General features: G+C 67.1%; 51 protein-coding genes (2 of these 51 only partly in view). 29 read left to right on the top strand and 22 right to left on the bottom strand.

The genetic code is table 11. The annotated features are described in order from the left end of the window. On the top strand, positions 1 to 2,152 hold the 3' portion of the coding sequence (locus AC6CR5_RS26220) for a TonB-dependent receptor (protein ID WP_024068007.1). Its footprint begins 119 nt before the window's first position; only the last 2,152 of its 2,271 coding nucleotides appear in the window; the start codon falls outside the window, past its left edge; its stop codon occupies positions 2,150 to 2,152. Between the two features lie 15 nt (positions 2,153 to 2,167). On the opposite strand, the gene AC6CR5_RS26215 is transcribed toward AC6CR5_RS26220, so the two are convergent. From AC6CR5_RS26215 to AC6CR5_RS26205, 3 genes are all read right to left on the bottom strand, one after another. Then, positions 2,168 to 3,145 (bottom strand): Bug family tripartite tricarboxylate transporter substrate binding protein, encoded by a 978-nt coding sequence (locus tag AC6CR5_RS26215; protein ID WP_054443152.1) that lies wholly within the window; start codon positions 3,143 to 3,145, stop codon positions 2,168 to 2,170. 118 nt (positions 3,146 to 3,263) lie between these two features. After that, positions 3,264 to 4,172: a dihydrodipicolinate synthase family protein gene (locus tag AC6CR5_RS26210; RefSeq protein WP_150101391.1), complete on the bottom strand. Its 909-nt coding sequence runs from the start codon at positions 4,170 to 4,172 to the stop codon at positions 3,264 to 3,266. Positions 4,173 to 4,185: 13 nt separating this feature from the next. Continuing rightward, complete coding sequence (locus AC6CR5_RS26205; protein ID WP_054472885.1) at positions 4,186 to 5,313, bottom strand: mandelate racemase/muconate lactonizing enzyme family protein; 1,128 nt, start codon at positions 5,311 to 5,313, stop codon at positions 4,186 to 4,188. 158 nt (positions 5,314 to 5,471) lie between these two features. Here AC6CR5_RS26205 and AC6CR5_RS26200 point away from each other — a divergent pair, with 158 nt between their 5' ends. Continuing rightward, positions 5,472 to 6,350, top strand: a complete 879-nt coding sequence (locus AC6CR5_RS26200; RefSeq protein WP_020924871.1) for a LysR family transcriptional regulator — start codon at positions 5,472 to 5,474, stop codon at positions 6,348 to 6,350. A 14-nt stretch (positions 6,351 to 6,364) separates the two neighbouring features. Here the strand turns inward: AC6CR5_RS26200 and AC6CR5_RS26195 are convergent, their stop codons facing one another. After that, positions 6,365 to 7,564, bottom strand: coding sequence for an amidohydrolase family protein (locus AC6CR5_RS26195; RefSeq protein ID WP_049057461.1), 1,200 nt, complete (start codon positions 7,562 to 7,564; stop codon positions 6,365 to 6,367). Positions 7,565 to 7,624: 60 nt separating this feature from the next. Beyond that, complete coding sequence (locus AC6CR5_RS26190; RefSeq protein ID WP_006389098.1) at positions 7,625 to 7,825, bottom strand: hypothetical protein; 201 nt, start codon at positions 7,823 to 7,825, stop codon at positions 7,625 to 7,627. A gap of 191 nt (positions 7,826 to 8,016) precedes the next feature. On the opposite strand from AC6CR5_RS26190, the gene AC6CR5_RS26185 reads away from it, so the two are divergent. Together AC6CR5_RS26185 and AC6CR5_RS26180 are read left to right on the top strand one after the other, a co-directional pair. Further along, on the top strand, positions 8,017 to 8,517 hold the full coding sequence (locus tag AC6CR5_RS26185) for an ASCH domain-containing protein (RefSeq protein ID WP_006389097.1): 501 nt from the start codon (positions 8,017 to 8,019) through the stop codon (positions 8,515 to 8,517). A gap of 351 nt (positions 8,518 to 8,868) precedes the next feature. Further along, positions 8,869 to 9,207 carry a virulence factor gene (locus tag AC6CR5_RS26180; protein ID WP_006389096.1) on the top strand — a complete coding sequence of 113 codons (339 nt, stop codon included), beginning with the start codon at positions 8,869 to 8,871 and terminating at the stop codon, positions 9,205 to 9,207. Positions 9,208 to 9,442: 235 nt separating this feature from the next. Here AC6CR5_RS26180 and AC6CR5_RS26175 read toward each other — a convergent pair whose 3' ends face one another. From AC6CR5_RS26175 to AC6CR5_RS26160, 4 genes are all read right to left on the bottom strand, one after another. Next, on the bottom strand, positions 9,443 to 9,691 hold the full coding sequence (locus tag AC6CR5_RS26175; RefSeq protein ID WP_080564301.1) for a hypothetical protein: 249 nt from the start codon (positions 9,689 to 9,691) through the stop codon (positions 9,443 to 9,445). 300 nt (positions 9,692 to 9,991) lie between these two features. Further along, entirely contained in the window at positions 9,992 to 11,338 is a 1,347-nt protein-coding gene (gene serS, locus AC6CR5_RS26170) for a serine--tRNA ligase (RefSeq protein ID WP_006389094.1), read from the bottom strand. Positions 11,339 to 11,380: 42 nt separating this feature from the next. Continuing rightward, entirely contained in the window at positions 11,381 to 12,721 is a 1,341-nt protein-coding gene (locus tag AC6CR5_RS26165; protein WP_047992521.1) for a replication-associated recombination protein A, read from the bottom strand. A gap of 134 nt (positions 12,722 to 12,855) precedes the next feature. Beyond that, entirely contained in the window at positions 12,856 to 13,647 is a 792-nt protein-coding gene (locus tag AC6CR5_RS26160; RefSeq protein WP_498085060.1) for a deaminated glutathione amidase, read from the bottom strand. A 173-nt stretch (positions 13,648 to 13,820) separates the two neighbouring features. Between AC6CR5_RS26160 and AC6CR5_RS26155 the strand changes: the two genes are divergently transcribed. The 9 genes from AC6CR5_RS26155 (at position 13,821) to AC6CR5_RS26115 (ending at position 23,549) form a co-directional block, all read left to right on the top strand. Continuing rightward, entirely contained in the window at positions 13,821 to 15,089 is a 1,269-nt protein-coding gene (locus tag AC6CR5_RS26155) for an amino acid deaminase (RefSeq protein WP_006389091.1), read from the top strand. Positions 15,090 to 15,238: 149 nt separating this feature from the next. Beyond that, positions 15,239 to 16,798, top strand: coding sequence for an ABC transporter substrate-binding protein (locus tag AC6CR5_RS26150; RefSeq protein ID WP_006389090.1), 1,560 nt, complete (start codon positions 15,239 to 15,241; stop codon positions 16,796 to 16,798). 85 nt (positions 16,799 to 16,883) lie between these two features. Further along, the gene (locus tag AC6CR5_RS26145) at positions 16,884 to 17,825 is read left to right on the top strand and encodes an ABC transporter permease (protein WP_020924879.1); all 942 of its coding nucleotides are present in this window, start codon (positions 16,884 to 16,886) and stop codon (positions 17,823 to 17,825) included. Between the two features lie 27 nt (positions 17,826 to 17,852). After that, complete coding sequence (locus AC6CR5_RS26140; protein ID WP_006389088.1) at positions 17,853 to 18,722, top strand: ABC transporter permease; 870 nt, start codon at positions 17,853 to 17,855, stop codon at positions 18,720 to 18,722. Positions 18,723 to 18,724: 2 nt separating this feature from the next. Then, complete coding sequence (locus AC6CR5_RS26135; protein WP_020924881.1) at positions 18,725 to 19,732, top strand: ABC transporter ATP-binding protein; 1,008 nt, start codon at positions 18,725 to 18,727, stop codon at positions 19,730 to 19,732. Continuing rightward, entirely contained in the window at positions 19,729 to 20,730 is a 1,002-nt protein-coding gene (locus AC6CR5_RS26130) for an ABC transporter ATP-binding protein (protein ID WP_006389086.1), read from the top strand. Before AC6CR5_RS26135 ends, AC6CR5_RS26130 begins: the two co-directional genes overlap by 4 nt. Positions 20,731 to 20,762: 32 nt before the next feature. After that, on the top strand, positions 20,763 to 21,635 hold the full coding sequence (locus AC6CR5_RS26125; RefSeq protein WP_006389085.1) for a MurR/RpiR family transcriptional regulator: 873 nt from the start codon (positions 20,763 to 20,765) through the stop codon (positions 21,633 to 21,635). Positions 21,636 to 21,649: 14 nt separating this feature from the next. Further along, positions 21,650 to 23,131: an N-acyl-D-amino-acid deacylase family protein gene (locus AC6CR5_RS26120; protein ID WP_024067999.1), complete on the top strand. Its 1,482-nt coding sequence runs from the start codon at positions 21,650 to 21,652 to the stop codon at positions 23,129 to 23,131. Between the two features lies 1 nt (position 23,132). After that, positions 23,133 to 23,549, top strand: coding sequence for a RidA family protein (locus AC6CR5_RS26115; protein ID WP_047992528.1), 417 nt, complete (start codon positions 23,133 to 23,135; stop codon positions 23,547 to 23,549). 465 nt (positions 23,550 to 24,014) lie between these two features. Here the strand turns inward: AC6CR5_RS26115 and lolA are convergent, their stop codons facing one another. Continuing rightward, positions 24,015 to 24,650: an outer membrane lipoprotein chaperone LolA gene (gene lolA, locus AC6CR5_RS26110; protein WP_026382313.1), complete on the bottom strand. Its 636-nt coding sequence runs from the start codon at positions 24,648 to 24,650 to the stop codon at positions 24,015 to 24,017. Then, a complete protein-coding gene (locus AC6CR5_RS26105) occupies positions 24,650 to 27,028 on the bottom strand; it encodes a DNA translocase FtsK (RefSeq protein ID WP_006389081.1) in 2,379 nt (792 codons plus the stop codon). Before AC6CR5_RS26105 ends, lolA begins: the two co-directional genes overlap by 1 nt. Before the next feature lie 42 nt (positions 27,029 to 27,070). Here AC6CR5_RS26105 and trxB point away from each other — a divergent pair, with 42 nt between their 5' ends. The 3 genes from trxB to AC6CR5_RS26090 are packed head-to-tail and all read left to right on the top strand — an operon-like array spanning position 27,071 to position 29,029. Further along, a complete protein-coding gene (gene trxB, locus AC6CR5_RS26100) occupies positions 27,071 to 28,030 on the top strand; it encodes a thioredoxin-disulfide reductase (RefSeq protein ID WP_006389080.1) in 960 nt (319 codons plus the stop codon). Next, positions 28,017 to 28,703 carry a Smr/MutS family protein gene (locus AC6CR5_RS26095; protein ID WP_006389079.1) on the top strand — a complete coding sequence of 229 codons (687 nt, stop codon included), beginning with the start codon at positions 28,017 to 28,019 and terminating at the stop codon, positions 28,701 to 28,703. Before trxB ends, AC6CR5_RS26095 begins: the two co-directional genes overlap by 14 nt. Continuing rightward, positions 28,700 to 29,029 (top strand): DMT family transporter, encoded by a 330-nt coding sequence (locus AC6CR5_RS26090; RefSeq protein ID WP_498085059.1) that lies wholly within the window; start codon positions 28,700 to 28,702, stop codon positions 29,027 to 29,029. The genes AC6CR5_RS26095 and AC6CR5_RS26090 overlap by 4 nt, the downstream gene beginning before the upstream one ends. Before the next feature lie 73 nt (positions 29,030 to 29,102). Here the strand turns inward: AC6CR5_RS26090 and AC6CR5_RS26085 are convergent, their stop codons facing one another. Both AC6CR5_RS26085 and AC6CR5_RS26080 read right to left on the bottom strand, forming a co-directional pair. Beyond that, positions 29,103 to 31,196 (bottom strand): sodium:solute symporter family protein, encoded by a 2,094-nt coding sequence (locus AC6CR5_RS26085; RefSeq protein WP_498085058.1) that lies wholly within the window; start codon positions 31,194 to 31,196, stop codon positions 29,103 to 29,105. Beyond that, a complete protein-coding gene (locus AC6CR5_RS26080) occupies positions 31,196 to 31,471 on the bottom strand; it encodes a DUF4212 domain-containing protein (RefSeq protein ID WP_026382317.1) in 276 nt (91 codons plus the stop codon). Before AC6CR5_RS26080 ends, AC6CR5_RS26085 begins: the two co-directional genes overlap by 1 nt. Before the next feature lie 736 nt (positions 31,472 to 32,207). Here AC6CR5_RS26080 and kdpF point away from each other — a divergent pair. The 9 genes from kdpF (at position 32,208) to dapA (ending at position 42,739) form a co-directional block, all read left to right on the top strand. Continuing rightward, the gene (gene kdpF / locus AC6CR5_RS26075; RefSeq protein ID WP_035183859.1) at positions 32,208 to 32,297 is read left to right on the top strand and encodes a K(+)-transporting ATPase subunit F; all 90 of its coding nucleotides are present in this window, start codon (positions 32,208 to 32,210) and stop codon (positions 32,295 to 32,297) included. Further along, positions 32,297 to 34,093 carry a potassium-transporting ATPase subunit KdpA gene (gene kdpA / locus AC6CR5_RS26070; RefSeq protein WP_054441417.1) on the top strand — a complete coding sequence of 599 codons (1,797 nt, stop codon included), beginning with the start codon at positions 32,297 to 32,299 and terminating at the stop codon, positions 34,091 to 34,093. The genes kdpF and kdpA overlap by 1 nt, the downstream gene beginning before the upstream one ends. A 22-nt stretch (positions 34,094 to 34,115) precedes the next feature. Further along, positions 34,116 to 36,275, top strand: coding sequence for a potassium-transporting ATPase subunit KdpB (gene kdpB, locus AC6CR5_RS26065; protein ID WP_498085057.1), 2,160 nt, complete (start codon positions 34,116 to 34,118; stop codon positions 36,273 to 36,275). A 30-nt stretch (positions 36,276 to 36,305) separates the two neighbouring features. Then, positions 36,306 to 36,914, top strand: coding sequence for a potassium-transporting ATPase subunit KdpC (kdpC, locus tag AC6CR5_RS26060; protein WP_020924893.1), 609 nt, complete (start codon positions 36,306 to 36,308; stop codon positions 36,912 to 36,914). 51 nt (positions 36,915 to 36,965) lie between these two features. After that, on the top strand, positions 36,966 to 39,743 hold the full coding sequence (locus tag AC6CR5_RS26055) for a DUF4118 domain-containing protein (protein ID WP_498085056.1): 2,778 nt from the start codon (positions 36,966 to 36,968) through the stop codon (positions 39,741 to 39,743). 19 nt (positions 39,744 to 39,762) lie between these two features. Next, positions 39,763 to 40,455, top strand: coding sequence for a two-component system response regulator KdpE (gene kdpE, locus AC6CR5_RS26050; RefSeq protein WP_006389065.1), 693 nt, complete (start codon positions 39,763 to 39,765; stop codon positions 40,453 to 40,455). Positions 40,456 to 40,617: 162 nt separating this feature from the next. Next, positions 40,618 to 41,373, top strand: coding sequence for a TorF family putative porin (locus tag AC6CR5_RS26045; protein ID WP_241059875.1), 756 nt, complete (start codon positions 40,618 to 40,620; stop codon positions 41,371 to 41,373). A gap of 217 nt (positions 41,374 to 41,590) precedes the next feature. Next, a complete protein-coding gene (locus tag AC6CR5_RS26040) occupies positions 41,591 to 41,836 on the top strand; it encodes a hypothetical protein (protein ID WP_498085055.1) in 246 nt (81 codons plus the stop codon). 3 nt (positions 41,837 to 41,839) lie between these two features. Continuing rightward, a complete protein-coding gene (gene dapA, locus AC6CR5_RS26035) occupies positions 41,840 to 42,739 on the top strand; it encodes a 4-hydroxy-tetrahydrodipicolinate synthase (protein ID WP_006389062.1) in 900 nt (299 codons plus the stop codon). Here dapA and AC6CR5_RS26030 read toward each other — a convergent pair. From AC6CR5_RS26030 to icd, 4 genes are all read right to left on the bottom strand, one after another. Further along, on the bottom strand, positions 42,717 to 44,261 hold the full coding sequence (locus AC6CR5_RS26030; RefSeq protein WP_024067989.1) for a methyl-accepting chemotaxis protein: 1,545 nt from the start codon (positions 44,259 to 44,261) through the stop codon (positions 42,717 to 42,719). The genes dapA and AC6CR5_RS26030 overlap by 23 nt on opposite strands. A gap of 244 nt (positions 44,262 to 44,505) precedes the next feature. Beyond that, positions 44,506 to 45,777, bottom strand: coding sequence for an O-antigen ligase family protein (locus AC6CR5_RS26025; RefSeq protein WP_269887052.1), 1,272 nt, complete (start codon positions 45,775 to 45,777; stop codon positions 44,506 to 44,508). 122 nt (positions 45,778 to 45,899) lie between these two features. Further along, positions 45,900 to 46,877, bottom strand: coding sequence for a glycosyltransferase family 9 protein (locus tag AC6CR5_RS26020; protein ID WP_498085054.1), 978 nt, complete (start codon positions 46,875 to 46,877; stop codon positions 45,900 to 45,902). Between the two features lie 234 nt (positions 46,878 to 47,111). After that, positions 47,112 to 48,368 (bottom strand): NADP-dependent isocitrate dehydrogenase, encoded by a 1,257-nt coding sequence (gene icd / locus AC6CR5_RS26015; protein WP_006389058.1) that lies wholly within the window; start codon positions 48,366 to 48,368, stop codon positions 47,112 to 47,114. 205 nt (positions 48,369 to 48,573) lie between these two features. Here icd and AC6CR5_RS26010 point away from each other — a divergent pair, with 205 nt between their 5' ends. Continuing rightward, positions 48,574 to 48,999 carry a DUF1841 family protein gene (locus tag AC6CR5_RS26010; RefSeq protein ID WP_006389057.1) on the top strand — a complete coding sequence of 142 codons (426 nt, stop codon included), beginning with the start codon at positions 48,574 to 48,576 and terminating at the stop codon, positions 48,997 to 48,999. A gap of 68 nt (positions 49,000 to 49,067) precedes the next feature. Here the strand turns inward: AC6CR5_RS26010 and AC6CR5_RS26005 are convergent, their stop codons facing one another. Together AC6CR5_RS26005 and AC6CR5_RS26000 are read right to left on the bottom strand one after the other, a co-directional pair. Then, positions 49,068 to 49,430 carry a c-type cytochrome gene (locus tag AC6CR5_RS26005; RefSeq protein ID WP_026382324.1) on the bottom strand — a complete coding sequence of 121 codons (363 nt, stop codon included), beginning with the start codon at positions 49,428 to 49,430 and terminating at the stop codon, positions 49,068 to 49,070. Positions 49,431 to 49,445: 15 nt separating this feature from the next. Next, positions 49,446 to 49,799 (bottom strand): c-type cytochrome, encoded by a 354-nt coding sequence (locus AC6CR5_RS26000; protein WP_006389055.1) that lies wholly within the window; start codon positions 49,797 to 49,799, stop codon positions 49,446 to 49,448. A 178-nt stretch (positions 49,800 to 49,977) separates the two neighbouring features. On the opposite strand from AC6CR5_RS26000, the gene AC6CR5_RS25995 reads away from it, so the two are divergent. Next, entirely contained in the window at positions 49,978 to 50,859 is an 882-nt protein-coding gene (locus AC6CR5_RS25995; RefSeq protein ID WP_006389054.1) for an AAA family ATPase, read from the top strand. Between the two features lie 22 nt (positions 50,860 to 50,881). After that, positions 50,882 to 52,054: a vWA domain-containing protein gene (locus AC6CR5_RS25990; protein ID WP_054516458.1), complete on the top strand. Its 1,173-nt coding sequence runs from the start codon at positions 50,882 to 50,884 to the stop codon at positions 52,052 to 52,054. A 40-nt stretch (positions 52,055 to 52,094) separates the two neighbouring features. Here the strand turns inward: AC6CR5_RS25990 and AC6CR5_RS25985 are convergent, their stop codons facing one another. The 3 genes from AC6CR5_RS25985 to AC6CR5_RS25975 all read right to left on the bottom strand — a co-directional run bounded on the left by AC6CR5_RS25985 (position 52,095) and on the right by AC6CR5_RS25975 (position 54,040). Beyond that, a complete protein-coding gene (locus AC6CR5_RS25985) occupies positions 52,095 to 52,652 on the bottom strand; it encodes a GNAT family N-acetyltransferase (RefSeq protein WP_051429011.1) in 558 nt (185 codons plus the stop codon). Between the two features lie 92 nt (positions 52,653 to 52,744). After that, positions 52,745 to 53,125, bottom strand: coding sequence for a hypothetical protein (locus tag AC6CR5_RS25980; RefSeq protein WP_006389051.1), 381 nt, complete (start codon positions 53,123 to 53,125; stop codon positions 52,745 to 52,747). A 315-nt stretch (positions 53,126 to 53,440) separates the two neighbouring features. Continuing rightward, positions 53,441 to 54,040, bottom strand: coding sequence for a GNAT family N-acetyltransferase (locus tag AC6CR5_RS25975; protein WP_006389050.1), 600 nt, complete (start codon positions 54,038 to 54,040; stop codon positions 53,441 to 53,443). A gap of 111 nt (positions 54,041 to 54,151) precedes the next feature. On the opposite strand from AC6CR5_RS25975, the gene AC6CR5_RS25970 reads away from it, so the two are divergent. Continuing rightward, positions 54,152 to 56,163: the 5' portion of a M16 family metallopeptidase gene (locus AC6CR5_RS25970; protein WP_395500806.1), read on the top strand. It continues 742 nt past the right edge of the window; 2,012 of the gene's 2,754 nt are visible here — the first part of the coding sequence; the start codon lies at positions 54,152 to 54,154; its stop codon lies beyond the right edge, outside the window.

The raw sequence follows: 56,163 nt of genomic DNA, 5'->3' as shown, positions 1-56,163 counted from the left end.
CGTGATACTCGCCGCGGCGGCGGTTCCGTCCGCGCGGGCGCAGACTGCCGGCTTGGCCGCGGACGCCCCTGAAACCCCGCGCGCGGCCGCCACGGCGGAGGGCGTGACCACCCTGCAGGCCGTCACCGTCCATGGGCAGGGTGAAACCGTGCAGCCCTACGCCGGCGGACAGGTGGCCACCGGCGGCCGTGTCGGCATGCTGGGCGACAAGGATTTCATGGAGACGCCCTTCAGCACCGTCAGCTACACCGACAAATTCATCGCGGACCGGCAAGCGCGCGACATCACCGACGTGATTTCCGCCACCGATCCTTCGGTGTTCTCCACCGGCGTGCAAGGCACCATCGCCGAGAACTATTCGATCCGCGGCTTCAGTTCCAACATCAACGATGTCTCGTTCGGCGGGCTCTACGGCATCTCGCCCTACTACCGCGCCTCGCCCGAGATGTTCGAGCGCATCGAGGTCCTGAAAGGGCCCTCGGCCCTGCTCAACGGCATGCCGCCGGGCGGCTCGGTCGGCGGCGCCGTCAACCTCGTGCCCAAGCGGGCCGGCGACGTGCCGGTAGCGAGCCTGACCGCGACCTACATGTCGGACTCGCAGTTCGGCGGCCATATCGACCTGGGTCGGCGTTTCGGCGAGAACCAGCAGTTCGGCATTCGTTTCAATGGCGTCTACCGGGATGGCGGTACGGCGGTCAAGCAGCAGGACCAGAAGTCCCAGCTGGCCGCGCTGGGACTGGACCTGCGCGCCGACCGGGCCCGCATTTCCATCGACGTCTACAGCAGCCAGGACCGCGTGGACGGTCCAACCCGGGGCATCAACCTGGCGCGCGGCGTGAGCGTGCCCAAGCCGCCGAAGCCCGATACCTTGCTCAACCCGACCTGGGCCTTTTTCGACACCCGCGACGAAGGCTTGATGGCCCGTGGCGAGATCGACCTGAGCGACCAACTGACGGCCTACGCCGCGGTAGGCACCAGTGATACCAAGTACAAGACAACCAGCGTACAAACGGTGGAGGTCTTCAACAACGCCGGCGACTATCGCACCAACGTCAGCGACCTGCGCTTCGAAGTCGAGAAGCAGTCGGCCGAGGCCGGTTTGCGCGGCAAGTTCCGCACCGGCGCCGTCGCCCATGAATGGGCACTGAACGCCACTTACTACGCTCACACCGACGAGCAATTCGGCCGGCGCAACGCGCTCGGCCCCGATTGGATCACCAACATCTACCACCCGGTATGGGGTCCCGCGCCCGATACGTTCATCGCGCCGCAGATCACGAAGACCAAACTGCGCCTGAGCAGTTATGGACTGGCCGACACCTTGTCCTTCGCCGATGGCCGGGTGCAGCTGACGCTGGGCGCGCGGCACCAGCAGGTGGTGGCCGATTCGTACAACGTCGCGACCGGCGCGCGCACCTCGCGCTACGACGAAAGCGCCATCACCCCCGCGGCCGCGATCTTGTTCAAGGCCACCGACTCGCTCTCGATTTACGCAAACTACATCGAAGGCCTGAGCCAGGGCGCCACTGCCCCGATCAGCGCGGCCAATGCGGGCGAGGTGTTCGCCCCCTACAAGAGCAAGCAGAAGGAAGTCGGCCTCAAGCTCGACCTGGGCGATTTCGCGCACACGCTGAGTCTGTATGAAATTACCCGCCCCAGCAGCTACACCGACCCGGCGACCAACACCTTTTCCTTCGGCGGGGAACAGCGCAACCGCGGCATCGAATGGACCTTCTTCGGCTCGCCGCTGGAGGGCGTGCGCCTGATGGGCGGCATTGCCTATATGGATCCCAAGCTGACCAAGACGGCCGGCGGCATCAACCAGGGCAACACAGCGACCGGCGTTCCCAAGCTGCAAGGCAAACTGGGCGCGGAATGGGATGTTCCGCAGCTGCGCGGCCTGACGCTGACCGCCAACGCGACGTCGGCATCCAAGCAGTACATCGATACCTCCAATTCGCTGTCGGTGGCGGGACGCACGATCTACGATGTCGGCGCGCGCTATGCCACGAAGGTGGCGGGCCGACCGCTGACCTTGCGCGCCACCGTCCACAACCTGACCAACAAGGCCTATTGGTCGATGCCCCAATGGACCAGCCTGGCCATGGGCGCGCCGCGCACGGTCATGCTGTCGGCAACCGTGGATTTCTGATCCCGGCCGCCGATTTCAACCTTCCGCCACGATCTTCGCGTCCTGGATGGTCTTGGCGTATTTGCGCTGCTCGGCGCGCATGAAATCGGCGAATCGCTGCGCGCTGCCGCCGCCGTCTTCCGCGCCCACCTGCGCCAGCTTTTCCTGCACGTCGGCCATAGCCAGCACGCGGTCGATGTCCCGGTTCATGCGCGCGACCATGTCGGCCGGCATGCTGGCCGGGCCGACCATGCCGAACCAGATGCTGGCCTCGAAGCCCGGGTAGCCCTGCTCGGCCACCGTCGGCACATCGGGCTGGCTCCTGGAGCGCTGCTGCAGGGTCTGCGCAAGCGCCATCACCTTGCCGGACTGGATCAGCGGCGTGGCCGTGGTCATGCCCTCGAAGCAATATTGCACGTGGCCGCCCAGCAGATCGTTCATCAGCGGCGCCGAGCCCTTGTAGGGCACGTGCAGCACGTCGATGCCGGCGCGGGCCTTGAAAATCTCCAGCGCCAGGTGCTGCGCCGATCCGCTGCCGGCCGACCCGAAGATGATCTTGCCGGGTTGCGCGCGGCACAGCGCCACCAGGTCGGGCAGGGTCCTGGCGGGCTGCGCCGCGCCGCCGATCAGCAGCGTGGGCGTCTTGCCCACCAGCGCGATGGGCGAGAAATCGCGTTCGGCCGAATAGGTCAGCTTGGGCTGCAGGCCCGGCGCGATGCCGTGGCTGTTGACGTGCGCCATCAACAGGGTGTGGCCGTCGCCCGGCTGACGCGCGACCTGTTCGGCGGCGATGATGCCGGCCGCGCCGGCGCGGTTCTCGACGATCACCGGGATGTTCCACATCACGCCCAGCTTCTGTCCCAGCAGCCGCGCCAGCACATCCGTGCCGCCCCCGGCCGGAAAGCCGACCACGATCTTGACCGGCCCCGGCGGCAGCTCCTGCGCCCGGGCTGACGGCAGGACGAGCGCCGCCCCCAGCGCCGCGGCGCCGGTAATGAAGTCCCTACGTTGCATGCGTGTCTCCTCGCGCGCCGGATTCATGCCCGGCGACTGTTGGTAAACCTTGCCCGCCCTCGCCTTCCATCGGCCACTCAAGGTGGCCGGCCGATGACGCGGCGTCCTGCGATGCGGCTCAGGCCGCGGGTACCGCCAGCCGCTGGGCCAGTTGCGCCGCCTGCGCGGCGGTCAACTCCACCAGCGGCGGCCGCACCGTGGCCCAGACCGGATCATTGCGTCGTTGCGCGATGGCCGCCTTCATGGCCGGGATCATCGGATAGGCCTGGAAAATGGCGCGGGTGTCGTTCAGGGCGCACTGCCGCGCTTCGGCGTCGGGTTCGCGCCAGGCGCGGTAGAGCGCGACGATGGGCGCGGCGTTGACGTTGCCGGTGGCGGTGATGCAGCCCGCGCCGCCGGCCCGCATGGTTTCGAGCAGGACGGTCTCGGTGCCGGCGAACACGTCGAAGCCGCGCGGCTGGAAGTCCCGCAGCATCGCCGCCGTGTTGTCCCAGTCGCCCGAACTGTCCTTGATGCCGGCGACGATACCGGGGAACTCGCCCAGCAGGCGGTCGATGAGACCCAGGCTGATGGGCACGCCCGACACCGGCGGGATGTGATACAGGTAGATCCGCAGGCGTTCGTCGCCGACCCGCTCGATCACGTGGGCATAGGCGCGGAACAGGCCCTCGTCGCTGACGCCCTTGTAGTAGAACGGCGGCAGCATGAGCACCCCGCCGCAGCCCGCGTTGACGGCATGACGGGTCAGCTCCACGGCGTCCGGCAACGCGCAGGCGCCGGTGCCCGGCATCATGCGCGCGGCCGGCAGCCCGGCTTCCAGCAAGGCATCCAGCAATTGGCGCTTTTCGGCGACGCTGAGCGAATTGGCCTCGGAGTTGGTGCCGAAGATCGCCAGGCCCGCGCCCTGCTCCAGCAGGGCGCGGCAATGCCCGACGAAGCGCGGCACGCTGGGCGACAGGTCCGCGTTGAAGGGCGTGAGGACCGGGGAATAGACGCCTTGCGGCCGGTCCGCGGCGCGTGTGCTCATGAAGACTCTCCTGTCAGCGGCCGATGCGGGTCCACTTGCCGTAGCGCTCGACCATGCGTTCATCGAAACCGAATCCCAACCCCGGCTCCTGGTGCAGCACCACACGGCCCTGTTTGTGGCTCAGTTGGCGGTCCACCAGCTTGCGGAAATTCAGGACCTGGTCGTCCCAGAAAAACTCAACATAACGCGCATTGGGCGTGGCGGCCACCAGCGGCGCGTGCACGTCGTGGAACCAATGCGGGCAGACCACCACGCCGTAGCTGGCGGCGGTCGCCGCGATGCGCTTCCATTCGGTGATGCCGCCGCACACCGCGGCGTCGGTCTGCAGGATGCCGGCCGCGCCCTTGTCCAGCAGCTCCTTGTGATACCAGCGGCCATAGCCGATCTCGGCGGTGGCGATGGGCAGGTGCGTCAGGCGCGCAAGCTTGGCGTGGCTGTCGATGTCATCGGGGCCGAACGGCTCCTCGATGAAGTACGGCTCGTACTGCTCGAAGCGGCGGATGTACTGCATGGCCTGGGTCACGTCCTGCCAGGCGTTGTTGCAGTCCATCATCAGTTCCACGTCGGGGCCGACGGCCTCGCGGGCCGCCTTCAGCCGCGCCTCTTCCTCGCGCGGCGACAGGCGGCCGGTCTTCATCTTGACGGCGGCAAAGCCCTTGGCGACGTAGCTGGCCATTTCCTCGCCCAGATGCTGCGGCGTCTTGCCGTCCAGGTAGTAACCGCCACTGGCGTAGGCCGGCACCGATTCCAGCTCGACCGCGCCGAGGAACTTGTGCAGCGGCAGGCCCGCAGCCTTGGCATTCAGGTCCCACAGCGCGATGTCCAGCGCGCTGATCGCGCGCATCACCGTGCCCTGGCGCCCCTGCAACAGGGCCTCCTGGTACATCGCCTGCCACAGCCCCTCGACCGCGTGCGAATCCTTGCCCAGCAGCACCGGCGCCAGCAGGCTTTGCACCGCGGCCTCGAAGATCACGCCGCCGGCGCTGCCGACGTAGCAGAAGCCGATGCCTTCGATGCCGTCGGTGCTACGGACCTTTACCAGTCCGTAGTGGCGGGTGGAGACGGTGCGGTTCGAAAACGAGGTGACCTTGTCCAAAGGCACGGCGGCTGCGCAAACGTCGATGGATTCAATGATGGGCACGGCTGGCTCCTGATGAGGGGAATATTGCGGGTTGCACGGCCGGCGCGCCTTGCGCCGGCGCAACGCTCAGACGCATTCTTGCCGCCATCAAAGAAACAAACAATTATCTTGAACCATATTTAGAATATGGAAAAAGCATCTTCCGAGAGCGCCCGACGATGGATTCGAGATTCCTGCAGACCTATGTGCACGTGGTGGAGCTGGGCTCCATCGCGCAGGCCGCGCGCCACCAGGGGCTGACGCCCGCCACGGTGCAGCAGCGGCTGCGCGCGCTCGAGGCGGACATGGGCAGCGCGTTGATCGCCCGCTCGGGCCGCACGGTCAAGCCGACCGCCGCCGGCACCCGCATCCTGGAACGGGCCCGCAACGTGCTGCGCGACCTGCGCGACCTGCGTTCGGCGGCCACCGAGTCCGACCTGCCCGCCGGCCCGCTGCGCCTGGGCGCCACGCCCACCGCGCTCACCGGCATCATGCCGCCGGTGCTGCGCACCTGGGCGGCGCGCCATCCCCACATCGAGATCTATATCGAGCCGGCCCCCACCACCCTGCTCTACGGCAAGGTGCTGTCGGGCGAGCTGGACGGCGCGCTGCTGGTGCATCCGCTGTTCGCCATTCCCAAGTCCTGCGTCTGGCGCGACCTGCGGCGCGAGCCGCTGGTGCTGGTGACCCCGGTCGACATGCCGGTGCGCGACCCGCTTGCGGTGATTGCGCGCGAACCCTATATCCGTTACGACCGCAGCGTGGTGGGCGGCCGCATGGCCGACGACTACCTGCGTGCCCGCGACCTGCGGCCGCAGGTGCGCTTCGAGCTGGACGGCATCGATTCGATCGCCAAGCTGGTCTCGGAGGGGCTGGGAGTGGCGCTGCTGCCCGACTGGGCCACCACGGGTGTGTCGGCGCCGGTCAAGCGCTGGCCGCTGCCGGCGCCCTGTCCGGTGCGCACGGTCGGCGCGATCTGGCCGCGCTCGGGGGTGCGCTCCGAATTGATGCGGGTATTCGTGGAACTGGCCGAGGATCAGGCGGCCGCGCGACGCTGACGGCCAGGCGGCGCCTACGCCGCCGCGCCATCCAGCAAGCGGCCATCGCGCGCCACCACCTTGCCGCCCGAGATCACCAGGCGGCGCGGCGCGCGTTGCGCCACGGCTTCGGCCACGCCGCTCGCCGCCACCAGCACCAGGTCGGCGCGCGCGCCGGACTCCAGCCCGTAGTGCGCGAATCCGCAGGCGCGGGCCGCGGCGGTGCTGACGCAGTCGAAGACCCAGCCGATCTCGTCGTCGCGGCGCAGGTCGTTGCGCAGGCCGATCATCATGGCGCGCGCCAGCATGTCGGGGCTGCCATAGGGCGTCCAGGTATCGCGGATGCCGTCGTTGCCGCCGAACAGCGTCACGCCGGCGTCGCGACAGGCGCGCAGCGGCGGCACCGGCCGCGACGGCGGCGCGGTGGTCAGCAGCGCCACGTCCAGCGCCGCCAGGCGCTTGAGCAGGCCATCCAGCCGCCTGGCATCCACGCCACCCAGGCAGAACGCGTGGCTGATGACGACACGACCGCGCATGTCCAGCGCCCGCACCCGGTCCAGAATCAGGTCGAGCGAAAACGCGCCCAGTTCACCCGGTTCGTGCAGGTGGATGTCCAGCGGCTTGCCATGCTTGTCGGCCAGGCCGAACAGCACGTCGAGCGATTGCGCCGGGTCGCGGTCGATGGCGCAAGGGTCGAGTCCGCCCAACACGTCCGCGCCCTCCGCCAGCGCCCGGTCCAGCAACGCCGCCGTGCCCGGCCGCACCAGCAGGCCGGATTGCGGAAACGCCACGGTCTGGATCTCGACCCGGCCGGCCAGCGCCGCGCGCGTGCGGTGCACGCCCTCCAGGTGACGCAGGCCGGCATCCGTATCGACGTCGACGTGGCTGCGGATGCGCGTGGTGCCTTCACGCAGGAAGGCCAGCGCCAGCGCGCGCGAATGGCTGGCGGCGTCATGGCCGCTGGCGGCGCGCCAGGCACGTTCATTGTCAATGCGGTCGGTCAGCGCCGGGCCCACCTGGTTCACGTACCACGGAGAATCCCAGGTGGTCTTGTCCAGGTGCGTGTGCCCTTCGACCAGTCCCGGCAACAGCAGCGCGCCCGCCCCGGGCTCGCGCGCCACGCCGGCGGGCGCCTGCAGGTTTGGCCCGATGCGTTCGATACGGCCGCGGGAAATCAATACGTCGACCGCCGCGCCATCGGGCAGTCGAACGTCGTTTAACAACATGTCGGTCATGGGGACGTCCTTGGCCTCGCCTCTCGCCTGCATGCGCCGGGCATCCGGGCGGCGGCCGGATCAGGCTTGCTGCGGCGGTTCGATCCAGAAGAAGCGCTGGCCCTGGCGGAGCATGTCCGCGACGCCTTCGGCGCTGAGGCGATAGTCGGTGCCCATCAACGTGGCGCCGCCGTCGTCGTGAATATGGATGACGGCCAGCGGGTCGTTGGCCATGGTGTACCAGTAGTAACCGGGCTTGAGATCATGCAGGTCAGTATTCATGCCCCGAGTATACAAACAACGCCGGGGCGTATTCAAAAAGACACACAAGTAACCCTTTGCCTGACACGACGATTGCGACGCGTCATACTGTTTCATGCGAGGTTTCGGAAAGCCCGCCATGTTGGCACGCGTCGACGCGGCCGCAGCACCATTGGTATGCAAGCGTCGGACGTGAGGGGAACAACACAGGTATGAAAAGGCAAGCACTCCAATTCAGCGAGCCACTCAAGCAAGCCATTCTCGATGGCTATAAAGTGCAAACCCGGCGCATCGTCAAACCGCAGCCCACCAAGCTGACAACCGCCTGGTATGCCGACGCGGCCGATTCCGGGAAGTGGGTCGCCATGGGTCCCGCGGAAGGCGAGGGCGAGTTGCGCAAGACTTCCCCCTGGATAAGTTGCCCTTATGGCAAATCCGGCGAAAGCATCACCCTCGAGGATGAATCCGGCAAACCCTTCGCCACCGCCGTCGTGGTCGGCGTGCGCATCCAGCGCCTGCAGAGACTGTCCGAAGCGGATGCGCGGGCCGAAGGCACGCAGGCGCTCTATCACTCCTCGGCGCTGTTGCCGGGCGTGCCCCTGCAGACCGCGTTCGCCCTGACCTGGTGCGAGCGCTATGGCGCGCATGCCTGGGCCGCCAATCCCTGGGTCTGGGTGGTCGAATTCCGCTGCCAACAGCCTGACGAGCGCTAGGGCGAAGTCGGGAAAATGACCCTCCGGAGCGAGGCACGGCCCCGGGGCACCGCCTTGGCGCAGGCGTACCGGTGTTGCCGACAGGGGAATCCGCCCGCGCTGATGGTGACTACCTGTAACTCGGCCGCCCCGCCGAAGTCGGCGCCGCCTTATTTCAGTCGATTTCACCCCGGGGTTCGCCAGAGTGGGAGCGGGCTGACGCGGCGCAACATCGGCGCCGCCGGCACGGTGGCAACCGTTGCGGATTGTCGCTATTGAGGACGGGTCGCTTACCTTCGCCGCGCCGAAAAGGTCGAAAATAGCGTCAATGAATACTCAACTTTGCTGCGTCACGCAGTAGGCAGGTGCAACATGAAAAAATGGTTAATCGCAGGGGTCGGCGCCGCCGGCCTGCTGATCTCCAGCGTCGCATTGGCCCGGGTCGACGTCGGCATCTCTATTGGCGTGCCAGGGGTGGTCTACCCGGCCCCCGTCTACGCGGCCCCCGCCCCGGTCTATGTGGCCCCGGCGCCCGTCTACGCGCCGCCGCCCCCGGTCTACTATCGTCCGGCGCCCGTCTACGTCGCGCCGCCCGTCGTGTACCCCGCCCCGGTCTATATCCGCGGGGGCGGCTACTGGGGCGGCCATCGAGGCCATTGGCGTGGTCCCGATCGAGGCTATTACCACGGTCGCGGCGGCTGGCATCGTTGATCCCGCGACGGCACGAAAAACAAAGGCCACTCCCAGGAGTGGCCTTTTTTCCTGCGGGGCAATTTCCGGTGCCCGGCGGGAATCGTGTCAGGTCGTGGGGACCTGGACGGACTTGCCCGTCACGACGGCGGGCGGTTGCTGCGACGCCGGATTGGGCTTGGCAACGGCCCAACGCGGCGATTCCTGGACGAGATCGATCCAGCGGCGCGGCGCGCTCGACGCCCGCCACCAACCATTATGCGGACGCATGAGCAAACTCCGGTTCACCGTTGAAACGAACGCCGTTGATTTCTTCAAACAGTTGCCGGCTTTCCTGTTCCGCTTCGTCCAGGCTTGCGAACGGCGCCTGCCCCGGCACGGTCCAGCATTTTTCCGGTGCGGTTCCGCCTACCCGGCGGGTCCATATCTGCACGCGGTAGCCCTGCTCGTCATCCTGACTCACAGCGCATCTCACCCGAAAATCTCCAATCATTCTTGAAGTCATGGACAACTCCTTGTTATATGTGTGAATGAGGCGTGTAAAACGCAGATGTATTGTGCCGAACTATCCGGCCCTTTTATTGAAAATACACAATTGCTCACATCAAAATCAGGCAGTCACGCCGCCAACATAATCCACGGACGCGACAGAAATATGTCTCGATCATAAATAGGCCGGACTTCCCGCCCCATCCGCCGTGTGGTCGACTTGCATAATCAGCAAGTGGCGTGCCCGGTCCTGGCGAACAATAAAAAATGGAGCCCGCGGGCTCCGTTTTTTATTTGCGGATCGCTCCAGCCAGGGTCAAGGCTTCAATACCGTCAGGCCGCCCATGTAAGGTTGCAGCGCCTCGGGCACCAGGATGCTGCCATCGGCCTGCTGGTGGTTTTCCAGCACCGCCACCAGCGCGCGGCCCACGGCCAGTCCCGAGCCGTTCAGCGTATGCACGTATTCGGGCTTGCCCTGGGCGTTGCGGAATCGCGCCTGCATGCGGCGCGCCTGGAAGGTTTCGCAGTTGGACACCGACGAAATCTCGCGCCAGGTGTTCTGCGCCGGCAGCCACACCTCCAGGTCGTAGGTCTTGGCCGAGCCGAACCCCATGTCACCGGTGCACAGCAGCATCACCCGGTACGGCAGCCCCAGCAATTGCAGCACGCGCTCGGCATGGCCGACCATGCCCTCCAGCGCCTCATAGGACTGGTCGGGCTGCGTGACCTGCACCATTTCGACCTTGTCGAACTGGTGCTGGCGGATCATGCCGCGGGTATCGCGCCCGCCGCTGCCGGCTTCGGAACGGAAGCACGGGGTGTGGGCGGTGAGCTTGAGCGGCAGGTCGGCGGCGGCCTGGATGGTGTCGCGCACCACACTGGTCAGGGTGATTTCCGACGTCGAGATCAGGTACTGGTCTTCGCGCACGAACGGCTTGCCGTGCTCGTCGACCTTGGGATCGTCGTCGCCGCCGCCCTTGGACACGGCGAACATGTCATCCTTGAACTTGGGCAGTTGGCCGGTGCCGTACAGCGTCGAGGCGTTGACGATGTACGGGGTGTAGCACTCGGTGTAGCCGTGCGTGCCGGTCTGCAGGTCGAGCATGAATTGCGCCAGCGCGCGGTGCAGGCGGGCAATGGGACCGCGCATGAACGAGAAGCGCGCGCCCGACAGCTTGGCGGCGGTATCGAAGTCCAGGCCCAGCGGTTCGCCCAGCGCGACGTGGTCGCGGGCCTCGAACGGCAGCGCGGGCGGGTTGCCATCGGCGCCCGCGGCGGCCGGCAGCCAGCGGCGCACTTCGACGTTATCGTCGGCGGACTCGCCCAGCGGCACGCTGGCGTGCGGCAGGTTCGGCACCGACATGAGCAACTCGTTGAGCGGTTGCTGCAGGGCGGCCAGCTCTTCTTCCAGCTGCTTCAGGCGCTCGGGCACGGCCTGCGATTCGGCCATGACGGCGCTGGCGTCCTCGCCCTTGGCCTTGAGTTGACCGATCTGCTTGGCCAGCGCGTTGCGGCGGGCTTGCAGGGATTCGGTTTCGGTCTGGACCGCCTTGCGGCGAGACTCCAGCTCGTTGAACCGTTCCGTGTCGAAGGACACGCCACGGCTCTTGAGGCGGTCTACGACGGTTTGCAGGTCTTTGCGCAGCAGTATCGGGTCTAGCATGGTGATGTCGGTGAGATTGCGGGAAGCAACGGGCGGCGCCCGTTACCGTTTCTTGGCGCGTTCCTGCGCGTCCAGCTCGCGCAGGAATGCCAACTTCTGCTGGATTTTAGCCTCCAGGCCGCGATCGGTCGGCCGGTAGAAGGAAGGCTTGAGCCCATCGGGGAAATATTGCTCATCCGCGGCGTAGCCGTGCGGCTCGTCGTGGGCATAGCGGTAGGCCTTGCCATGGCCCAATTGTTTCATCAACTTGGTGGGCGCATTGCGCAGATGGATTGGCACCGGCGCGCTGCCATGCTCGGCGGCGAACTTGCGCGCCTGGTTGTAGGCGTTGTAGACGGCGTTGGACTTGGCCGCGCAGGCCATGTAGACCACCGCCTGGGCCAGCGCCAGCTCGCCTTCGGGCGAGCCCAGCCGTTCGTAGATGTCGGCGCCGTTGACCGCCAGGTCGGTGGCGCGCGGGTCGGCCAGGCCGATGTCCTCGACCGCCATGCGCACCAGCCGGCGCGCCAGGTACTTGGGATCGGCGCCGCCGTCGATCATGCGGCAGAACCAGTACAGCGCGGCGTCGGGATTGGAGCCGCGCACCGACTTGTGCAGCGCGCTGATCTGGTCGTAGAAGGCGTCGCCGCCCTTGTCGAAGCGCCGCAGGTTCTGCGACAGCGAGATCTCGAGCCAGGCCGCGTCGACCGTGTCGCGGCCGGCGGCCTGGGCCGATTCGGCCACCACCTCGACTGCGCTGATCAGCCGGCGCGCGTCGCCGTCGGCCCAGGCCGCCAGCTGTTCGCGCGCGTCGGCGTCGATGTGGATGCGCGCGTCCTCCTCGTGGCCGTCGTTGAACGCGGCGATGGCCCGGTCCACCAATTGCTGCAGTTCCTCGGGCGTGAGCGATTGCAGCACGTAGACGCGGGCGCGCGACAGCAGCGCCGAGTTGACCTCGAACGAGGGGTTCTCGGTGGTGGCGCCGATGAAGGTGAACAGCCCGCTTTCGACGTAGGGCAGGAACGCGTCCTGCTGCGCCTTGTTGAAGCGGTGCACTTCGTCGACGAACAGGATGGTGCGGCGGCCCTGCCCCTGCGCCACCTGCGCCACGGTGACGGCGTCGCGGATGTCCTTGACGCCGCCCAGGACGGCGGAAATGGCGATGAACTGGGCGTCGAAGCCGTCGGCCATGAGGCGCGCCAAGGTGGTCTTGCCCACGCCCGGCGGGCCCCAGAAGATCATGGAATGCGGGCGGCCCGACTCGAATGCCACGCGCAGCGGCTTGTCCGGCCCCAGCAGGTGCGACTGGCCGACGACGTCGGCCAGCGTGCGCGGACGCAGGCGCTCGGCCAGGGGCACGTAAGGCCGATGGGCGGGATCGGCCGCGAAGAGATCGTTGCTCATTGGCAGCAGATGGGGGAAGACGGCAAGGAAATCAAGCCAGTATTACAACATGTCCGGCCGCCCTCCGCCCTGGCGGCCAGGCCGGGAACCGGCCTGCGGCGCCAGGCCCGGCGAGCCCGCGGGGAACCGCCGCTTCAGGCCAGTTCCGGCGTGGCGAAACGGCGGTTGGCCAGCACCGGCAGCACCTTGCGGGCATGCCCCAGGCGTTCGGGATCGATATCGGCGAACACCAGCGCCGGCGCCTCGCCGGCCTGCGCCGTGACCACGCCCAGCGGGTCCACCACCATGCTGCAGCCGATATTGCGTTCGCCGCACTCGCCCGTGGCGGCGACGTAGCAGGTGTTCTCCAGCGCGCGCGCCGTCACCAGCACTTCCCAATGCCGCTCCTTCAACGGGCCGCGTACCCAGGCGGCCGGCAACGCCAGCAGGTCGGCCCCGTCCAGCGCCAGACGCCTGGCCAGTTCGGGAAACCGCACGTCGTAGCAGGTCATCAGCCCGACCTTCACGCCGCCGATCTCCAGCAGCGGCGGAATGTCGTTGCCGGGCGTGACGTTGGTCGACTCTTTCATGGTGAAGGCGTCGTACAGGTGCAGCTTGCGATACTGCGACACGATGCGGCCATCCTGCAGCGTGACCAGGGTGTTCCACACCCGGCCATCGCCGGTCGGCACGTGCACGCACATCATGGTCGCCAGCGACGAGCCGCGACTGGCCTCGAGCAGGCGCGTCATGAAGGGGCCATCCAAGGGTTGCGCGGCCTTCAGCACGATCTGCGGGTCGGTGATGTCGCGGGCCAGGATGCCCTCGGGCAGCACCAGCAGGCCGGCGCCGCCAGCACGGGCGCGCGCCATGAGATCGACGCAGACCTGGGCATTTTCTTCCCAGACGCGGCTGACGGCGAACTGGCCCAAAGCGACTTTCAGCATGACTCTTCCTTGTGTGGGGCGGCAGAGGGGCGCCGCGACATGCCCCTATTGTCGCGCCAACCGGCGCCGGCGGCGGACTACGGGTAACTCCCAACTGCCGCTTGTAAATTTCTTTCAGGATAATTAAAAAAAACGGATTTGCCGTAAATATTTTCCAGAGACGAACCGCCGCCATGCCCCACTCCTCCATCACCGCAGCCCCCCTGGACGCCAACGGCAAGGGCCTGGGCGCCTTTCCCGCCGCCTGTACCAACGCCGGCGTGGCGGCGCTGAACTGGAACCTGCTGGCCGAGGACGTCAGCCTGCCGGTGGCGGTGCTGTACGAGGCCCGCGTGCGCCACAACCTGCAATGGATGCAGCGCTTCATGGAAGCCTACCGCGTCAAGCTGGCGCCGCACGGCAAGACCACCATGAGCCCCGCGCTGTTCCAGCGCCAGATCGACAACGGCGCCTGGGGCATCACCCTGGCGACCGCGCCGCAGGTGGTGGCGGCCTACAACCATGGCATCCGCCGGGTGCTGATGGCCAACCAGCTGGTCGGCCGCGCCAACATGGCGCTGATCGCCAAGCTGCTGCGCGACCCGGCGTTCACCTACTTCTGCATTGTCGATTCCGTCGCCAACGCCGCCCAGCTGGGCCGTTACTTTGGCGAGCAGGGCCTGGTGCTGCCCGTGCTGATCGAACTGGGCCCGACCGGCGGCCGCACCGGCGTGCGCGACGACGCGCAACTGCAGGCCGTGGCCGAAGAAATCGGCCGCTGGCCCGGGCTGGCGCTGGCCGGCATCGAAGTCTACGAAGGCGTGCTGCAGGAGGAAACCGCGATCCGCGCCTTCCTGCGCCGCGCCACCGACGCCCTGCGCGGGCTGGCCAGCACCGGCCGGCTGCGCAAGAACGGCCCCGCCCTGATATCCGGCGCCGGTTCGGCCTGGTTCGACGTGGTGGCCGAGGAATTCTCGCAACTGGACATCGGCGCGCCGCTGGAAATCGTGCTGCGCCCCGGCTGCTACCTGTCGCACGACGTCGGCGTCTACCGTTCGGCCGCCGAGCGCATCAACGCCCACAACCCGGTAGCCCACAAGATGGAGCCGGGCCTGCAACCCGCGCTGCAGGTCTGGGCCTACGTACAGTCGCTGCCCGAACCCGGCCGCGCCATCGTGGCCATGGGCAAGCGCGACGCCGCCTTCGATGCCGGCCTGCCGACGCCGTCGCTGCATTTCCGTCCCGGGCAAAGCGCGCCCGGCGCCGCGCCGTCCCAATGGAAGCTCACCGCCATGATGGACCAGCACGCGTTCATGCAGATCGGCGAGAACGACGACATCCAGGTTGGCGACATGATCGCCTTCGACATCTCCCATCCCTGCCTGACGTTCGACAAGTGGCGCCAGGTCCTGCTGGTGGACGAGCAGTACCGCGTCATCGACGTCGCGGACACCTTTTTCTGAGCCTTTGCGCGCGGCGCGGCCGCGCGCTCCGTTGCGCTACCGACAAGCCCCGCGCCCGGGGGGCAAGAACGAACTCGGGCATCCGGCGCCTTACCGGCCTTTCACTGAATCACGCGACAACCTGTTTTTGACCCTCTGGAGAGAGAATCATGAACTTCCGCACCTCCCGGCAAGGCGGCGGGCTGAAAAGCCTGCTCGTGGCCGGCGCAATTGGCTTGACCGCATTGTCGTCCCCCGCCCTCTGTGCCACGCCGGTCAAGGGAGGCACGATTTCCGTCGCCACCATCGGCGAGCCGCCCACGCTGGACCCGATGAGCAGCACCGCCGACCTGGTCGGCATCCTGACGCAGCACTTCTTCGAAACGCTGTACACCTTCGACGCCAAGTGGAACCTCACCCCGCTGCTGGCGGACAAGATGCCCGAAGTCACGCCGGACGGCCTGGTCTACACCATCGCGCTGCGCCAGGGCATCACCTTCCATGACGGTTCCAAGATGGATTCGTCGGACGTGCTGGCCTCGCTCAAACGCTGGACCGAGACCGCCACGCGCGGCAAGATGGCCGCCAAGGTCATCGCCAACATCGAGGCGCCCGACGCCAACACCATCCGCATCACGCTCAAGCAGCCCTACGCCCCGCTGACCGCGCTGCTGGCCATGAACAACGCCGCCGCCGTGATCATGCCCAAGGGCAAGATCGCCCCGGTGCTGACCGAGATCGTCGGCACCGGCCCCTACCAGCTCAAGGCGCGCGTGCCGGACCAGTACATCCAGCTGACCCGCTTCGAGGGCTACAAGCAGCGCGAAGGCGAACCCGACGGCTACGGCGGCGCCCGCAAGCAATACCTGGACGAGATCCGCTTCGTGCCGGTCGCCAACGCCAACACCCGTTCCGAAGCCGCCGCCGCGGGCCAGTTCGACTACGTCGACTCGCTGCCGGTGGAAGCGCTGGACAAGCTCAAGGGCGGCCGTTCCGATCCGGTCATGCTCAAGCCCTTCGGCTGGCCGCGCCTGGTGCTCAACACCAAGCAGGGCATCATGTCCAACCTGGCCGTGCGCCAGGCGGTGCAACTGGCGCTGAACGAAGAAGACATGCTGTTCGCCGCCTTCGGCAACAAGGACTTCTACAAACTCAACGGCGATCTGTATCCGGAAGGCTACCCGTGGGCCACGTCGCTGGGCGGCAAGGTCTACAACAAGGGCGACGCCGCCGCGGCCAAGAAGCTGCTGGACAGCGCCAACGTGGCCGACAAGAAGATCCGCATTCTGACCAGCCAGCAGTACGAGTTCCACTACAAGATGGCGCTGGTGGCGGCGGAATACCTCAAGGCCGCCGGCTTCACGGTGGACATGCAGGTGGTCGACTGGGCCACGCTGACGCAGCGCCGCCAGGATCCGGCCGTGTGGGACATCTTCATCACCCACAGCGTGTTCCTGCCGGAACCCGCGCTGATCGACTTCCCGTCCAAGGACGCGCCGGGCTGGTGGGACACGCCGCGCCGCGCGCAGGTGATGGATGCCTTCAACCAGGCCCGCACCCAGGAAGAACGCGTCAAGCGCTGGGCCGACGTGCAGCAGGCCGTGTATGACGAAGTGCCGTTCGTGAAGGTCGGCGACTTCAACGCCCAGGCGGCCCGTTCGCCGTCGCTGCAAGGCGTCAAGCCGGCGCCGTGGCCGTTCTTCTGGAACGCCTGGAAAGCGCAGAAGTAAACCAGGCCGCGGGGCGGTCCGCTCAGGGCCCGCCCCGCCTGAACCACAGCGCCGGCATCGGCGCGCCGATCCTTAGGATGCCACTGTGTTGCGTTATCTCTTGAACCGGCTGGTCGGGCTGGTGGCCGTGATGTTCATCGTCGCGACCATCGTGTTCGTCATCATCCGCGTCACGCCCGGCAACCCCGCCGCCGTGATGCTCGGGCCCCAGGCCAGCCAGGCCGACATCGCCGCGCTCGAACACCAGCTGGGCCTGGACCAGCCCCTGCCGGTGCAGTACGTCTCCTGGCTGGGCAAGCTGGTACAGGGCGACCTGGGCCAGTCCATCTTCATGAACAAGCCGGTGCTGGCGGCGCTGGCCGACCGCGCCGAGCCAACCCTGCTGCTGACGCTGATGTCGCTGTTCATCGCCACGCTGATCGCGCTGCCGGTGGGCATCCTGTCGGCGGTCAAGCGCGGCACCACGCTGGACCAGTCGGTGCTGTCGTTCTCGATGTTCACCTCCAGCGTGCCGAGCTTCTGGCTGGGCCTGCTGCTGATGCAGGTGTTCTCGGTCAAGCTGGGCTGGCTGCCGGTGTCGGGCTATGGCGGGCCGGACGCCTCGTTCGCCACGCGCGTGTCGCACCTGATACTGCCCGCGGTGGTGCTGGGGCTGGTGAACTCGGCGCTGATCACCCGCTTCATCCGCGCCAGCATGCTGGACGTGCTGCGCGACGACTACGTGCGCACCGCCCGCGCCAAGGGCCTGCCGGAAAGCCGCGTGATCCTCAAGCACGCCGTGCGCAATGCGTTGATCCCGATCCTGACGGTGCTGGGCCTGACCACGGCCCTGCTGATCAGCGGCGCCGTGGTCACCGAGACCGTGTTCGGCCTGCCCGGCGTGGGCAGCCTGGTGGTGTCGGCCGTGCTGCGCCGCGACTATCCCGTCATCCAGGGCGCGCTGCTGATCATCGCGGCCATCTACGTGCTCATCAACCTGTTCATCGATCTGCTGTACCTGCTGGTCGATCCGCGCGTCCGTTATTGATGATGAATTGCGAACGAAACGACCGAAATGACTAATCCGACTACCGTTAACGCCGGCACGGACCGCTGGCAGGTGCTGCGCCTGCTGGTGGCCCGCAAGACCGTGCTCATCAGCCTGATCGTGCTGATCGTGCTGGTGGCCGCGGCGCTGCTGGCGCCGTGGGTCAGCCCCTACGACCCGTTCAAGCTGTCCATCATGAACCGCCTCAAGGCGCCCGGCGCCGTGCACTGGTTCGGCACCGACGACTTCGGTCGCGACGTGTTCAGCCGCGTCATCTACGGCGGCCGGCTGTCGCTGATGGTGGGCTTTTCGGTGGTGATCGTGTCCAGCGTGCTGGGCATCGCGCTGGGCCTGATCGCCGGCTTCTTCCGCTCGGCCGACAAGTTCGTGTCGCGCCTGATAGACGCGATGATGGCGTTTCCCGACATCCTGCTGGCGATCTCGCTGGTGGCCGCGCTGGGACCGTCGCTGGTGAACGTGGTGATCGCGCTGGGCATCGTCTACACGCCGCGCCTGGCCCGCATCGTGCGCGCCTCGACCCTGGTGATCCGCGAACTGCCGTTCGTCGAGGCCGCCCGCGCGCTGGGTGTGTCCACCTGGCGCATCGTCACCGTGCACGTGCTGCGCAACCTGCTCTCGCCGATCCTGGTGCAAGGCACCTTCATCTTCGCCTACGCGATCCTGGCCGAAGCCGGCCTGTCGTTCCTGGGCGTGGGCGTCTCGCCCGACATTCCCACCTGGGGCACCATGATCAACGCCGGCCAGCAGTACATGGGCTCGGCCGACTGGATCATGATCTTCCCCGGCATCGCCATTGTCCTGTCGGTGCTGTCGCTGCAACTGGTCGGCGACGGCCTGCGCGACGTGCTCGACCCGCGCCTGCGCAAGGAGCTGTAATCATGACCGCAAGCACCCGAGACATCGTGCTGTCGGTGGAAGGCCTGAAGACCTGGTTCCACAGCCGCGACGGCGTCGCCAAATCGGTCGACGGCGTCACCTTCGACCTGGCCCGCGGCGAAACGCTGGCCATCGTCGGCGAATCCGGCTCCGGCAAGTCCGTCACCAGCCTGTCCATCATGGGCCTGCTGCCCAAGCCGGCCGGCCGCATCGAAGCGGGCAAGATCCGCTTTCGCGACCGCCGCGGCCAGGAACACGACCTGGCCCACGCCTCGCCGGCCACGCTGCGGCGCATCCGCGGCGCCGAGATCGCCATGATCTTCCAGGAGCCGATGACCAGCCTGAACCCGCTGTACACGGTGGGCGACCAGATCGCCGAAGCCGTGCTGCAGCACGAGGGCGGATCGCGCGCGGCGGCCATGAAGCGCGCCCGCGACATGCTCGACCGCGTCGAGATCCCGGCGGCCGACCGGCGCGTCAACGAGTATCCGCACCAGATGTCCGGCGGCATGCGCCAACGCGTCATGATCGCCCTGGCGCTGGCCTGCAACCCGGCCGTGCTGATCGCCGACGAGCCCACCACCGCGCTGGACGTGACGGTGCAGGCCCAGATCCTGGACCTGCTGCGCCGGCTGCAGGCCGAGATGAACATGAGCATTCTGTTCATCACCCACAACCTCGGTGTGGTGGCCGAGATCGCGCATCGCGTGGCGGTGATGTACGCCGGCCGCGTGGTCGAGGACGCCGGCGTCTACGACCTGTTCGAGAAGCCCACCCATCCGTACACCCGCGGCCTGCTGTCCTGTCTGCCGACCGCGGCGCTGCTGGCTTCCGGCGAGCGCCTGCGCGCCATCCCGGGCAACGTGCCGAGCGTGCTGTCGCTGCCTGCCGGCTGCACCTTCGCGCCGCGCTGCGCGCTGGCCGACGACAACTGCCGGCGCGACGTGCCCGAACTGGTGCCGGTGCAGGCCCAGCACCACGCCCGCTGCATCAAGGTGACCCCGCTATGACCGCAAGCCCCCAACCCGCGCGCGCCGCCGAACCGCTGGTGCGCATCGAGGACCTGAAGGTCCACTTCCCCACCTCGCAGGCGCGCAACGCGCCGGTGGTGCGGGCGGTGGACGGCGTCAGCTTCGACGTGCCGCGCAACACCATCGTCGGCCTGGTGGGCGAGTCCGGCTCGGGCAAGACCACCACCGGCCGCGCCCTGCTGCGCCTGTTCGCGCCCACCGCCGGCCGCCTGCTGTTCGACGGCCAGGACATCACCAAACTGTCCGAGAAAGAAATGCTGCCGTGGCGCCGCCGCATGCAGATCGTGTTCCAGGACCCCTACGCCAGCCTCAACCCGCGCATGACCGTGGCCGAGATCCTGGGCGAGGCGCTCGACACCCATAAGTTGGCGCAGCATCGCCGCGAGGCCCGCATCGGCGAACTGCTCGAACGCGTCGGCCTGAACGCCGATCACCGCCGCCGCTATCCGCACGAATTCTCCGGTGGCCAGCGCCAGCGCATCGGCATCGCCCGCGCCCTGGCGGTCGAGCCCGACTTCATCGTGGCCGACGAACCGGTCTCGGCGCTGGACGTGTCGGTGCAGGCGCAGGTGCTGAACCTGCTGCAGGACCTGCAGCGCGACCTGGGCCTGACCATGCTGTTCGTGGCGCACGACCTGGCCGTGGTCGACTACCTGTGCGACGAGGTGGTGGTGATGTACCTGGGCCGCGTCATGGAACGCGGCCCGACCAGCGAGGTCTACGCGCGGCCGCGCCATCCCTATACCCGCGCCCTGCTGTCGGCCGCGCCGGTGCCGGATCCGCGCGCGCCGCGTTCGCGTATCCTGCTCAAGGGCGACATCCCCAGCCCGGTCAACCCGCCTTCCGGCTGTGTCTTCCGCACCCGCTGCCCGCACGCCATCGACGCCTGCGCCACGATCGAAGCGCGCGACGTCAGCGTCGGGCCAGGCCACTTCGCGGCCTGTTCGCGCCTCGGCGATCCCGAACTGGCCGCGTAAGGGCCGCGCCCGCCATGACCCAGGAACACCACATGAACATCATCCGCGACATCGTCTTCCAGATCCGCAGCCGCCGGGACGACCTGAGCGTAACCGAGCGCAAGGTCGCCGACGCCATCCTGGACAACATCATCTGGAGCGCCAGCGCCACCGTGGACCAGCTGGCGGCCAAGGCCGGCGTCAGCATCGCCACCATCTCGCGCTTTGCCCGCACCGTGGGCTGCGACGACACCCGCGACCTGAAGATGAAGCTGGCGCAGGCCAGCACCGTGGGCAGTCGCTTCCTGGACCAGAGCACGCCGGCCGAGGAAAGCACGTTCTACGCGCGCATCTACGCCGACATCGAAAGCACGCTGCGCGCGCACCTGCCGACCTTCACCGAACCGCTGTTCGAGGCCGCCGCCGGCATCGTCGACGGCGCCCGCATGATCTACGTGTTCGGCGTCGGCGGAGCATCGGCCGTGCTGGCGCAGGAAGTGCAGTCGCGCCTGGTGCGCCTGGGCTACCCGATCGCGGTCTACAGCGACGCCGTGCTGCTGCGCATGGTGGCCGCCACGCTCGACGAGCGCGACGCCGTGGTGATCCTGTCGGCCTCCGGCCTGACGCCGGAAATCGTTGGCGCCGCGCGCATCGTCAAGCAGTACCGCGCCCGCATCGTCGCGGTCACCGACGCCACCTCGGAACTGGCCAAGCTGGCCGACGTGGTGCTGCCGATCCGCACCGACGAAACCGACTTCATCTACAAGCCCTCGGCCTCGCGCTACGCCATGATGCTGGCGATCGACCTGCTGTCGACCGAGCTGGCCATGCTGAACCAAGAAGAGAACCGCGAACGCCTGCGCCGCATCAAGCTGGCGCTGGACGAGCACCGCGGCGGCCCCAACCGGCTGCCGCTGGGCGATTGAAACTGGAACCCAAGATGTACGACACCCTCATCGGCAACGTCCGCGTGCTCGACGGCTCGGGCGGCGCCGAATACACCGCCGACGTGGCGCTGGCCCATGGCCGCATCGCCGCCATCGGCAACCTGTCCGGCCAGTCGGCGGGTCGGATCATCAACGGCGCCGGCCTGGCGCTCGCGCCCGGCTTCATCGACGTCCATACCCACGACGACACCAACGTCATCCGCACCCCCGGCATGTTGCCCAAGCTGTCTCAGGGCGTGACCACCGTGGTGGTCGGCAACTGCGGCATCAGCGCCTCGCCGGTCTCGCTGCGTGGCGAACCACCCGACCCGATGAACCTGCTGGGCCAGCGCGACGACTTCGCCTACCCGACCTTCGCCGACTACACCCGCGCCATCGAAGCCGCGCAGCCCGCCGTGAACGTCGCCGCGCTGGTCGGCCACACGGCCCTGCGCAACAACCACATGGACCGCCTCGACCGCAGCGCCACGCGCGACGAGGTGATGGCCATGCGCGATCAATTACGCGAAGCCCTGGCCCACGGCGCCATCGGCCTGAGCACCGGCCTGGCCTACGGCTCGGCGATCGAGGCCGACACCGCCGAGGTCAAGCTGCTGGCCGAGGTCCTGGACGAATTCGGCGCGCTCTACACCACCCACCTGCGCTCGGAATTCGCCGCCATCCTGGAAGCCATGCAGGAAGCCTTCGACATCGCCCTGCACGCCCGCGTGCCGGTGGTGGTGTCGCACCTGAAATGCGCCGGCGCCGGCAACTGGGGCCGCACCAAAGAAGTGCTGTTCAAGCTGGAGAACGCCGGCCGCATGCAGCACGTGGGCTGCGACTGCTATCCGTATTCGGCCAGCTCGTCCACGCTCGACCTCAAGCAGGTCACCGACGAATTCGACATCGACATCACCTGGTCGGTGCCGCACCCCGAACAGGCCCGCCGCAAACTGTCCGCCATCGCCGCCGACTGGAACGTGACGCTGCTGGAAGCGGCGAAGCGCCTGCAACCGGCCGGCGCCGTCTACCACAACATGCACGAGGACGACGTGCGCCGCGTGCTGTCGAACCGGCTCACCATGGTCGGCTCCGACGGCCTGCCCAACGACCCCATGCCGCACCCGCGCCTGTGGGGCGCCTTCCCGCGCGTGCTGGGCCACTACAGCCGCGACGTCGGCCTGTTCCCGCTGGCCGAAGCCGTGCATAAGATGACCGGCCTGTCCGCCGCCCGCTTCGGCCTGGCCGAACGCGGACTGGTGCGCGAAGGCTTCCACGCCGACCTGGTCCTGTTCGACCCCGCCACCGTCATCGACCGCGCCACCTTCGCCGCCCCCGTCCAGACCGCTGCCGGCATCGAGGCCGTCTGGGTCAACGGCGTCCTGTCCTACCGCCAAGGCCAGCCCACCGGCGACCGCGCCGGCCGCTGGCTGCCCCGCAACGGTGACCTGCGCGCCAGCTTCGCCGCCTCAACCCCCGCCCTTCAGGAGCCCTGACATGAGCAGTACCACCCCCACCCCCGACAACAACGGCATCACCCGCTACGGCGTCGCCGGCGGCACCGGCCAAGGCGGCTCCCACATGCCCTTCGCCCGCGCCGTCGCCGCCGACGGCTGGCTCTACGTCTCGGGCCAGGTCCCGATGGAAAACGGCGAAGTCATCGAAGGCGGCACCGTCGCCCAATCCCACAAGGCCATCCAGCAGGTCCTCGCCATCCTCAAGGAAGCCGGCTACGGCCCCGAACACGTCGTGCGCTGCGGCGTCTGGCTCGACGACGCCCGCGACTTCCCCTCGTTCAACAAGGTCTTCAAGGAATACTTCGGCAACAATCCCCCCGCCCGCGCCTGCGTGCAGTCGCCGCTGATGGTGGATGCAAAGGTGGAAATTGATTGTGTTGCGTATAAGCGCCCGTGACCTGACGCGACGCTCAAGGCGTGAGCTAGCTGCCTCCCAAGGGGGCTGCCCGGCCTTCGGACGGCCGGGCGCCCCGCCTGGCCCAAGCCAGCCGCTGCGCGCTTCAGGTACACCGCCCACACCGCGCCGCAAGCGCGCAGCGACCCACATCACGACGCAAGACACCACGTATGAAAAAAACGGCCGCCCGCGCGGCCGTTTTTTGCGGGCAACGCAAACCTCCCCCATGCCCCCAGGGTCCAGCAGCGCGTCATTTCTCGAAACCGGTAGCCCGGCGCGGGGCGCGCAGGCGGTGAGCACGCCGTCGATGCGCCCGCGGGAATCTGAAGGCAGTCGCCGCAGGCGACAACGAAGATGACGAAGGGGAAGTCCGGAGCGAACGCTCCGGACCGCAATCGTTGGCGCGCTCACCGCCTGCGCGCACCGTGACGGGCGGCCTACGAAGCAAGCACCGCCCAACTTCAACTACATCTTGACCACATCCACGCCCTTGGGCGCCACAAACCGAAACTCCCCCTCCCCAAGCTTGGGATTGGGAACGATCCCGGAAAGATCCACCCGCGTCGTCTGCCCGAACGAATCCAGCAGCTCAACCCGCACCGGCAGATTGTCCTTCATCCCGATATCGACCCGGGAGAACCCCGCGTCCGCCGTCCGCGGCTTCGCCCGCAGCCAGTCGACCCCATCCTTGGAAGGCAGCGCCGACACATCGAACGACTGCTCCAGCGACCCCGACCCGAACAGGATCGCCGCCGGCGACGTCCCGATGGCGGCATCCACCTTGCGCTCGGTCACCTGCGCCAGGTCCGGATCGAACTGGAACACCTGCTTGCCGTCGGAAATCACCAATTGCTCATAGGGCTTCTGCACCGCCCACTTGAACTTGCCCGGCCGCTGGAACGAAAACACCCCCGTCTGCGCCGGCTGCGTGCGCCCTTGCGTGCTGACGGTGTATTGGGAAAACGTCCCCGTCGCCGCCGTCACCGTGCTCACGAACGCGCGCAACTGCTCCTGCGCCGTGGCGGCCACGGCCGCAGTCGGCGCCAACACCGGGGCCATGCACAGGGCCAGGCCGGCGGCCAGGCCACGAAACGTCTTCATCATGCTTCCTCTCGAGCGGCGGCGGGCACCAGGATCTCCCGGTTGCCATTGGACTGCATCGCCGACACGATACCCGATTGCTCCATCTGTTCCAGTAACCGCGCCGCACGGTTGTAACCAATGCGCAGATGGCGCTGCACCAGCGAGATCGAGGCGCGGCGATGCTTGAGCACCACCTCGCAAGCCTGGTCGTACATCGGGTCCGACTCGGCGTCGCCGCCGATGCCGGTGACGCTGCTGGCGCCTTCGCCGCCGTCACCGTCCAGCCCGCCTTCCAGCAGGCCCTCGACATAGTTCGGCTCGCCCTGCGCCTTCAGGCTTTCGACCACGCGGTGCACTTCATCGTCACTGACGAAGGCGCCGTGCACGCGCACCGGCAGGCCGGTGCCCGGCGGCATGTAGAGCATGTCGCCCTGGCCCAGCAGGGTCTCCGCGCCCATCTGGTCGAGAATGGTGCGCGAGTCGATCTTGGACGACACCTGGAACGCGATGCGGGTCGGGATGTTGGCCTTGATCAGGCCGGTGATGACGTCGACGCTGGGACGCTGCGTCGCCAGGATCAGGTGGATGCCGGCCGCGCGCGCCTTCTGCGCCAGGCGGGCGATGAGTTCTTCGATCTTCTTGCCCACCACCATCATCAGGTCGGCCAGCTCGTCGATGACCACCACGATGGTGGGTAGCGGCGACAGCGGCTCCGGCTGGTCGGGCGTCAGCGAGAACGGATTCGGGATCGGCTCCTCGCGCTTGATGGCGTCGCGGATCTTGGTGTTGTAGCCGGCCAGGTTGCGCACGCCCATCTTGCTCATCAGGCGGTAGCGCTTTTCCATCTCGCCCACGCACCAGTTCAGCGCGTTGGCGGCATGGCGCATGTCCGTGACCACCGGCGCCAGCAGGTGCGGAATGCCTTCGTAGACGCTCATTTCGAGCATCTTCGGGTCGATCAGGATCAGGCGGGTATGCGAGGCGTCGGCCTTGTACAGCAGCGACAGGATCATGGCGTTGATCCCGACCGACTTGCCCGACCCGGTGGTGCCCGCCACCAACAGGTGCGGCATCTTGGCCAGGTCGGCCACCACCGGATTGCCGGCGATGTCCTTGCCCAGCGCCATGGTCACGACCGAATGGCTGGCGTGGTAGGTCTGCGACCCCAGGATCTCGGACAGCTTGACCACCTGGCGGCGCGGGTTGGGCAGCTCCAGGCCCATCAGGTTCTTGCCCGGAATGGTTTCCACCACCCGGATGCTGACCAGGCTCAGCGCGCGCGCCAGGTCCTTGGCCAGATTGACGATCTGGCTGCCCTTGACGCCGGTGGCCGGCTCGATTTCGTAGCGCGTGATGACCGGACCGGCCTGCGCCGCCACCACGGTGACGGACACGCCGAAGTCGGCCAGTTTCTTTTCAATCAGGCGCGAAGTGAATTCGATGGTCTCGGCCGACACGGTTTCCTGGTTGGCCAGCGGCGGATCCAGCAGGCTGATGGCCGGCAGGTCGCCCTCGCCGCCCGGCGGCGGCGCGAAGAACAGCGACTGCTGCTTTTCCTTTTCGACGCGCTCGGACTTGGGCACCACGGTGATCGCCGGCTCGATGCGCACCGGCTGCTCGTGCACCAGCTTTTCCTGCTTGGCCACCACCTGCTCGGTGCGCACGGCCTTGGCCACCTCGCCGACCTTGCGGTCTTCGCGCGCGGCGTAGGAATTGCGCACCCGGCGCACCAGGCCTTCGATCCAGGTGCCGACGCGCTCGGCCACGGTCAGCCACGAGAACGAGAAGAACAGGCTCAGGCCGATCGCCAGCATCACCAGGAAGGCCAGGGTGCTGCCGGTGAAGCCGATGCTGCGGCTCATCAGGTCGGCCAGGGTATGGCCGATGACGCCACCGGCGCCGCTGGCGCTTTCCGAGGCGCCCGGCAGATGCGTGCCGCGGCTGGCCAGGCGCAGGGCTTCCATGCCCAGCGAGCCGACCAGCAGCAGGAAGAAACCGATGCCCTCTTCCCAGTGGACCCGAGGCAACACCTCAGGCTGCTTACCATTGGTAACACGAAGATGACTGGCCAGGCGGCGGTAACCTGCCCGCACGCGGTGCAGCAGCAGGATCACCCACCACCAGGCGGAAAAACCGAACAGATAAAGCAGGATGTCCGCCAGGTAGGCGCCCAGGGTCCCGCCCTTGTTGTGGATGACGCCGGCGGGGACGGAATGGGACCAGCCCGGGTCGGCGGCGCTCCAGGTGGCCAGCACCAGGGTGAGCCAGGCCGCCAGGGCGGCGAAGAGGATCCAGCGGGCTTCGCGCAGCAACGCGGAGATACGCGTCTGCAGCGGCGAGGGCCCGTTGCGGGTGTTGCGCGAAGCGCGCGGAGAAGCAGTCGAGATACGCGGCATGCGGCTCATTATAATTGGGCGTTAACCTAAAGATACCCGCCCATGTCCACGCCTACGCACGCTAAAGTTTTGATACTCGGATCCGGCCCCGCCGGTTACACGGCGGCCGTCTATGCGGCACGCGCCAATCTGAGCCCTGTCCTTGTTACAGGTTTGGCCCAAGGCGGCCAGCTGATGACCACCACGGACGTCGACAACTGGCCGGCCGACGCCGAAGGCGTGCAAGGTCCGGACCTGATGCAGCGCTTCCAGAAGCACGCTGAGCGCTTCAACACCGAAATGCTGTTCGACCACATCGCCAAGGTCGACCTGTCCAAGCGACCGTTCACCCTGACCGGCGACACCGGCAAGGTCTACACCTGCGACGCCCTGATCATCGCCACCGGCGCCTCGGCCAAGTACCTGGGCCTGCCTTCCGAGGAGTCCTTCATGGGCCGCGGCGTGTCCGGCTGCGCCACCTGCGACGGCTTCTTCTACCGCAACCAGGACGTGGTCGTGGTCGGCGGCGGCAACACCGCCGTCGAAGAAGCCCTGTACCTGTCCAACATCTGCCGCAAGGTCACCCTGATCCACCGCCGCGACAAGTTCCGCGCCGAACCGATCCTGGTCGACAAGCTGATGAGCAAGGTCGAGAACGGCAACATGGAACTGAAGCTGTTCCACACGCTGGAAGAAGTGCTGGGCGACGACAGCGGCGTCACCGGAGTGCGCGTGCGCCACGTCGACACCGGCGCCACCGAAGACCTGAAAGCCACCGGCGCCTTCATCGCCATCGGCCACCAGCCCAACACCGGGATCTTCGAGGGCCAGCTCGAAATGAAGGACGGCTACATCGTCACCAAGAGCGGCCTGTCCGGCATGGCCACCATGACCTCGGTGCCGGGCGTGTTCGCCGCCGGCGACGTGCAGGACCACGTCTATCGCCAGGCCATCACCAGCGCCGGCACGGGCTGCATGGCCGCCCTGGACGCACAACGGTGGCTGGAGAATGCGGGGCAATAAGGTCGGCGCGGCCGACCTGAAACGCCTCAAGAAAGACCTGCAGGCCGAGCAGGAGCGCGCCGCCCTCGCCCAGCGCGTGGCGGCGCTGAAGAAAGCCGCGCCGGCGCCCGGCGCGGACACCGATCCGGCCGACGACATGGCCGCGTTCCGGCGCACCATGCAGTCGGTCAAGCCCATCAAGCAGGTCGCGCGCGCCGAACACAAGCCGGCGCCGCAACCGGCCCCGGCCCTGCGCCGCGCCAACGCGCTGGGCGAAACCGCCACGCGAGCCGACGCCGGCGTTTCGGATGGCGGCGAAATCACGCACCTGCTGTCCGAAGGCGGCACCGCCTTCGTGCGCGGCGACGCCGCCCCCGACACCGCGCGCAACCTGCGCCGCGGCCAGTGGCGCGCCGGCGCCGAACTCGACCTGCACGGCCTGCGCGTGGAACAGGCGCGCCACGCCATGCTGTCGTTCCTGGACGAATGCCAGGAACACGGCATCCGCTGCGTGCGCATCGTGCACGGCAAGGGCTATGGCTCGCAGGGGCTGGAACCGGTGCTGAAAGACAAGGCCCGCACCTGGCTGGTGCAGAAGAACGAGGTGCTGGCATTCTCCGAGGCGCCCGAGCGCGAAGGCGGCGCCGGCGCCCTGCTGGTGCTGCTGCGCCAATCCGAGGGGCCGCGCAAATGAAGTGGCTCTACCTGGGCATCGCCATCGTCGCCGAGATCTTCGCCACCAGCGCGCTGAAAAGCTCCGACGGCTTTTCACGGCTGGTGCCGTCGGTGGTGACGGTGTTCGGCTACGTGATCTCGTTCTATTTCCTGTCGCTGACGCTGCGCGAGGTGCCGGTCGGCATCGCCTACGCCATCTGGTCGGGCGTGGGCATCGTGCTGATCTCCATCGTCGGCGCGCTGTTCTTCAGGCAGCACCTGGACACCCCGGCGCTGGTCGGCATCGGCCTGATCATCGCCGGCGTGGTGGTCATGAACGTCTTCTCGAAGTCCGTGTCGCACTGAGCCGTTTCAGGCGCGAGCCCGGATCCGGCCCGCGCCGGGCATATATCCGGGCCACCCGGCGCCTGCCTCCGTTTCAGACCGTGCCGTTCTCCGTTGGCGGCTTCGGCGCGCCCGGATGACGCAGATAATCCACCAACGCCAGCGTGGCGCGATCCGGCGGCGGCGTCAGCAGCGACACCACGACGATCGTCAGGAACGCCACCGGCGCGCCGAACACCCCCGCCGCGATCGGCTGGATGCCCCACCACAGGTCCACCGGCTGGGTCCGCGAAATCCCCAGCACCCACTCGCGCAGCCACGGATGCGTATGCGTCATGTAGGCAAAGGTCACCAGCAGCCCCGCCGCCATGCCGAGCGTGGCGCCCCATTTGTTGGCGCGGCGCCAGAACACGCCCATCACCAGCGCCGGAAAGAACGACGAGGCCGCGAACGAGAACGCCGCCGACACCATGAACAGGATGTCGGCCGGCTTGCGCGCCGCCACCCAGGCCGCGCCGAACGCCACCACCAGCAGCAGGATCTTGGACACCATCACCCGCCGCGCCGCCGACATGCGCGGCGACACCATCCGGTACCACATGTCGTGCGACAGCGAATTGGACAGTGTCAGCAGCAGGCCATCGGCGGTGGACAGCGCCGCCGCCAGGCCGCCGGCCGCCACCAGCCCCGAAATCACATAGGGCAGCCCGCCGATCTCCGGCATCGCCAGCACCACCACGTCCGCGCCCATGCTGATTTCGCTGAGCTGGACCACGCCATCTCGATTGATGTCGGTGACATCCAGCAGGTTGCTGTCGACCGCGCTCCAGGCATGCACCCAATTCGGCAGGCTGAGGAAATTCGACCCCACCACCTGCGTGTAGACCTCGTACTTGACCAGCAGCGCCAACGCCGGCGCCATGAAATACAGCAGCAGGATGAACAGCAGCGACCAGCACACCGAACGCCGCGCTTCCACCACCGACGAGGTGGTATATGAGCGCATCAGAATGTGCGGCATGCCCGCGGTGCCCAGCATCAGGCACAGCACCAGCGCCAGAAAATTGATGCGCATGTTGCGGCGCTCGTCCGGATCGCTGGACGGGAAAGGTTCCGCATGCGGGGTCGGCGGCGCGGCCCGGGCCTCGAAAGTGGCCTTGGCCTGCGACCAGGCGATGCGCGCATCTTCCACCGTCGGCGGGAACGCCGCCAGCTCGCGTTCGACCGAGCGGATCTCGACCATGGGCGCGTCGCTGGCGTTGAGCTGGGCCAGGCGGCTGCGCAGCTTGTCCTTTTCCAGCGCCCAGGATTCGGGCAGATCATGGACCCGTTGCGCCATCTCGTCGGCGCGCTCCTGCCACAGGCGGCGCGCCTCGATTTCGGCGGGATCGTTGCGCAGGTAGACCTCTTTTTCCGTCACTTCCTGCAGCACCACGCCGGCCGACAGCTGCGGCACCGGCATGTCCGTGTGCTTGAGCGATAGCCACACCACCGGCACCAGGTAGGCGATGACCAGAATGATGTACTGCCCCACCTGGGTCCAGGTGACGGCGCGCATGCCGCCCAGGAACGAACAGACCAGCATGCCGCCCAGCGCCACGAAAATGCCCAGTTCGAACGAGATGCCGGTCATGCGCGTGGTGATGATGCCCACGCCGTAGATCTGCGCCACCAGATAGGTGAACGAACAGAGGATGGCGCAGGCCACGCCCGCCAGCCGCGGCAGGTTGCCGCCATAGCGCGCGCCCATGAAGTCGGGAATGGTGTATTGGCCGAAGCGGCGCAAGTACGGCGCCAGCAGCATCGCCACCAGCACATAGCCGCCGGTCCATCCCATGATATAGGCCAGGCCGCCGTAGCCCGTCAGGTAGAGCGTGCCGGCGACCCCGATGAACGAAGCCACCGACATCCAGTCGGCCGCGGTCGCCATGCCGTTGTAGATGGCCGGCACGCGCCGGCCGGCGACGTAGTATTCCACCTGGTCCGAGGTGCGGCAGACGATGCCGATGCCGGCATACAGGCTCACGGTCACCAGCAGGAAGACGTAGCCGATCCAGTTGCGCGGCAGGCCCAGGATCTCGGCCAGCGCCATCAGCAGGATCATCAGCGCGAAGCCGGCCGTATACAGCACGTAGATGCGGCGCAGCCGGATCCTGAATTGCTGCGGGGTATCTCCGCCGAACGGCATCAGCGGCTCTCCTTGGCCTCTTCCCCGCGTTGGTCGGCGCGGTTCATGATCCGGGCGTAGATGCAGATGATGATGAGGTACGCCAAGGGGGCGCCGTAGGCCGCCATCCAGAACGAGAACGGCCAACCGATGAAATCGAACGACAGGCCTCGGGCAAAGTAGGAGGGGATGAATGTCAGCGCTGCCCAGACGAGCGCCAGCAGCGCGATCAGGCGCACATTGCGACGCCAATAGCGGGACGGGGTGGGCTCGGGGGAAACGCGGGATTCCGGCATAGCTGGCGTGAGCGAAACCTGAGGAATATCGCGAAACGCGGCGCTAGAAAACCCTGGCTGGACAAAATACGGGCTTTTTATGCGACAACGGCCGGCACTGCCTGGTGCCAGCCGTTGTGCGTTTTGCTTTTCTTGAGTACTGCTACTTTTTTATGTACCGGTGCCGCCGGTAATTGCCCATGCAGGGCTTTGTCTCCTCACCTGCATGGGAAGAGATTCTGCACCAGATGCGGGAATGCCACACTAGGGGAATGCCCTAATTCGGCGCATTCATTTACATATTCCATGCACCATATCAGTGCATTTTGGCATCTCTGTTCTAAATATTGGGATTTTTCCCGACCAAAACCGCTTTCCGGAAGGGGGCGGCGCACCCGGTTTTGAGCCAGCCTCAACAACGCCCGCGCCGCCGCCCGGATCCGGGCACCCGCGTCGCGCCATCTCGGCGCATCCGTGACCGGGATTATGGCAGCGCGTCTTTACGTTCCGTTTACACCCCCCCGCCAAAGCTATACCCCGTTTTTACCCCTCGCTCCGTAACCTGCCGGTGTCCTGATTGGTCACTACGCCCGCGCGGTCCGCATCCCCTTTGCCGCGCCGGTTCGTCGTTCGAAGGGAGCCTGGCTCCCGGGAGGAAAAACGTGGATGCCATCTATATCGCGATCTTCGCCGTCATGGCGGGGCTGACCTACGCCCTGCTCCGATTCTGCGAAGCCTTGTCCTCGGGAGAGCAATCATGAGCTGGCTCTACTGGCTGAGCGGCCTCACGGCCGCGCTGCTGTTCGTGTACCTGCTGGTCGCCCTGTTCAAACCGGAGAAGTTCTGATGACTGCCGAATTCGTCGGACTGCTGGTCGTGTACCTGGCGGTCCTGCTCGCGATCGCGCCCTTTCTCGGGCGCTACATCCGCATCGCCATGGAAAACGGGCAATCCCGGCTGACCGCCTGGGGCCGCCCGCTGGAACGCGGCATCTATCGGCTGGCGGGCATCGACCCGCAGGCCGAAATGGGCTGGAAGCGCTACGCGCTGGCGGTGCTGGCCTTCAACATCCTGGGCATCGTGGCGGTCTATGCGCTGCAACGCCTGCAGGGCCTGCTGCCGCTGAACCCGGCCGGCATGGGCGCCGTCTCGCCCGACTCATCGCTCAACACCGCCATCAGCTTCGTGGCCAACACCAACTGGCAAGGCTACGGTGGCGAATCGACCATGAGCTACCTGACGCAGATGCTGGCGCTGACGGTGCAGAACTTCGTCTCGGCCGCCACCGGCATCGCGGTGCTGTTCGCGCTGATCCGCGGGCTGGCGCGCCACTGTTCGGCCACGCTGGGCAACTTCTGGGCCGACATGGTGCGCTGCACGCTGTACGTGCTGCTGCCGCTGTCGCTGGTGCTGGCCCTGGCGCTGGTGAGCCAGGGCGTGCTGCAGAACTTCAACGACTACCAGGAAGTGCAGACGGTCGAAGCCCTGCACTATGACCAGCCGCGCGTCGACGCCCAGGGCCAGCCGGTGCTGGACGCCAAGGGCCAGCCCGTGACCGACCCGGCAATCACCCGCACGCAGACGCTGGCCATGGGCCCGGTCGCCTCGCAGGAGGCAATCAAGATGCTGGGCACCAATGGCGGCGGCTTCTTCAACGCCAACTCGGCCCATCCATTCGAGAACCCGACCGCGCTGTCGAACTTCCTGGAAATGCTGGCGATCCTGGTGATCCCGGCGGCGCTGTGCTTCAGCTTCGGTGAAATGGTGGGCAGCCGGCGCCAGGGCATCGCCATCCTCGCGGCCATGACGCTGCTGTTCGCCGTGTTCGCGCTGAGCGCCGCCTATTTCGAGCAACAGCCCAACCCGATGGCCGCGCAGGCCGGGGCCGACAGCGCCATGAGCGTGCTTTCGCCGGGCGGCAACATGGAAGGCAAGGAAACCCGCTTCGGCATCGCCGCCACCTCGCTGTTCGCCACCGTCACCACGGCGGCGTCGTGCGGAGCGGTCAACGGCATGCACGATTCGCTCAACGCCATGGGCGGCCTGACGCCGATGTTGCTGATGCAATTGGGCGAGGTGGTCTACGGCGGGGTCGGCTCCGGCCTGTACGGCATGCTGGCCTTCGCCATCCTCGGCGTCTTCATCGCCGGACTGATGATCGGCCGCACGCCCGAGTACCTGGGCAAGAAGATCGAGGCCTACGACATGAAGATGGTCTCGATCGTGATCCTGGCGACGCCGCTGCTGGTGCTGGGCGGCACCGCGCTGGCGGTCTCGGTGACGGCCGGCCAGGCTGGCGTGCTGAACCCCGGCATCCACGGCTTCTCCGAGATCCTGTACGCCCTGTCCTCGGCCGCCAACAACAACGGCAGCGCCTTCGCCGGCCTCTCGGCCAACACGCCCTTCTACAACGTGCTGCTGGGAACCGCGATGTGGTTCGGCCGCTTCGCCGTCATCGTTGCCGTGCTGGCGATGGCCGGCTCGCTGGGGGCCAAGCGCCGCCTGCCCGCCGGGCCCGGCAGCATGCCCACCACGGGCCCCCTCTTCGTCGTGCTGCTGATCGGCGCGGTGCTGCTGGTGGGCGCCCTGACTTATGTGCCCGCGCTGGCCCTGGGCCCGGTCGCGGAACACCTGCAACCCTGAATGCAACAGGCTAGGAAAGAAAATGGCCAAGATTGATATGCCAACCCAAGGCGCCGGCGGCGGCGCCGCCCGCGCGCCCTCGGCCGCGCCGCACGAACGCACGTTCGGCATGTGGTCCGGCGCGCTGGTCGGCCCCGCCGTGGTCGACAGCCTGCGCAAGCTCTCGCCCGCGGCGCAGCTCAAGAACCCCGTGATGTTCGTGGTCTACGTGGGCAGCATCCTGACCACCATCCTGTGGATCATGGCGCTGCGCGGCCAGGCCGAGGCGCCGGCGGGCTTCATCCTCGCGATCACGGTATGGTTGTGGTTCACGGTCCTGTTCGCCAATTTCGCCGAAGCGCTGGCCGAAGGCCGCGGCAAGCAACAGGCCGCCACGCTGCGCGGCCTGCGCACCACCATCGACGCGCGCCTGCTCAAGGGCTTTCGCGACGAAGACGCGGCCACCGCCGACCCGGCGCGCTGGCGCGAACGGGCCGTCAAGCAGGCGTCCGGCCTGCTGCGCCGCAATGACGTGGTGCTGGTGCAAGCCGGCGAGACCATTCCCGGCGACGGCCAGGTCATCGCCGGCGTAGCCTCGGTGGACGAAAGCGCCATCACCGGCGAATCGGCGCCCGTCATCCGCGAATCCGGCGGCGACTTCTCCTCGGTCACCGGCGGCACGCGAGTGCTGTCCGACTGGATCTTCGTGCGCATCGCCGCCGATCCGGGCGAGAGCTTCCTGGACCGCATGATCGCCATGGTCGAAGGCGCCAAGCGCCAGAAGACGCCCAACGAACTGGCGTTGACCATTCTGCTGGTCGGCCTGACGGTGGTGTTCCTGCTGGTGGTGGCAACGCTCATGCCATTCTCGATCTACTCGGTCTCGGCCGCGGGCGGCGGCACCGCCGTCACGGTCACGGTGCTGGTGGCGCTGCTGGTGTGCCTGATCCCCACCACCATCGGCGGCCTGCTGTCGGCCATCGGCGTGGCGGGCATGAGCCGCATGATGGGCGCCAACGTCATCGCCACCTCGGGCCGCGCGGTGGAGGCCGCCGGCGACGTCGACGTGCTGCTGCTGGACAAGACCGGCACCATCACCTTCGGCAACCGCCAGGCCTCGACCTTCCTGCCCGCGCCCGGCGTGTCGCCGCGCGAACTGGCGGATGCGGCGCGCCTGGCCTCGCTGGCCGACGAAACGCCGGAAGGCCGCAGCATCGTGGCGCTGGCCGACAAGGCCATCCACGCCCCGGCCATGCGCGCCCCGGACGCGGAATACGTGCCCTTCACCGCGCAGACCCGCATGAGCGGCGTCAACCTGAAGGATCGCGTCATCCGCAAGGGCGCGGTCGACGCGGTGCGCGCCTGGCTGGCCGCGCAGGATGCCACCGTGCCCGAGCAGGTGCTGCGCCTGGCCGAGGACGTGGCGCGCCGCGGCAGCACGCCGCTGATGGTCAGCGACGGCAACCGCGCGCTGGGCGTGGTCGAACTGAAGGACATCGTCAAGCCCGACATCCAGTCGCGCTTCGCCGAGCTGCGCCGCATGGGCATCAAGACGGTCATGATCACCGGCGACAACAAGCTCACCGCCGCGTCCATCGCCGCCGAAGCGGGCGTCGACGACTTCCTGGCCGAAGCCACCCCGGAAGCCAAGCTCAAGCTGATCCGCGCCTACCAGGGCGAAGGCCGCCTGGTGGCGATGACCGGCGACGGCACCAACGACGCGCCGGCGCTGGCGCAGGCCGACGTCGCGGTGGCGATGAACTCGGGCACCCAGGCCGCCAAGGAAGCCGGCAACATGGTGGACCTGGACTCCAACCCCACCAAGCTCATCGAGATCGTCGAGATCGGCAAGCAGATGCTGATGACGCGCGGCGCACTCACCACCTTCAGCATCGCCAACGACGTGGCGAAATACTTCGCCATCATCCCGGCTGCCTTCGCCACGGTGTATCCGCAGCTGAACCTGCTGAACATCATGGGCCTGGCCACGCCGGCCTCGGCCATCCTGTCGGCCGTCATCTTCAACGCGCTCATCATCATCGTGCTGATCCCGCTGGCGCTCAAGGGCGTGCGCTATCGCCCGCTGGGCGCCTCGGTCCTGCTGCGCCGCAATCTCCTCATCTACGGACTGGGCGGCCTGCTGGTGCCGTTCGTCGGCATCAAGCTGATCGACATGGTGCTGGCCGCCCTGGGCTGGGTCTGACCCGCGCCCGCCATTACGAAGGAACCCGTCATGAAACAAGCTCTTCCCCTGCCGCGCCAAGGCGGCATCCTGCGCCCCGCGCTGGTGGTCTTCGCCGCCCTGTCCCTGGTGACCGGCCTGGCCTACCCGTTCCTGACCACCGGCATCGCCGCCGCCGTGTTTCCGCACGAGGCCTCCGGCTCGCTGATCCGCCAGGGCGACAAGGTGGTCGGCTCGGAATGGATCGGCCAATCGTTCAGCGCGCCGCAGTACTTCTGGGGTCGGCCCTCGGCCACTTCGCCGATGCCGTACAACGGCGCCAACTCCGGCGGCTCGAACCTGGGCCCGCGCAATCCGGCGCTGGCCGAAGCGATCCAGGCGCGGATCGCCGCCCTCAAGGCGGCCGATCCCGACAACCCCACGCCGGTGCCGGTGGACCTGGTCACCGCCTCGGGCAGCGGCCTGGACCCGCACATCAGTCCGGCGGCCGCGGCCTACCAGGCCGCGCGCGTGGCCCGTGCCCGCCACCTGCCGCGGGAAAAAGTCGACGCCCTGATAGCAGCCCATACCAGCAAGCCCTGGCTGGGCGTGCTGGGCGACCCGGTCGTCAACGTGCTCAAGCTGAATCTGGCGCTGGACCAACTGGCGCCGGTGCAATGACGCGCCAGCGTATAGTATTGCCAGCCGTTTCCCTCCTTCACCTGCGCGTTCATGGCTGACAATGCTGGCGAGCGTCCCGATCCGGACGCGCTCTTGAAAGACCTCGACGATGCCGCGCGCCAGGCGGTGCGCGGCAAGTTGCGGGTCTACTTCGGCTCGTCCGCCGGCGTCGGCAAGACCTACGCCATGCTGGTGGCCGCGCGCGCCCAGGCGGCGCAAGGCGCCCGCGTGCTGGCCGGCATCGTCGAAACGCATGGCCGGCGCGAAACCGCCGCCCTGCTCGAGGGCGTGGCGACCCTGCCGCTCAAGGACGTCGTCTACCGCGGCCACACGCTCAAGGAATTCGACCTGGACGGCGCGCTCGATGCCCATCCCGACCTGGTGCTGGTCGACGAGCTGGCCCATTCCAACGCGCCCGGCTCGCGCCACGCCAAGCGCTGGCAGGACATCCAGGAACTGCTGGCGGCCGGCATCGACGTCTGGACCACGCTCAACGTGCAGCACCTGGACAGCCTCAACGAGGCCGTCGGCAGCATCACCGGCGTGCGGGTCTGGGAGACCGTGCCCGACGCGGTCTTCGATGCCGCCGACGAAGTCATCCTGGTCGATCTTTCCGCCGACGAACTGCTGCGCCGCCTGAAGGAAGGCAAGGTCTACCTGCCCGAGCAGGCGCGCCACGCCACCCGCAATTTCTTCCGCAAGGGCAACCTGATCGCGCTGCGCGAACTGGCGCTGCGCCGCACCGCCGACCACGTCGACGACGACGTCCAGGCCTACCGCCGCGACCGCGCCATCGAACCCGTCTGGCGCACCCGCGAAGCGGTGGTGGCCTGCATCGGCTCCGATGCCGACGCCGACTACGTGATCCGCAGCGCCCATCGGCTCAGCCAGCAGCTGGAATGCGACCTGCACGTCGTCACCATCGACGCGCCGCGCGCCGCGCCGCCGCCGCAGGCCGAGCAGGAACGGCTGCAACGCAGCCTGGCGCTGGCCGATTCGCTCGGCGCGCGCTGCGAAACCCTGGCTGGCGGCGACATGGTCGACGCGGTGGTGCGCTACGTGCGCCGCCACAACATCACCAAGGCCATCATCGGCCGCACCCGCGCCAGCGGCCTGCAGCGCCTGCGCCTGTCGCTGTCGGCGCTGCTGACGGCGGCCATCAGCCCGGGCTGGCTGTGGCGCCGCCACAGTTTTGCCGACATGCTGGCCGCGGGCTGCCCCGAGATCGACATCATCCGCCTGGGCGCGCCACCCTTGCCCGCCAGCAGCGCGCCCGGCCGCGATCCGCTGACGCTGGGCCGCCGCGGCCGCCAGGCGGCCGACGAACGAGGCCCGCTGGCGCTGGCCGGCTACGCCTGGGCGCTGTGCTATTGCGCGGTGGCCACCGCGCTGTCGGCGCTGGCCTTTCCGGCGCTGCACCAGACCAACATCGTCATGCTGTTCCTGCTGGCGGTGGTGGCGGTGGCGTTGCGCCATGGGCGCGGTCCGGCCGCCCTGGCCTCCATTGTCAGCGTGGGATTGTTCGATTTCTTCTTCGTGCAGCCGCTGGCCTCGTTCGCGGTCTCGGACGTGCAGTACCTGCTGACCTTCGGCGTGCTGCTGGCCGTGGGCCTGCTGATCGGCCAGCTCACCGCCGGCCTGCGGCTGCAGGCGCAGGCCTCGGTCAAGCGCGAGGCCGACGCGCGCAGCCTGTATGAATTCGCGCGCGAGCTTTCCTCGGCGCTGCTGCCCGAGCAGATCGTCGCGTCCGCCGGCGCCTTCGTGCACGCCACCTTCGGCTCGCGCTGCGCGCTCTACATCCTGGGACTGGACGATCGCCTCAAGCTGGCCTCGCCCGCCGCCGCGGACATGCCGCCGCTGGAATCGGCGCTGGCCCAGTGGGTCTACGACCACGGCCAGCCGGCCGGCGCCGGCACCGCCACGCTGTCCAACAGCGACCTGCTGTACCTGCCGCTGAAGGCGCCGATGCGTACCCGTGGCGTGCTGGCGTTGGCGGCGCCGCGCCGCAGCCTGTTCTCGCAGCCCGACTCGCGCCGCCAGATCGAGGCCTACGCCACACTCATCGCCATCGCCCTGGAACGATTGCACTACGTGGAAGTGGCGCAGCAGGCGCTGGTCAGCATGGAATCCGAAAAGCTGCGCAACTCGCTGCTGGCGGCGGTCTCGCACGACCTGCGCACCCCGCTCACCAGCCTGGTCGGCATGACCGACACGCTGATGCGGCGCCAGGACGCGCTGCCGGCCGACATCCAGGACACCATCCGCGCCATGCGCGACCAGGCGCAGCGCATGCACGCGCTGGTCGCCAACCTGCTGGACATGGCGCGGCTGCAGAGCCGCGAGACGCCGCTGCGGCTGGAGTGGCAGTCGATCGAGGAACTGGTCGGCGCCTCGCTGGCCGCCATGCGCGAGCCGCTGGCATCGCATCGGATCTCGGTCGACAGCCTTTCCGGCCTGCCGCTGGTCGAATGCGACGGCGTGCTGATCGAGCGAGTGCTGTGCAACCTGCTGGAGAACGCCGCCAAGTACACCCCGGCCGGCAGCGCCATCCGCCTGCATGCCACGGCGCAGGACGGCGAGCTGCGTGTCGCGGTGTGCGACAACGGCCCCGGCGTGGCCCCCGGCGCCGAACGCCGCATCTTCGAGAAATTCACCCGCGGCGAACGCGAATCCGCCACGCCCGGCGTCGGCCTCGGCCTGGCCGTGTGCGAAGCCATCGTCAGCGCCCACCACGGCCGCATCTGGGTCGAACACGCGCCGGGCCAGTCCAGCGGCGCGCAGTTCGTCTTCACCCTGCCGTTGGGCACGCCGCCCCCCGATCCAACCTGAAATCGCCTGAGCCCATCGCATGTTCGACTTTCAGCCCACCATCCTCATCATCGAGGACGACGCCAATATCCGCCGCTTCGTGCGCCAGGCCCTCGAGAGCGAAGGCTGTGCCGTGTACGAAGCCGACACCGTCAAGCGCGGCCTGATCGAGGCCGGCACGCGCCAGCCCGACGCCGTGGTGCTGGACCTGGGCCTGCCGGATGAAGACGGCATGACCCTGATCCGCGAACTGCGCGGCTGGACCGAAGTGCCGGTGCTGGTGCTGTCGGCGCGCACCGCCGAGGCCGACAAGGTGGCGGCGCTGGACGCCGGCGCCGACGACTACCTCACCAAGCCATTCGGCGTCAGCGAACTGCTGGCGCGGCTGCGCGTGCTGCTGCGGCGCCATGCCCGCGGCGGCGCCGGCAGCGCCGCCGAGATCAGCTTCGGCGACGTGCGCGTCGACTTCGCCAGGCGCGTGGTCGAGCGCGGCGGCCAGCACGTGCACCTGACCGCGATGGAATACCGCCTGCTGGCCGCGCTGCTGGCCCATCGTGGCAAGGTCATGACCCACCGCGAACTGCTGCGCGAGGTCTGGGGGCCTTCGCATGTGGAAAGCAATCACTACCTGCGCATCTACATGGGCCACCTGCGGCAGAAACTCGAAGCGGATCCGGCCCAGCCGGTCTATCTGCTGACCGAAATCGGCGTGGGCTACCGCTTCGCCGGCTAGGCGCGGGCGCGCTGAACTGAACGTGGCGGCGCCGTGCCGGGCGCGTGCGCGCACTATACCCATCATCATTGATGCGCCTTTTACGCCGGCCACGTAAGTCTTGTCTCGCCGTTTACGCCGCTTCTCCTATCTTGGCGGTCCCGTCCAACACAGGAGAATCCCATGTCCCGCAACACCCTGGCCGCGCTTGCGCTGGTGGCCCTGGCCGCCCCTGCGCATGCCGCCGACAGCGCCGACGCCGACGCCCCCGAGTACACGCTGACCGCCAACGTCACCCTGGCCAGCCAGTACCGCTACCGCGGCCTGATGCAGACCAACAACAAGCCCGCCATCCAGGGCGGCTTCGATTTCACCCATGCCAGCGGCCTGTACCTGGGCAACTGGAACTCCAGCGTCAGCTGGCTCAATGACGGCAACAGCGATGTGTCGGCGCCAGTGGAAATGGACTTCTACGGCGGCTACAAGGGCAACCTGGCGCCGGACGTGCCGTTCGACCTGGGCGTGCTGCAGTATTACTACCCGGGCGACTACCCCTCCGGCTACACCAGCCCAGACACCACCGAACTGTACGCCGGCGTGGGTTACGGCCCGGTCATGTTCAAGTATTCCGTCGCCATGACCAACCTGTTCGGCTTCGCCGACAGCAAGTACAGCCAGTACTTCGACCTGAGCGGCAACTTCGACACCGGTTTCTGGGGCCTGACCGTCAACGCCCACGTCGGCCGCCAGACGGTCCGCAACCTCACCGACGGCGCCTACACCGACTGGAAGCTGGGCCTGACCAAGGACTTCGGCCAGGGCCTGGCCATCTCGGTCGCCTATATCGACACCAATGCCGACCGCGCGGTCTACACCAATAGCCGCGGCCGCTACATGGGCCGCGCCACCGGCCTGCTGTCGCTGACCAAGACGTTCTGACGCGCCCGGGCGTTGACGCGCTTTTTACGCTTCGCGCCCGCATTTATCGGCAGGTTTTACGGCCCGCTTTCTATAGTGGAATCGTCATCAACCAACCGGATACGCGCCAGCCAGCACGGCCGCCGCCCCGCCAGACACCATGATTCCCCGCCAAGAACGCAGCACGCGCGCCTCGTTTGATCGCCCCGCCCCGGCCCATGCGCCGCGGCCCGCGGAGATGGTTGCCCTGACCGTCAGGATCGACACCCTGGACGCCCTGAAGGTACGGCTGGCGCTGCACCGCGAACTGGGCGAGCGCATCGGCGTCTACGTGCTGTCGGTGGATCATGCGCACGGCCAGAGCATCCTGCAGCTGCAATGCGATCGCGGCCAGGTCGATGCCCTGATGCACGCGGTGATGTGTGGCCTGCCCCAGGCCGAGTTCGGCCCGCTGCGCGCGGCCGCCGCGATCACGGTGCAGTGAGCCATGGATACCTCGGTCCAAGCCACGTTCCCCGGCATCTGGCTGCCGATGGTCACGCCGATGCGCGGCGGTTACGTCGATTGCGAGGCCGCCCAGGCCCTGGCGCGCTACTACCGCAATGCCGGCATTGCCGGCCTGGTGCTGTTCGGCTCCACCGGCGAAGGCAACCTGCTGTCCATCCCCGAGAAGATCGAGATGATCGAGGCCATCCGCCGCGATCCGCACGCGCTGCCGCTGGTGTTCGGCGCCGGCGGCGTCGACACGCGCGGCGTGGCCGCCGCCATCCGCCGCCTGGACAAGTACGCCCCCGCCGGCTACCTGGTGCCGCCGCCCTACTACCTCGGCCCGTCGCAGCAGGGCATCCTGTGGCACTACCGGCAGATCGCCTGGGCCACCGAACGCCCCATCATCCTCTACAACATTCCCAAGCGCGCCGGCGTCTCCATGACCGTCGAGACCATGGAATCGCTGGCGCTACTGCCCAATCTGCGCGCGGTCAAGGAATGCAATCCGGCCGCGCTGATGGCGTTGAACGCGCGCGGCCATCTCGAGGCGCTGTGCGGCGAAGACCTGGCGCTGCCCGACCATTTTCTGGCCGGCGGACGCGGCGCCATCCCCGCCGCCGCCCATCTGTTCCCCGAGCGCTTCGTCGAGGTCATGCAGCTGGCGCGCGACGGCCACGCCGAGGCCGCGCGCGAGCTGTTCGAGCCGCTGCGCGGCCTGGCCCGCCTGCTGTTCGCCGAACCCAACCCGGCGCCGATCAAACGGGCTTTGGCGCTGCAGGGCCTGATCGCCGACGAACTGCGCCTGCCCATGACCAGCGCCAGCCGCGAACTGACGCCACGCCTGCAACGCGCGATGAGCGTGGTGCAGGGGTCGCCTAGTAGGCTGCAGACAGCTTGAACACCGCCACCGCGCGCGCCAGGTCGTCGGCCTGATCGTGCAGCGTGGCGGCGGACGCGGCGAACTCCTCGACCAGCGCCGCATTCTGCTGCGTCACGCTGTCCAGGTGCGTCACCGCCTGGTTGATCTGTTCGATGCCCACGCTCTGCTCGGCCGACGCGGTGGCGATCTCGCCCATCAACGGCGCGCTGGTCGCGGCCGATTGCAGCACGCTGCCCATGGTGGCGCTGGCCTGTTCCACCCGCTGGCTACCGCGCGCCACCGAATCCGACGATGCCTCGATCAGGGTCTTGATCTCCTTGGCGGCGGTGGCCGAGCGTTGCGCCAGCGCCCGCACTTCGCCTGCCACCACCGCGAACCCGCGGCCCTGCTCGCCGGCGCGCGCGGCCTCCACGGCGGCATTGAGCGCCAGGATATTGGTCTGGAAAGCGATTTCGTCGATCAGGCGGATGATCTCGTCGATCCGCTGCGAGCTTTGCGAGATCTCGTGCATCGCGTCGATCGCGTGCTGGGTTTCTTCGCTGCCCTGGCGCGCCAGCTGCGCCGATTCGCCCGCCAGCGCGCTCACCTGCTGCACGTGATCGGCGCTCTGCCTGGCGGTCGCGGTGATCTGTTCGACGCTGGCCGCGGTCTGCTCCAGTGCCGCCGCCTGCTTCTCGGTGCGGTCGTGCAAATCCATGCTGCCCGCGGCGATCTGGCGCGATGCGGCCGCGATCGAACCGGTGGAATGGACGATGCTGCGCACCGCCACGTCCAGCCGCTCCTGCATCAGCGCCATGGCATCGAACAACCGGCCGATTTCGCCGCGATGATGGCGCGAAACGATGCTCGACAGATCGCCATGCGCCACGCGTTCACAGACCGTCACCGCTTCATCGAGCGGACGAATGATGTGCGACCGGAAGAACCGCAGCGCCGCCGCCAGCAGCAGCACCAGCAGCAACAGCGTCACGCCGCCCTGGCGCCACAGCGTGGCGCGGAACGCCGCGTCGACGTCGTCCACATAAAGGCCCGTGAACATCAGCCAGCCCCATTCCGGGTCATGGGCGGCATAGCTGATCTTGGGCAGCGACGCTTCCGACCCCGGCCGCGGGAAGCGGTATTCGACAAAACCACCGCCCGCCCTGCCCCGCTCGTGGAGATTCTCGAAAATCGGCAGGCCATCGCTGTCCTTGACCGCGCGCACATTGGTGCCGGCGAGCTTCGCATCCGGATGCACCAGCAACGCATAGCCGTCGTCGAACACGCCGACGTAGCCGTCCGCGCCATAGCGCAGCTGCGCGAGGCGCTGCGCCACATTGCGCTTGGCCTGTTCGACGGACAGCCCCTCCTCGACGGCGCGTTGCTTGCCATTGCGCACGATACTGGCCGCCAGGTCGAGCACGTGGCGCAATTCGGTCTTGCGCTCGGCCAGCATCTCGGCGCGTCGTTCCCAGGCATCCCAGCCACCCAGGGCCAGCACCGCGACCCCGATCGCCAGCACGAACCACAGCAACTCCCTGCGCAAGCTTGAATTCTTCATAGGCCCTCTTTCCTGATGTCCTTCCGCGCCCGCAACCAAAGACGGCGAAATGTGACGATTTATCTGTTGCGTCTGATCAGAATACGAGGGAGCAGCAGGGTTTTAACCGACGAGGCCGGCCCGGCTTGATCTACGTCAAGCCCGTCGGGCATTTGCCGCGCAACGCGCGCGCAAAAAAAAAGCAAGGCCATACAAGCCTTGCTTTTCATGCGGACAAGCCGCCCGCGCCGGCGGCCGTTGGCGGCTAGCGCCGCGCCGCCAGGCGCTGCTGCGCCAACCCGGTGCGGGCCGACGTCAGCGCGTACAGCACCACCACCGTCAGCGCGTAGATCGGCACGCTGCGCATGTTGCGGAACATCATTTCCGACAGGCTAAAAACGAAGTATCCCAGGCAGAACAGCAAGCCGATCTGCGAACCGACATGCACCACCGGGTCGTCGCTGGCGGAACGGCGCCAGAAGATCGCCGCGGGAATCAGGTACAGGGCCAGAATGCTGAGCAAACCCAGCAAGCCGTAGCCTGCCAGTGCGCCCAGCATGTCATTGTGCGGCTCGCCGTAGCCGATCGAGACCTCCTCGGTCACCACACCCTGCTGTTCGAGCTTGGCCAATTCCGAGCGGAAGCTGGGTACGCCCACCCCCACCAGCGGACTCTCCTGGAACATCAGCCAAGAGGCTTTCCAGAGCTGTATGCGGATACCCACCGACGTGTCACGATCATGGTGTTCATACCGGTCCAGGTCCGATATCACTTTTTTCCAGCGGCTGTCCTTGGACTGCCACGAAATCGCCGCAACGGCCGTCATCACCAGCACCAGTCCGGCCAGGAACAGCAGTTTAGTGCGCCGTGTCCAACGACGCTTGGTCAGCAGATACACCACGCCGAAAATCACCAGCAATGCCCAACTGCTGCGCGTCTGCGAGACCCATACCGCGTAGATGCTCAGCGGCACCGCGGCGAGCTTCAGCGCGGCCTCCAGGCGCGGCCAGCGTGAAAGCGTCCAGGGCAGGGTCAAGAGCGACGCCAGGCCGAAGAATATGGTCAGATCGGCGAAACCCACTGCGTTGTAGCGCCCGCCAAAATCCGATACCGCGCCCCGCCCCAGGCTCGGCGACAGGACGATGTAGATCAGCATCAACGAACCAACGATGGCGCCGAACAGCAGGCTCCATTGCACATGCCGCAACCAATTGCGCGGCACCCGCATCAACATCCAGCAAACCGGAATCGCCAGCGCAAAGCGCAGCAGTTTCTCGAACTCGGAGGAACTCCAAATGCCCAGGCTGACGTTGTTGATGAACATCACCAGCAGCGGGACACCCAGGGCAATCGCCATCGGGACCAGCTCTTTCAGCGCGAACGGCTCCCAGCGGCGCGACAGGTTGACCGCCATGGTCGCCAGGGCGATCAGGGCCGTCAGATAGATGATCACCGGTCCGCCTACGGCGCTGGTCAACGCCAGGGCGGGAATCAACAGCGTCAGGACCGCAACGCTGCGTAAAAGAAGAATGGGCATAGTTGTTCAGCCTGGCCTTTGCGGCGACCAGTCGGCGCTTCGAGGAAAAAGTGGGTGCCGGCCCGCAGGCCATGGCGGCATCGGCGGGATCGGCAACGGCTGCCGCCCCCCGCCGGCCTGCATTACGATCGAGCGACTTTCGAAGCCATGATGGATTTCTTGTAGTCTCGCGTCAGGCCTTCGAACGCCGCCATGACGCTGCCCGGCCGCAACCACTCGCGCCACAGGCGGTCGCGCCAGCGGCCTCCAGGGATATAGGCAGGGTAGGCGATGCGGGACATCGACCAACCGGGACGCCACGCCTTGGTGCGGGTCGGGCGCCCGGTCAAGGTCAGCGTCGGCACGCCCACGCTGGACGCCAGGTGGCCGACACCGGATTCATTGCCGATGAACCAGCCGCATTCGTGGATGAACGCCGCCACGTCCACCAGGGCGGGCGACTGCTGGATGGCCAGGCCGGCCTCGGTCAGGCAGGCCCAGTCGGCACGCTCGTGGGGAGCCAGGATGAACACCGGTTCATAGCCCTGGCGCTGCAGCCGCAGGCCCAACTCGACGAAATGCCGCGGTGCCCAGCAGCGATCCGGGCCGGTGGACGACGGATGCACCGCCACCCGCTTCTCGAAGATGCGGTGGCGCCCCGCCACCGGCGGGCGCAGACCGATGTCGGTATCCGACAGCGCCAGGCCAAGTTCATCGCGGCAATAGTCCCTGATCTGGTTGAGTTTGACGAATCCCCTGCCGGTAATCACCACATGCGCATCGTAATAGAAATAGGACGGGGCGCAGGCATGCAAGGCGTAGGGCCAGCCGACGTGCATCTGGGCGGCGCAATCGTAGCCCGCCAACACCGCGGCGGCCTGTTCCTCTGCCAGGGAAGGTCGAATGTCCATCCCCGGGAACCAATCGCGCAAGCCATACGCATAGTCGCCAAAAATGGTCACTTCGCGCCCATGCGCGATCAGGTTGTGCGCCATGGTCATCATGAGCAGCGTGTCGCCCAATCGGGGCGCCATCAGCAGCGCGACCCGCTTGGCGTCACGCAGGCCTCGGACACTCGCCGAAGCGTCATAGGGCGGCATATTGGGGGCTGGTTGTGCCATGTCGAAGGAATATCCGCGGACTGAAAAGGATTACCGTATTGGAAACGCGGGAATTATAACGGTGTAATAATCACAATTTGATGCTTTTTGTCTCAGCGAGACGCATAAATCCACACGCGGATCCTTTTCAGCTCGATGGAAACCGGCGCGGCATCGGCGCATCGCGCCCCCAAAAAAAACCCGCAGGCCTCGCGGCATGCGGGTTTTAGGGGCGAAGCGCAGAGACGCTCCCGATCACATGTTGTCGATCATGACCTGGCCGAAGCCCGAGCAGGACACCTGGGTCGCGCCTTCGAGCAAGCGCGCGAAGTCGTAAGTGACCTTCTTTGAGAGGATCGATTTTTCCATGCTGGAGATGATCAGGTCGGCCGCCTCGGTCCAGCCCATGTGGCGCAACATCATTTCCGCCGACAGGATCTCCGAACCCGGGTTGACGTAGTCCTTGCCCGCGTACTTCGGCGCCGTGCCGTGCGTGGCCTCGAACATGGCGACCGAATCCGACAGGTTGGCGCCCGGGGCGATGCCGATGCCGCCCACCTGCGCGGCCAGCGCGTCGGAGATGTAGTCGCCGTTCAGGTTCAGGGTGGCGATCACGTCGTATTCGGCCGGACGCAGCAGGATCTGCTGCAGGAACGCATCGGCGATGACGTCCTTGACGATGATCTCGCGGCCGGTCTTGGGATTCTTGAACTTGCACCACGGGCCGCCGTCGATCAGCTGCGCGCCGAATTCCTTCTGCAGCAGCGCGTAGCCCCAGTCACGGAAACCGCCTTCCGTGAATTTCATGATGTTGCCCTTGTGCACCAGGGTCAGCGAGGTACGGTCATTGTCGATGACGTACTGCGCCGCCTTGCGCACCAGGCGCTCGGTGCCTTCGCGCGACACCGGCTTGATGCCGATGGACGAGGTGTTGGGGAAGCGGATCTTCTTGACGCCGAGCTTGGTCTGCAGGAACTGGATCAGCTCCTTGGCCTGCTCGCTTTCGGCCATGTATTCGATGCCGGCGTAGATGTCCTCCGAGTTCTCGCGGAAGATCACCATGTTCGTCTTTTCCGGTTCACGCACCGGCGACGGCACACCCTTGAAATACGCCACCGGACGCAGGCAGACGTACAAATCCAGCTGTTGGCGCAGCGCCACGTTCAGCGAGCGGATGCCACCGCCGACCGGGGTGGTCAGCGGGCCCTTGATCGACACCACGTAGTCCTTGACGACCTCCAGGGTCTCGTCGGGCAGCCAGACGTCCGGGCCGTAGACCTTGGTGGCCTTCTCGCCGGCATAGACCTCCATCCAGTGGATCTTGCGCTTGCCGCCGTAGGCCTTTTGCACGGCGGCGTCGACGACCTTGATCATCACGGGGGTGATGTCCGCGCCCGTGCCATCACCCTCGATATAGGGCACGATGGGCTGATCGGGCACGTTCAGCGAGAAATCAGCGTTGACCGTGATCTTCTGGCCCCCAGCGGGCACCTTGATATGTTGGTAGGACATGAATGCTCCATTTGCTCCGAGTGGTTTTGCTGCACGCGCGCCCATCGGCCGGCGTGTGGTCCGCAGGGCCGCGCGGCCCCGGCGAAACGCGCACTGGATGGCGGATAGCAACCAATTCTATATCGCATTGGGGCCGGCGAGCGGGCGGCGGACCCGCGGGCGGTAAAATAAAGCCATCTATAGCCCGCATGGCATCCTTCTACCGATGTTCAACCCTTCCCGCGACCAAGTCCGCGAATTCTTCATCGAAACCTGGCGCAAGCACCGCGCCAACCAGGTCCTGACCCCGCTGGAGGCCATGGCCCTGGACTGGATCATCGAACATCCGGAATACCATCCCGATCTCGAAAGCCCGGACGCCATGACCGCCGAGTACGCGGTCGAAAAAGGCCGCACCAATCCGTTCCTGCACCTGTCGATGCACCTTGCCATCGCCGAGCAACTGTCGATCGACCACCCGCCCGGCATCCGCAGCGCCTACCAGCGGCTGGTGGCGCGCACCGACGCGCACCAGGCCGCGCACGAGATCATGGAATGCCTGGGCCGGGTGGTCTGGGAAGCGCAGCGCCTGGGCACGCCGCTGGACAGCGATACCTACATCGACCTGATCCGCCAGCGCGCCGAACGCTGAACCGCCCGCCCAACGAAAAACCCTCGGCATGCCGAGGGTTTTTCACTTTCGCCAGATCGAACGCGGCCTTATTTTCGCACGCCCAGGTCGCTGGGCAACGACGACAGCCAGGCGGCCACGTTGCTGATGTCCTGGTCCGACAACTGAGTGGCGAAGGCGCCCATGATGGGGTTCTTGCGCACATTGGCCGTGGCCGCGCTGCCCGAAGCGCCCCGCCGGTAGGCCTTCAGCGCATGCACCAGGTAGTCGGCATGCTGGCCGGCCAGCGTCGGATAGGCCGGGTCCACCGCCGTCTTGGCGTCGGCGCCGTGGCACGACGCGCACTGGAATTTCTCGAAGACGGCCTTGCCGGCCACCAGGTCCTGGGCCTGGGCGGCAGCGCCCGAAATGGCCAACGTCGCGCCCGCGAGGGCAAGCATGGTACGGTTCATGTGATTGCCCCCCGGTTATTTGAGATTCGAGTAGTACGCGGCCAGATCGGCGATGTCCTGGTCGGACAGGCTGCCGGCAATGGCGTCCATCGTGGGATGGCTGCGCGCGCCTTTCTTGTACTCATTGAGGGCGGTTTCGATGTATTTCGCGTTCTGCCCAGCGATCATCGGCACATGGTAAAGCTCGGGAAACGTTGCCTTGTAGCCTTCGATGCCGTGACAACCGATGCACATGGACACCTTGTCGCGGGCGTTCTGGACATTGCCGACCGGGGCTGCATCTGCGGCGCTTGCCTGGCCGGCGATCGCACAGGATGCCAGCGCGGCCAGCAGGGAAACCGAGTACTTCCGAGAGAATCGCAACTTCATTGGGATGGCTCTTCTTGGTATGGCTTGAGGACTAGGGCCTGCTCACACAGAAAGGCCCCCGGCAAACACGTTGCGGGTCGAACCCAACTGCAAAACCGCCTGATTGTACGATAATTGCTCAGGATTAATACCTGAAAATGGCCTTGATCCCCATCAACCCTGAGAAGTCCGCTGATCCATGTCCGCTGCCCAGACCGCTCCTTCCGCACCGCAAGCACGCTTCGATGGCACCGATCGCTACGTCGCCACCGATGATCTGAAGCTCGCCGTAAACGCCGCCCTGACACTGCAGCGCCCGCTGCTGATCAAGGGCGAACCCGGCACCGGCAAGACCATGCTGGCCGAGGAAGTGGCGCGCGCGCTGGACCGCCCCTTGCTGCAGTGGCACATCAAGTCCACCACCAAGGCGCATCAGGGTCTTTACGAATACGACGCGGTGTCGCGCCTGCGCGACTCGCAGCTCGGCGACGAAAAAGTCCGCGACATCCGCAACTACATCGTGCAGGGCACGCTGTGGCAGGCCTTCGAGGCCGAGCAGCCGGTGGTGGTGCTGATCGACGAGATCGACAAGGCCGACATCGAATTCCCCAACGACCTGCTGCGCGAACTGGACCGCATGGAGTTCCATGTGTACGAAACGCGCCAGACCATCGCCGCGCGCCACCGGCCGCTGGTCATCATCACCTCCAACAACGAGAAGGACCTGCCCGACGCCTTCCTGCGCCGCTGCTTCTTCCACTACATCCGTTTCCCCGACCGCGAGACCATGCGCGACATCGTCGCGGTGCACTTTCCCGAACTCAAGCAGGACGTGCTGCGCGCGGCGCTCGACACCTTCTTCAGCCTGCGCGACGCGCCCGGCCTGAAGAAAAAGCCGTCGACCTCCGAACTGCTGGACTGGCTGCGCCTGCTGCTGGCCGAGGACGTCAGCGCGGCGCAGATCGACGCGCACACCGCCACGGCGGTGCCGCTGATGGCTGGCGCCCTGCTCAAGAACGAACAGGACGTGCACCTGCTGGAACGGCTCGCCGCCATGACCCGCGGCGCCCAGCGCCGCTGACGTTCCACTCACGGCGGCCGCCATGCTGATCGACTTCTTCTACCACCTGCGGGCCCACAAGCTGCCGGTCTCGGTGCAGGAATACCTGACGCTGGTGGACGCGCTGCGCCAGGACGTCATGACGCCGACGCTGGACGACTTCTACTTCCTGGCGCGCACCGCGCTGGTCAAGGACGAAGCGCTCTACGACCGCTACGACAAGGCCTTCGGCGCCTACTACAAGGGCATCGAGGCCGCGCTGCCGGCGGGCAAGGACATCCCGCTGGACTGGCTCATCAAGCAGTTCGAGAAGAGCCTGACGCCGGAAGAGAAAGCCGCCATCGAGAAGCACGGCTGGGACAAGCTGATGGAGCTCTTCAAGGAACGCCTGGAAGAGCAAAAGGAACGCCACGCCGGCGGCAGCAAATGGATCGGCACCGGCGGCACCTCGCCCTTCGGCAACGGCGGCTACCACCCCGAAGGCATCCGCGTCGGCGGCCAGTCGGCCGGCAACCGCAGCGCGGTCAAGGTCTGGGACATGCGCCAGTTCAAGGACTACGACGACCAGGTCGAGCTGGGCACGCGCAACTTCAAGGTCGCGCTGCGCCGCCTGCGGCGCTTCGCGCGCGAAGGCGCCGAACTCGAACTGGACCTTGACGACACCATCGCCAGCACCGCGCGCAATGCCGGGCACCTGGACCTGCGCATGGTCCCGGAGCGCCACAATACGGTCAAGGTGCTGATGCTGCTGGACGTCGGCGGCAGCATGGACGACCACATCGGCCGCGTCGAGGAACTGTTCTCCGCGGCCCGCAGCGAGTTCCGCAACCTCGAGGTCTACTACTTCCACAACTGCCCCTACGAGAGCCTGTGGCAGAGCAACCGCCGGCGCCAGAACGAACGCTTCGACACCTGGGACGTGCTGCGCAAGTACAACCCCGACTGGCGCCTGATCATCGTCGGCGACGCCACCATGAGCCCCTACGAGATCCTGCAGCCGGGCGGCTCGGTCGAGCACTACAACAAGGAACCGGGCGCGCAGTGGATGCGCCGGCTGCTGGACGCCTGGCCCAAGTCCGTGTGGCTCAACCCGGAGCCCACCGCGTCGTGGCAGTACCGCCAGTCGATCGCCCTGATGCGCGACATCATGCAGGACCGCATGTACCCCGTGACGGTCGCGGGCCTGGAACAGGCGATGCGGGTGCTGTCGAAGTGACGCGCCGCCGCGCCTGGCGGCGCAGTCCCCGTGGCTCGCTTCAGCCGTCCACCGGCTGCGCCGGCGTATCCAGGGTCAACTGGTAGAAAGCCAGGTCGAGCCAGCGACCGAACTTGAAGCCGGCCTCGCGGATGGTACCGGCATGCACGAATCCCAGCTTCTCATGCAGCTTGATGCTGCCCTGGTTGGCCGCGTCGATGCCGCCGATCATCAGGTGCACCTGGTTGGCGCGGGCGCGTTCGATCAGCACGCGCATCAGCGCCTCGCCCAAACCCCGCCCGCGAAAGCGGCCGTCGACATACACGGAATGCTCGACCGAATACTTGTAGGCCGGCCAGGCGCGGAACGTGCCGTAGCTGGCGAACGCCATCAGCTCGCCTGCCGCGTTCTCGAATCCCACCACCGGGAAGCCGCCGGCGGCCTTGGCCTGGAACCAGCCCAGCATCGCCTCGCGCGGCCGCGGCTTGTAGTCGTACAGCGCGGTCGAAGTGGCGATGGCTTCATTGAAGATGGCCAGGATCTGGTCCGCATGGCGTTCGTGCGTGCAGTCGACCAGGATGGCGCCGTCCGGGGCGCGGTTATCAGCGTGGGAAGTCATGCTTCGGATTGTAGCGAGCCACCCCGACCGCAAGATAAAAAAAACCGGCGATCTCGCCGGTTCAGTGACGGTACTGCCGCTTCTGGCCACTCTCAGGCGGCGCGGCTCTCCACAGATCGGTGGGCGCCTTCGGCCATGCTGCGCATCCCGGGGCATTGGCGCCAGGACAGCTCGTCGGCGTCCATATCCAGGTCGAACAGGTCATTGGCCGCGGGCCACGGATGCTGGCGCGCCTCGGCGCCCTCCATCTCGAGCACATGCCCCGCAAAGCCTCGCGGCGAGCCTCCGCATTCGGCGAAATAGCGCTGCGTGCGCAGGTCCACCACATAGGTGGTCATGTCATGGGTCAGTATGGCCACGAATTGGCCGTCATCACTGGCATAAGCGTACTGAAACTGTCCTTTGATGCGGTCGCCGCTCATGGGGCTGCCGGTCAATTGGGACAAGGCACGCGTGACGATCTCGGTCAGCATGGGTCGTTCCTCCGAAAGATGCGCCGGCAGGATGCCGGCGGCGAAGGCGCGAACAGCAAGCACCGTCGTCGCCCGCGGGGCGGGGTCGCGATCCGGCATGGGGCAGGTCTGCGACCCGGCGGGGCGGCGGCTGGCGTTGGACGGGAAACCTGTAGACGGCTGTCGCGCGTCCCGTCGACAACAGCAACTACGTTCTGCAAAGCTTACACCCGCGCCCGTCCCGACCTCAAATCGGCCTGGCCACGCCAGCGTGTTGCGTTGCACCAGCCCCGGTTGCCAAGGCTTGCCGGCCCTTATCGCCCCCCCCATCAGTCCTTATGCGGCCGCGACCGGCTCCGCGCCTGTTCCTGCGTCACCATTTTTCCGCGCCCGCCAGGCCTCGCGCGCCAGCCGATACAACACATGCGTCTTCAAGGGATGACCGTCCGGCACCGCCGGATGCGCGAAGCGCGCTGCTTCCTCGCGCATGCCCAGGCGCCGCATCACCGCGCGTGACGGCTCGTTCTCCGGAACCGTGAACGCCACGATCTCGGAAAGACCGACCTGCTCGAATCCCACCCGCAGCGCGGCCTGCGCGGCTTCGCTGGCATAGCCCCTGCCCCAATAGGGCGCGGCCAGGCGCCAGCCGATTTCCACGCCAGGCGCGAACGGCAGCGTCGGCGCCAGCGCCTTGATCCCGACGAATCCGATGAACGGCGCGACGCCCGGCGCTTCGACGGCCCAGAATCCCCAACCGTATTCGTCGATGCCCGCGGCCAACCGATCGGCCAACGCGTCGCTTTGCGCCGCGCTCATCGGCAGAAGGTAGCGGGTCACGCGCGCATCCGTATTCATGGCGGCGAACGGCTTGCGGTCGGCAGCCAGCCACTGTCGGAGCACCAGCCGGGGAGTCTCGATTTCAAGGGATAGCGACATGCGCGGTTTTCCAGACAGAATGACGGAGCGGCGTGCGAGGGCCCAAGGCCCTGAACCATTCACACCGTATACACTCCAACGGATTCTGCCATGCCAAAGGAATAGTCCGCCATGCGCCTGTCCATATCGAAGCTGCCGCGCCCCCTGGGCGCGCTGCTGTTTTCATCCTTCCTGGCCTTCCAGGCCGGAGCCGCCAGCCTGCCGGCCGGCGTCACGGAGGCCGCCTCGATTGAAGGCATCACCGAATACCGCCTCAGCAACGGCCTGCGCGTCTTGCTGGTTCCCGACGAATCTAAGCCCTCGACCACGGTCAACATGACCTACCTGGTGGGCTCTCGCAACGAGAACTACGGCCAGACCGGCATGGCCCACCTGCTCGAACACATGCTGTTCAAGGGCACGTCCACCACCCGCAACGCCATGGGCGAATTCTCGCGCCGCGGCCTGCAGGCCAACGGCTCGACCTCCAGCGACCGCACCAACTATTTCGCCAGCTTCGCCGCCAACCCCGACACCCTCAAGTGGTACCTCGGCTGGCAGGCCGACGCCATGGTCAATTCCCTGATCGCCAAGGAAGACCTCGATTCCGAAATGACCGTGGTGCGAAACGAGATGGAAAGCGGCGAGAACAGCCCTTTCCGCATCCTCATGCAGAAGATGCAGGCGGCCGCCTTCCAATGGCACAGCTACGGCAAGAACACCATCGGCGCCCGCTCCGACGTCGAGAACGTCGACATCGGCCAGCTGCGCGCCTTCTATCACCAGTACTACCAGCCCGACAACGCGGTGCTGATCGTGGCCGGCAAGTTCGATCCGCAGGCCACGCTGGCCGACATCGAATCCACGCTGGGCAAGCTGCCCAAGCCGGACCGCCAGCTGCCACCTGAATACACCGTCGAACCGGCCCAGGATGGCGAGCGCGCCGTCACCCTGCGCCGTACCGGCGGCACGCCGCTGGTCGCGGCGATGTACCACATCCCGGCCGCCGGCAGCGCCGACTTCGTGCCGTTCGACCTCGCCACCACCATCCTGGCCGATACGCCGTCCGGCCGCCTCTACCACGCGCTGGTGCCGACCAAGCTGGCTTCGGGCGTGTTCGGCTTCACCATGGAAAACCTGGATCCGGGCCTGGCAATGTTCGCCGCTCAACTGACCCCGGGCAAGAGCCAGGACGCGGCCATGAAGGCGCTCACCGGCACGCTCGAGACGCTGGGCAAGAAACCCTTCACCCAACAGGAACTCGACCGCGCGCGCAGCAAATGGCTGACCTCGTGGGAGCAGACCTACAGCGATCCCGAACAAGTCGGCGTGGCGCTGTCCGAAGCCATCGCCGCCGGCGACTGGCGCCTGTTCTTCCTGCAGCGTGACCGCGCCCGCAAGGCCACGCTGGCCGAGGTGCAGCAGGCGGCCACCACCTACCTGGTGCAAAGCAATCGCATCGAAGGCCGCTACATCCCGACCGACAAGCCGCTGCGCGCGCCGCAGACGCAACGGGTCGACCTGACCGCGGTGTTCAAGGACTACAAGGGCGACCCCGACTTCAAGGCGGCATCCGCGTTCGATCCCACTCCGCAAAACATCGACCGCCTGACCCAGCGCAAGACGCTGGACCTGCCCAACGGCCCGGTGCAGCTGGCGTTGCTGCCCAAGGCTACCCGCGGCAACCGCGTGCAGGCGCAGATGCTGATCCAGTTCGGCAACGAAAAAGACCTGCTCGGCCAGCGCGTGAACTCCAGCGCCGTGGCCGACCTGCTGGCCCGCGGCACGGCCAAGCTGTCGCGCCAGGACATCCAGGACCGCCTCGACAAACTGCAGGCCGAGCTGGGCTTCAGCGGCGGCGGCACCACGCTCAGGATCGCCATGTCGACCAAGCGTGAAAACCTGCCCGAACTGACCCGCCTCGCCCTGGACATCGTGCGCAACGCCAACTTCCCCAAGGAACAGCTCGAGGAATACCAGCGCCAGCTCGAAACCTCGATCCAGAACGCCATGACCGAGCCGCAGGCCCTGGCCGGACGTGCCCTGGCCCGCCAGGACAATCCGTGGCCCGCCAACGACCTGCGCTACGTGCCGACGTTCGAGGAATCCCTGGCCGGCGTGCGCGCACTGAACCGTGACGCACT

The organism is Achromobacter sp. EG18 (assembly GCF_059759395.1).
This window is presented reverse-complemented; position numbering and strand designations above follow the sequence as displayed.

Bases quoted from the DNA above. Each gene is read 5' to 3' on its own strand.
- AC6CR5_RS26215 (WP_054443152.1), bottom strand. From the start codon at position 3,145: ATGCAACGTAGGGACTTCATTACCGGCGCCGCGGCGCTGGGGGCGGCG.
- AC6CR5_RS26210 (WP_150101391.1), bottom strand. From the start codon at position 4,172: ATGAGCACACGCGCCGCGGACCGGCCGCAAGGCGTCTATTCCCCGGTC.
- AC6CR5_RS26200 (WP_020924871.1), top strand. From the start codon at position 5,472: ATGGATTCGAGATTCCTGCAGACCTATGTGCACGTGGTGGAGCTGGGC.
- AC6CR5_RS26195 (WP_049057461.1), bottom strand. From the start codon at position 7,564: ATGACCGACATGTTGTTAAACGACGTTCGACTGCCCGATGGCGCGGCG.
- AC6CR5_RS26190 (WP_006389098.1), bottom strand. From the start codon at position 7,825: ATGAATACTGACCTGCATGATCTCAAGCCCGGTTACTACTGGTACACC.
- AC6CR5_RS26185 (WP_006389097.1), top strand. From the start codon at position 8,017: ATGAAAAGGCAAGCACTCCAATTCAGCGAGCCACTCAAGCAAGCCATT.
- AC6CR5_RS26180 (WP_006389096.1), top strand. From the start codon at position 8,869: ATGAAAAAATGGTTAATCGCAGGGGTCGGCGCCGCCGGCCTGCTGATC.
- AC6CR5_RS26175 (WP_080564301.1), bottom strand. From the start codon at position 9,691: ATGACTTCAAGAATGATTGGAGATTTTCGGGTGAGATGCGCTGTGAGT.
- serS (WP_006389094.1), bottom strand. From the start codon at position 11,338: ATGCTAGACCCGATACTGCTGCGCAAAGACCTGCAAACCGTCGTAGAC.
- AC6CR5_RS26165 (WP_047992521.1), bottom strand. From the start codon at position 12,721: ATGAGCAACGATCTCTTCGCGGCCGATCCCGCCCATCGGCCTTACGTG.
- AC6CR5_RS26160 (WP_498085060.1), bottom strand. From the start codon at position 13,647: ATGCTGAAAGTCGCTTTGGGCCAGTTCGCCGTCAGCCGCGTCTGGGAA.
- AC6CR5_RS26155 (WP_006389091.1), top strand. From the start codon at position 13,821: ATGCCCCACTCCTCCATCACCGCAGCCCCCCTGGACGCCAACGGCAAG.
- AC6CR5_RS26150 (WP_006389090.1), top strand. From the start codon at position 15,239: ATGAACTTCCGCACCTCCCGGCAAGGCGGCGGGCTGAAAAGCCTGCTC.
- AC6CR5_RS26140 (WP_006389088.1), top strand. From the start codon at position 17,853: ATGACTAATCCGACTACCGTTAACGCCGGCACGGACCGCTGGCAGGTG.
- AC6CR5_RS26135 (WP_020924881.1), top strand. From the start codon at position 18,725: ATGACCGCAAGCACCCGAGACATCGTGCTGTCGGTGGAAGGCCTGAAG.
- AC6CR5_RS26130 (WP_006389086.1), top strand. From the start codon at position 19,729: ATGACCGCAAGCCCCCAACCCGCGCGCGCCGCCGAACCGCTGGTGCGC.
- AC6CR5_RS26125 (WP_006389085.1), top strand. From the start codon at position 20,763: ATGAACATCATCCGCGACATCGTCTTCCAGATCCGCAGCCGCCGGGAC.
- AC6CR5_RS26120 (WP_024067999.1), top strand. From the start codon at position 21,650: ATGTACGACACCCTCATCGGCAACGTCCGCGTGCTCGACGGCTCGGGC.
- AC6CR5_RS26115 (WP_047992528.1), top strand. From the start codon at position 23,133: ATGAGCAGTACCACCCCCACCCCCGACAACAACGGCATCACCCGCTAC.
- lolA (WP_026382313.1), bottom strand. From the start codon at position 24,650: ATGAAGACGTTTCGTGGCCTGGCCGCCGGCCTGGCCCTGTGCATGGCC.
- AC6CR5_RS26105 (WP_006389081.1), bottom strand. From the start codon at position 27,028: ATGCCGCGTATCTCGACTGCTTCTCCGCGCGCTTCGCGCAACACCCGC.
- trxB (WP_006389080.1), top strand. From the start codon at position 27,071: ATGTCCACGCCTACGCACGCTAAAGTTTTGATACTCGGATCCGGCCCC.
- AC6CR5_RS26095 (WP_006389079.1), top strand. From the start codon at position 28,017: ATGCGGGGCAATAAGGTCGGCGCGGCCGACCTGAAACGCCTCAAGAAA.
- AC6CR5_RS26090 (WP_498085059.1), top strand. From the start codon at position 28,700: ATGAAGTGGCTCTACCTGGGCATCGCCATCGTCGCCGAGATCTTCGCC.
- AC6CR5_RS26085 (WP_498085058.1), bottom strand. From the start codon at position 31,196: ATGCCGTTCGGCGGAGATACCCCGCAGCAATTCAGGATCCGGCTGCGC.
- AC6CR5_RS26080 (WP_026382317.1), bottom strand. From the start codon at position 31,471: ATGCCGGAATCCCGCGTTTCCCCCGAGCCCACCCCGTCCCGCTATTGG.
- kdpF (WP_035183859.1), top strand. From the start codon at position 32,208: ATGAGCTGGCTCTACTGGCTGAGCGGCCTCACGGCCGCGCTGCTGTTC.
- kdpA (WP_054441417.1), top strand. From the start codon at position 32,297: ATGACTGCCGAATTCGTCGGACTGCTGGTCGTGTACCTGGCGGTCCTG.
- kdpB (WP_498085057.1), top strand. From the start codon at position 34,116: ATGGCCAAGATTGATATGCCAACCCAAGGCGCCGGCGGCGGCGCCGCC.
- kdpC (WP_020924893.1), top strand. From the start codon at position 36,306: ATGAAACAAGCTCTTCCCCTGCCGCGCCAAGGCGGCATCCTGCGCCCC.
- AC6CR5_RS26055 (WP_498085056.1), top strand. From the start codon at position 36,966: ATGGCTGACAATGCTGGCGAGCGTCCCGATCCGGACGCGCTCTTGAAA.
- kdpE (WP_006389065.1), top strand. From the start codon at position 39,763: ATGTTCGACTTTCAGCCCACCATCCTCATCATCGAGGACGACGCCAAT.
- AC6CR5_RS26045 (WP_241059875.1), top strand. From the start codon at position 40,618: ATGTCCCGCAACACCCTGGCCGCGCTTGCGCTGGTGGCCCTGGCCGCC.
- AC6CR5_RS26040 (WP_498085055.1), top strand. From the start codon at position 41,591: ATGGTTGCCCTGACCGTCAGGATCGACACCCTGGACGCCCTGAAGGTA.
- dapA (WP_006389062.1), top strand. From the start codon at position 41,840: ATGGATACCTCGGTCCAAGCCACGTTCCCCGGCATCTGGCTGCCGATG.
- AC6CR5_RS26030 (WP_024067989.1), bottom strand. From the start codon at position 44,261: ATGAAGAATTCAAGCTTGCGCAGGGAGTTGCTGTGGTTCGTGCTGGCG.
- AC6CR5_RS26025 (WP_269887052.1), bottom strand. From the start codon at position 45,777: ATGCCCATTCTTCTTTTACGCAGCGTTGCGGTCCTGACGCTGTTGATT.
- AC6CR5_RS26020 (WP_498085054.1), bottom strand. From the start codon at position 46,877: ATGGCACAACCAGCCCCCAATATGCCGCCCTATGACGCTTCGGCGAGT.
- icd (WP_006389058.1), bottom strand. From the start codon at position 48,368: ATGTCCTACCAACATATCAAGGTGCCCGCTGGGGGCCAGAAGATCACG.
- AC6CR5_RS26010 (WP_006389057.1), top strand. From the start codon at position 48,574: ATGTTCAACCCTTCCCGCGACCAAGTCCGCGAATTCTTCATCGAAACC.
- AC6CR5_RS26005 (WP_026382324.1), bottom strand. From the start codon at position 49,430: ATGAACCGTACCATGCTTGCCCTCGCGGGCGCGACGTTGGCCATTTCG.
- AC6CR5_RS26000 (WP_006389055.1), bottom strand. From the start codon at position 49,799: ATGAAGTTGCGATTCTCTCGGAAGTACTCGGTTTCCCTGCTGGCCGCG.
- AC6CR5_RS25995 (WP_006389054.1), top strand. From the start codon at position 49,978: ATGTCCGCTGCCCAGACCGCTCCTTCCGCACCGCAAGCACGCTTCGAT.
- AC6CR5_RS25990 (WP_054516458.1), top strand. From the start codon at position 50,882: ATGCTGATCGACTTCTTCTACCACCTGCGGGCCCACAAGCTGCCGGTC.
- AC6CR5_RS25985 (WP_051429011.1), bottom strand. From the start codon at position 52,652: ATGACTTCCCACGCTGATAACCGCGCCCCGGACGGCGCCATCCTGGTC.
- AC6CR5_RS25980 (WP_006389051.1), bottom strand. From the start codon at position 53,125: ATGCTGACCGAGATCGTCACGCGTGCCTTGTCCCAATTGACCGGCAGC.
- AC6CR5_RS25975 (WP_006389050.1), bottom strand. From the start codon at position 54,040: ATGTCGCTATCCCTTGAAATCGAGACTCCCCGGCTGGTGCTCCGACAG.